Origin of the sequence: Paracoccus ferrooxidans (genome assembly GCF_029909815.1) — a bacterium.
Lineage (GTDB): Bacteria > Pseudomonadota > Alphaproteobacteria > Rhodobacterales > Rhodobacteraceae > Paracoccus > Paracoccus versutus.
The window spans coordinates 1-50,343 of sequence record NZ_CP038200.1 but is presented as its reverse complement, the minus strand read 5'-3'; the positions used below and the strand labels follow the sequence as shown (position 1 = coordinate 50,343).

57 protein-coding genes and 1 pseudogene are annotated in these 50,343 nt (G+C 60.5%); 32 read left to right on the top strand and 26 right to left on the bottom strand.

Annotation, left to right across the window (positions count from 1 at the left end; all coding sequences use genetic code 11):
• Nucleotides 1–658: 658 nt before the first annotated feature.
• Nucleotides 659–1,288 carry an acyl-homoserine-lactone synthase gene (locus tag E3U26_RS13015; protein ID WP_499105848.1) on the bottom strand — a complete coding sequence of 210 codons (630 nt, stop codon included), beginning with the start codon at nt 1,286–1,288 and terminating at the stop codon, nt 659–661.
• 387 nt (nt 1,289–1,675) lie between these two features.
• Between E3U26_RS13015 and E3U26_RS13010 the strand changes: the two genes are divergently transcribed.
• From E3U26_RS13010 to nrdH, 12 genes are all read left to right on the top strand, one after another.
• Nucleotides 1,676–2,329 (top strand): helix-turn-helix transcriptional regulator, encoded by a 654-nt coding sequence (locus E3U26_RS13010; protein WP_499105847.1) that lies wholly within the window; start codon nt 1,676–1,678, stop codon nt 2,327–2,329.
• Nucleotides 2,330–2,426: 97 nt separating this feature from the next.
• The gene (locus E3U26_RS13005; protein WP_167553520.1) at nt 2,427–2,594 is read left to right on the top strand and encodes a hypothetical protein; all 168 of its coding nucleotides are present in this window, start codon (nt 2,427–2,429) and stop codon (nt 2,592–2,594) included.
• Between the two features lie 119 nt (nt 2,595–2,713).
• Nucleotides 2,714–3,280: a recombinase family protein gene (locus E3U26_RS13000; protein WP_499105846.1), complete on the top strand. Its 567-nt coding sequence runs from the start codon at nt 2,714–2,716 to the stop codon at nt 3,278–3,280.
• A complete protein-coding gene (locus tag E3U26_RS12995; protein WP_499105845.1) occupies nt 3,277–3,597 on the top strand; it encodes a hypothetical protein in 321 nt (106 codons plus the stop codon). The genes E3U26_RS13000 and E3U26_RS12995 overlap by 4 nt, the downstream gene beginning before the upstream one ends.
• 39 nt (nt 3,598–3,636) lie before the next feature.
• Nucleotides 3,637–4,272, top strand: coding sequence for a hypothetical protein (locus E3U26_RS12990; RefSeq protein WP_499105844.1), 636 nt, complete (start codon nt 3,637–3,639; stop codon nt 4,270–4,272).
• A 318-nt stretch (nt 4,273–4,590) separates the two neighbouring features.
• Nucleotides 4,591–5,829: a replication initiation protein RepC gene (gene repC / locus E3U26_RS12985; protein ID WP_499105843.1), complete on the top strand. Its 1,239-nt coding sequence runs from the start codon at nt 4,591–4,593 to the stop codon at nt 5,827–5,829.
• Entirely contained in the window at nt 5,826–6,305 is a 480-nt protein-coding gene (locus tag E3U26_RS12980; RefSeq protein ID WP_499105842.1) for a thermonuclease family protein, read from the top strand. The genes repC and E3U26_RS12980 overlap by 4 nt, the downstream gene beginning before the upstream one ends.
• A 69-nt stretch (nt 6,306–6,374) precedes the next feature.
• A complete protein-coding gene (locus E3U26_RS12975) occupies nt 6,375–6,782 on the top strand; it encodes a hypothetical protein (RefSeq protein WP_499105841.1) in 408 nt (135 codons plus the stop codon).
• 99 nt (nt 6,783–6,881) lie between these two features.
• Nucleotides 6,882–7,067, top strand: a complete 186-nt coding sequence (locus tag E3U26_RS12970) for a hypothetical protein (RefSeq protein WP_499105840.1) — start codon at nt 6,882–6,884, stop codon at nt 7,065–7,067.
• 3 nt (nt 7,068–7,070) lie between these two features.
• Nucleotides 7,071–10,256 (top strand): DNA methyltransferase family protein, encoded by a 3,186-nt coding sequence (locus tag E3U26_RS12965; protein WP_499105838.1) that lies wholly within the window; start codon nt 7,071–7,073, stop codon nt 10,254–10,256.
• Between the two features lie 882 nt (nt 10,257–11,138).
• Nucleotides 11,139–11,471: a single stranded DNA-binding domain-containing protein gene (locus tag E3U26_RS12960; protein ID WP_499105837.1), complete on the top strand. Its 333-nt coding sequence runs from the start codon at nt 11,139–11,141 to the stop codon at nt 11,469–11,471.
• Between the two features lie 50 nt (nt 11,472–11,521).
• Nucleotides 11,522–11,755 (top strand): thioredoxin domain-containing protein, encoded by a 234-nt coding sequence (gene nrdH / locus E3U26_RS12955; RefSeq protein ID WP_499105836.1) that lies wholly within the window; start codon nt 11,522–11,524, stop codon nt 11,753–11,755.
• 12 nt (nt 11,756–11,767) lie between these two features.
• Here nrdH and E3U26_RS12950 read toward each other — a convergent pair whose 3' ends face one another.
• Nucleotides 11,768–12,079, bottom strand: a complete 312-nt coding sequence (locus E3U26_RS12950; protein ID WP_499105835.1) for a hypothetical protein — start codon at nt 12,077–12,079, stop codon at nt 11,768–11,770.
• 711 nt (nt 12,080–12,790) lie between these two features.
• On the opposite strand from E3U26_RS12950, the gene E3U26_RS12945 reads away from it, so the two are divergent.
• The 11 genes from E3U26_RS12945 to E3U26_RS12895 all read left to right on the top strand — a co-directional run bounded on the left by E3U26_RS12945 (nt 12,791) and on the right by E3U26_RS12895 (nt 22,160).
• Nucleotides 12,791–13,189 carry a DUF3768 domain-containing protein gene (locus E3U26_RS12945; protein WP_499105834.1) on the top strand — a complete coding sequence of 133 codons (399 nt, stop codon included), beginning with the start codon at nt 12,791–12,793 and terminating at the stop codon, nt 13,187–13,189.
• Nucleotides 13,190–13,445: 256 nt separating this feature from the next.
• The gene (locus E3U26_RS12940; protein ID WP_499105833.1) at nt 13,446–15,266 is read left to right on the top strand and encodes a ParB/RepB/Spo0J family partition protein; all 1,821 of its coding nucleotides are present in this window, start codon (nt 13,446–13,448) and stop codon (nt 15,264–15,266) included.
• A 47-nt stretch (nt 15,267–15,313) separates the two neighbouring features.
• Complete coding sequence (locus tag E3U26_RS12935) at nt 15,314–15,748, top strand: hypothetical protein (protein WP_243786330.1); 435 nt, start codon at nt 15,314–15,316, stop codon at nt 15,746–15,748.
• A gap of 3 nt (nt 15,749–15,751) precedes the next feature.
• Entirely contained in the window at nt 15,752–15,985 is a 234-nt protein-coding gene (locus E3U26_RS12930) for a zinc finger domain-containing protein (protein WP_499105832.1), read from the top strand.
• A gap of 322 nt (nt 15,986–16,307) precedes the next feature.
• On the top strand, nt 16,308–16,604 hold the full coding sequence (locus E3U26_RS12925; RefSeq protein WP_243786328.1) for a hypothetical protein: 297 nt from the start codon (nt 16,308–16,310) through the stop codon (nt 16,602–16,604).
• A 21-nt stretch (nt 16,605–16,625) separates the two neighbouring features.
• The gene (locus tag E3U26_RS12920) at nt 16,626–16,871 is read left to right on the top strand and encodes a type II toxin-antitoxin system Phd/YefM family antitoxin (RefSeq protein ID WP_104491151.1); all 246 of its coding nucleotides are present in this window, start codon (nt 16,626–16,628) and stop codon (nt 16,869–16,871) included.
• Nucleotides 16,861–17,163 carry a type II toxin-antitoxin system RelE family toxin gene (locus tag E3U26_RS12915; protein WP_499105831.1) on the top strand — a complete coding sequence of 101 codons (303 nt, stop codon included), beginning with the start codon at nt 16,861–16,863 and terminating at the stop codon, nt 17,161–17,163. The genes E3U26_RS12920 and E3U26_RS12915 overlap by 11 nt, the downstream gene beginning before the upstream one ends.
• Before the next feature lie 491 nt (nt 17,164–17,654).
• Nucleotides 17,655–17,849, top strand: a complete 195-nt coding sequence (locus E3U26_RS12910; RefSeq protein ID WP_499105830.1) for a hypothetical protein — start codon at nt 17,655–17,657, stop codon at nt 17,847–17,849.
• Between the two features lie 31 nt (nt 17,850–17,880).
• Nucleotides 17,881–20,733, top strand: coding sequence for an Eco57I restriction-modification methylase domain-containing protein (locus E3U26_RS12905; protein ID WP_499105829.1), 2,853 nt, complete (start codon nt 17,881–17,883; stop codon nt 20,731–20,733).
• The gene (locus tag E3U26_RS12900) at nt 20,734–21,450 is read left to right on the top strand and encodes a hypothetical protein (RefSeq protein ID WP_499105828.1); all 717 of its coding nucleotides are present in this window, start codon (nt 20,734–20,736) and stop codon (nt 21,448–21,450) included. It begins immediately after the preceding gene.
• Between the two features lie 515 nt (nt 21,451–21,965).
• Nucleotides 21,966–22,160: a hypothetical protein gene (locus E3U26_RS12895; protein WP_010400642.1), complete on the top strand. Its 195-nt coding sequence runs from the start codon at nt 21,966–21,968 to the stop codon at nt 22,158–22,160.
• Between the two features lies 1 nt (nt 22,161).
• Here E3U26_RS12895 and E3U26_RS12890 read toward each other — a convergent pair whose 3' ends face one another.
• Genes E3U26_RS12890 through E3U26_RS12880 form a run of 3 tightly spaced genes read right to left on the bottom strand, consistent with a single transcriptional unit; the run spans nt 22,162 to nt 23,016 of the window.
• Nucleotides 22,162–22,335 carry a hypothetical protein gene (locus E3U26_RS12890; protein WP_499105827.1) on the bottom strand — a complete coding sequence of 58 codons (174 nt, stop codon included), beginning with the start codon at nt 22,333–22,335 and terminating at the stop codon, nt 22,162–22,164.
• Between the two features lie 10 nt (nt 22,336–22,345).
• Nucleotides 22,346–22,771: a type II toxin-antitoxin system VapC family toxin gene (locus tag E3U26_RS12885; RefSeq protein ID WP_499105826.1), complete on the bottom strand. Its 426-nt coding sequence runs from the start codon at nt 22,769–22,771 to the stop codon at nt 22,346–22,348.
• The gene (locus E3U26_RS12880) at nt 22,771–23,016 is read right to left on the bottom strand and encodes a type II toxin-antitoxin system VapB family antitoxin (protein ID WP_499105824.1); all 246 of its coding nucleotides are present in this window, start codon (nt 23,014–23,016) and stop codon (nt 22,771–22,773) included. Before E3U26_RS12880 ends, E3U26_RS12885 begins: the two co-directional genes overlap by 1 nt.
• Before the next feature lie 65 nt (nt 23,017–23,081).
• On the opposite strand from E3U26_RS12880, the gene E3U26_RS12875 reads away from it, so the two are divergent.
• From E3U26_RS12875 to E3U26_RS12855, 5 genes are all read left to right on the top strand, one after another.
• The gene (locus E3U26_RS12875; protein WP_499105823.1) at nt 23,082–23,231 is read left to right on the top strand and encodes a hypothetical protein; all 150 of its coding nucleotides are present in this window, start codon (nt 23,082–23,084) and stop codon (nt 23,229–23,231) included.
• Nucleotides 23,232–24,003: 772 nt separating this feature from the next.
• Nucleotides 24,004–24,258 carry a hypothetical protein gene (locus E3U26_RS12870; protein WP_243786023.1) on the top strand — a complete coding sequence of 85 codons (255 nt, stop codon included), beginning with the start codon at nt 24,004–24,006 and terminating at the stop codon, nt 24,256–24,258.
• 13 nt (nt 24,259–24,271) lie between these two features.
• Nucleotides 24,272–24,913, top strand: a complete 642-nt coding sequence (locus E3U26_RS12865) for a hypothetical protein (protein WP_243786024.1) — start codon at nt 24,272–24,274, stop codon at nt 24,911–24,913.
• A gap of 50 nt (nt 24,914–24,963) precedes the next feature.
• Nucleotides 24,964–26,397 carry a DUF4942 domain-containing protein gene (locus E3U26_RS12860; protein WP_499105872.1) on the top strand — a complete coding sequence of 478 codons (1,434 nt, stop codon included), beginning with the start codon at nt 24,964–24,966 and terminating at the stop codon, nt 26,395–26,397.
• A 580-nt stretch (nt 26,398–26,977) separates the two neighbouring features.
• Complete coding sequence (locus E3U26_RS12855; RefSeq protein ID WP_499105871.1) at nt 26,978–27,868, top strand: ArdC family protein; 891 nt, start codon at nt 26,978–26,980, stop codon at nt 27,866–27,868.
• Nucleotides 27,869–28,498: 630 nt separating this feature from the next.
• On the opposite strand, the gene E3U26_RS12850 is transcribed toward E3U26_RS12855, so the two are convergent.
• The 3 genes from E3U26_RS12850 to E3U26_RS12840 are packed head-to-tail and all read right to left on the bottom strand — an operon-like array spanning nt 28,499 to nt 30,364.
• A complete protein-coding gene (locus E3U26_RS12850; RefSeq protein ID WP_499105870.1) occupies nt 28,499–28,906 on the bottom strand; it encodes a hypothetical protein in 408 nt (135 codons plus the stop codon).
• Entirely contained in the window at nt 28,903–29,613 is a 711-nt protein-coding gene (locus E3U26_RS12845) for a dihydrolipoyllysine-residue succinyltransferase component of 2-oxoglutarate dehydrogenase complex (RefSeq protein WP_499105868.1), read from the bottom strand. The genes E3U26_RS12850 and E3U26_RS12845 overlap by 4 nt, the downstream gene beginning before the upstream one ends.
• Nucleotides 29,603–30,364 (bottom strand): ParA family protein, encoded by a 762-nt coding sequence (locus E3U26_RS12840; protein ID WP_499105867.1) that lies wholly within the window; start codon nt 30,362–30,364, stop codon nt 29,603–29,605. The genes E3U26_RS12845 and E3U26_RS12840 overlap by 11 nt, the downstream gene beginning before the upstream one ends.
• A 438-nt stretch (nt 30,365–30,802) precedes the next feature.
• Here E3U26_RS12840 and E3U26_RS12835 point away from each other — a divergent pair, with 438 nt between their 5' ends.
• Genes E3U26_RS12835 through E3U26_RS12825 form a run of 3 tightly spaced genes read left to right on the top strand, consistent with a single transcriptional unit; the run spans nt 30,803 to nt 36,045 of the window.
• Nucleotides 30,803–31,420: a helix-turn-helix domain-containing protein gene (locus E3U26_RS12835; protein ID WP_499105866.1), complete on the top strand. Its 618-nt coding sequence runs from the start codon at nt 30,803–30,805 to the stop codon at nt 31,418–31,420.
• On the top strand, nt 31,407–34,037 hold the full coding sequence (locus tag E3U26_RS12830; RefSeq protein ID WP_499105865.1) for a relaxase family protein: 2,631 nt from the start codon (nt 31,407–31,409) through the stop codon (nt 34,035–34,037). Before E3U26_RS12835 ends, E3U26_RS12830 begins: the two co-directional genes overlap by 14 nt.
• Nucleotides 33,967–36,045, top strand: coding sequence for a type IV secretory system conjugative DNA transfer family protein (locus E3U26_RS12825; RefSeq protein ID WP_499105863.1), 2,079 nt, complete (start codon nt 33,967–33,969; stop codon nt 36,043–36,045). Before E3U26_RS12830 ends, E3U26_RS12825 begins: the two co-directional genes overlap by 71 nt.
• Nucleotides 36,046–36,071: 26 nt before the next feature.
• Here E3U26_RS12825 and E3U26_RS12820 read toward each other — a convergent pair whose 3' ends face one another.
• The 4 genes from E3U26_RS12820 to E3U26_RS12805 are packed head-to-tail and all read right to left on the bottom strand — an operon-like array spanning nt 36,072 to nt 37,576.
• The gene (locus tag E3U26_RS12820; protein ID WP_499105862.1) at nt 36,072–36,275 is read right to left on the bottom strand and encodes a hypothetical protein; all 204 of its coding nucleotides are present in this window, start codon (nt 36,273–36,275) and stop codon (nt 36,072–36,074) included.
• Between the two features lie 13 nt (nt 36,276–36,288).
• Nucleotides 36,289–36,531 (bottom strand): hypothetical protein, encoded by a 243-nt coding sequence (locus E3U26_RS12815; RefSeq protein ID WP_499105861.1) that lies wholly within the window; start codon nt 36,529–36,531, stop codon nt 36,289–36,291.
• A gap of 2 nt (nt 36,532–36,533) precedes the next feature.
• On the bottom strand, nt 36,534–37,208 hold the full coding sequence (locus E3U26_RS12810; protein ID WP_499105860.1) for an SOS response-associated peptidase: 675 nt from the start codon (nt 37,206–37,208) through the stop codon (nt 36,534–36,536).
• A 53-nt stretch (nt 37,209–37,261) separates the two neighbouring features.
• Entirely contained in the window at nt 37,262–37,576 is a 315-nt protein-coding gene (locus tag E3U26_RS12805; RefSeq protein WP_499105859.1) for a hypothetical protein, read from the bottom strand.
• Between the two features lie 72 nt (nt 37,577–37,648).
• Between E3U26_RS12805 and E3U26_RS12800 the strand changes: the two genes are divergently transcribed.
• A complete protein-coding gene (locus E3U26_RS12800; protein WP_499105858.1) occupies nt 37,649–38,851 on the top strand; it encodes a DNA polymerase Y family protein in 1,203 nt (400 codons plus the stop codon).
• A gap of 5 nt (nt 38,852–38,856) precedes the next feature.
• On the opposite strand, the gene E3U26_RS12795 is transcribed toward E3U26_RS12800, so the two are convergent.
• The 14 genes and pseudogenes from E3U26_RS12795 to E3U26_RS12730 form a co-directional block, all read right to left on the bottom strand.
• Entirely contained in the window at nt 38,857–39,168 is a 312-nt protein-coding gene (locus tag E3U26_RS12795) for an H-NS histone family protein (RefSeq protein WP_499105857.1), read from the bottom strand.
• Nucleotides 39,169–39,214: 46 nt separating this feature from the next.
• The gene (locus tag E3U26_RS12790; RefSeq protein WP_243785688.1) at nt 39,215–40,276 is read right to left on the bottom strand and encodes a TrbL/VirB6 family protein; all 1,062 of its coding nucleotides are present in this window, start codon (nt 40,274–40,276) and stop codon (nt 39,215–39,217) included.
• Nucleotides 40,273–40,767, bottom strand: a complete 495-nt coding sequence (locus tag E3U26_RS12785) for a hypothetical protein (protein WP_243785687.1) — start codon at nt 40,765–40,767, stop codon at nt 40,273–40,275. The genes E3U26_RS12790 and E3U26_RS12785 overlap by 4 nt, the downstream gene beginning before the upstream one ends.
• Complete coding sequence (locus tag E3U26_RS12780; protein WP_499105856.1) at nt 40,760–41,761, bottom strand: P-loop NTPase family protein; 1,002 nt, start codon at nt 41,759–41,761, stop codon at nt 40,760–40,762. The genes E3U26_RS12785 and E3U26_RS12780 overlap by 8 nt, the downstream gene beginning before the upstream one ends.
• An 11-nt stretch (nt 41,762–41,772) precedes the next feature.
• Nucleotides 41,773–43,173: a TraB/TrbI/VirB10 family type IV secretion system protein gene (locus tag E3U26_RS12775; RefSeq protein WP_499105855.1), complete on the bottom strand. Its 1,401-nt coding sequence runs from the start codon at nt 43,171–43,173 to the stop codon at nt 41,773–41,775.
• Nucleotides 43,170–43,883 carry a TrbG/VirB9 family P-type conjugative transfer protein gene (locus tag E3U26_RS12770; RefSeq protein ID WP_499105854.1) on the bottom strand — a complete coding sequence of 238 codons (714 nt, stop codon included), beginning with the start codon at nt 43,881–43,883 and terminating at the stop codon, nt 43,170–43,172. The genes E3U26_RS12775 and E3U26_RS12770 overlap by 4 nt, the downstream gene beginning before the upstream one ends.
• Nucleotides 43,880–44,584, bottom strand: coding sequence for a VirB8 family type IV secretion system protein (locus tag E3U26_RS12765; protein WP_499105853.1), 705 nt, complete (start codon nt 44,582–44,584; stop codon nt 43,880–43,882). Before E3U26_RS12765 ends, E3U26_RS12770 begins: the two co-directional genes overlap by 4 nt.
• Nucleotides 44,585–44,591: 7 nt before the next feature.
• A complete protein-coding gene (locus E3U26_RS12760) occupies nt 44,592–45,374 on the bottom strand; it encodes a TrbJ/VirB5 family protein (RefSeq protein WP_499105852.1) in 783 nt (260 codons plus the stop codon).
• Between the two features lies 1 nt (nt 45,375).
• Complete coding sequence (locus tag E3U26_RS12755; RefSeq protein WP_499105851.1) at nt 45,376–46,548, bottom strand: lytic transglycosylase domain-containing protein; 1,173 nt, start codon at nt 46,546–46,548, stop codon at nt 45,376–45,378.
• Nucleotides 46,517–46,747, bottom strand: coding sequence for a hypothetical protein (locus E3U26_RS12750; protein WP_243785680.1), 231 nt, complete (start codon nt 46,745–46,747; stop codon nt 46,517–46,519). Before E3U26_RS12750 ends, E3U26_RS12755 begins: the two co-directional genes overlap by 32 nt.
• The gene (locus E3U26_RS12745; protein ID WP_499105850.1) at nt 46,737–49,115 is read right to left on the bottom strand and encodes a VirB4 family type IV secretion/conjugal transfer ATPase; all 2,379 of its coding nucleotides are present in this window, start codon (nt 49,113–49,115) and stop codon (nt 46,737–46,739) included. The genes E3U26_RS12750 and E3U26_RS12745 overlap by 11 nt, the downstream gene beginning before the upstream one ends.
• Nucleotides 49,105–49,383, bottom strand: coding sequence for a VirB3 family type IV secretion system protein (locus E3U26_RS12740; protein WP_036743822.1), 279 nt, complete (start codon nt 49,381–49,383; stop codon nt 49,105–49,107). The genes E3U26_RS12745 and E3U26_RS12740 overlap by 11 nt, the downstream gene beginning before the upstream one ends.
• A gap of 5 nt (nt 49,384–49,388) precedes the next feature.
• Complete coding sequence (locus tag E3U26_RS12735; protein WP_499105849.1) at nt 49,389–49,706, bottom strand: TrbC/VirB2 family protein; 318 nt, start codon at nt 49,704–49,706, stop codon at nt 49,389–49,391.
• Nucleotides 49,703–50,323 (bottom strand): annotated as a pseudogene (locus E3U26_RS12730) (lytic transglycosylase domain-containing protein). The gene E3U26_RS12735 and the pseudogene E3U26_RS12730 overlap by 4 nt, the downstream one beginning before the upstream one ends.
• Between the last annotated feature and the right edge of the window lie 20 nt (nt 50,324–50,343).

Genomic DNA, 50,343 nt, shown 5'->3' with positions numbered 1-50,343 from the left:
GCGGCGTCAGCGCCGGAACGGTGGCCAGCAAATACCCCAAAAGGGCTGCTGACCAAACTGCTTTCTTAGTTCGTCCGCGGGCGGAGGACGACGCTCTTTCCGGCGTCAGTCGGTAGGCCGACGCCGGAGAGACCAAGTTCCTTGAGGAGCTTGATGACGCCTGAGGCTGTCCGAACTTCCCTAAACTCGATTTCATGGGTGAGTGCGGGCTCGGAGCTTTCCGACAGCTTAGCTCGGGCCTTTTTCTGGTCTCTGGTAGTGACCAGTGGGACCCAATCCAGGCTATTAGGGTCAACTCCGATAAAATACCAGCTTCCATGCCATTGCGGACCGCGCAACTCGGCATCGGAGCGGCAGACGATATGCAATTCCCATCCCTTTTCGAGACGTTCTCGCAGTTCTGCGACCGTGACCACATCGTTTGGCTTTCTCGTAGTGTTGTTCACAGCCGGCCCTTCTCCATGTGGTTGAGCCCGACACTGCATCTAGTGTCGGGATACAAGATTATATCGGAGTTAGCAAGATATAATCTTGCTCAACTCACTCTGTGGTTCACGGAAGCAGTGTTAGCGACTCGAAGGATGTAATCCAAGCAGAACGCACTGGAACACGCCCTCGGCCGGGCAGCCGGGGGCGTTCTAAGGGGGTAAGACGAGGGCTATCGCGCCGCGGCCTGGCGCGCGACGCTGCCGGGAACCAGCTCGCTAGGATCAGTGACGCTGCAACGGAACACAACGAACCTGCCATCTTCGTTCGAGCAGACAGGACCCATCTGGTCAACATCCCATGAAAACTTACTTGCCATACGAAGAAATGCGGGTGTCCCTAGGCAGAGGCAGCCTGTTGCCCCTCTGCTGTTGAGGTAGGCATTGATCTCATAGAGCAACGCTACTGCTACGCCTGGTTGCCCGTTGGTGGCAAAGCGGGTCAATTCCCATAATTGTGTGTCAACTGGTGCGTCATCATAAAGAAGGTTGTCAGGAAGCCCTGGCAACAAGCCCAGCACGGCATCGCGGATCATGTATGAGTAAACACCGTTCCTCTGATCGGTGCGGCGCAACCTTCCCCCGCCAACGACGTTTCCATCAACATGGGCGATGGCATATCTCGTGTCGAAGCTGTCGTATTGCTCAAACTCCATCTGTTCATACTCGCCAAGCTTCCAGCCCAATCGGTCGACAAACATTCTCCGCCTGAACTCATAAAATTTTCGAACGAGATCCCAACGGTTCAAATCCTGCGGAAGCTCGATAACCTCGGCGGTAATTGAAGGTTGATCCAATTTCATTTCATTCGCGCCATTTAAACCATCACTAGTGGCAGTTGCCCTTTTGAAACGGTGGGTGCATCGAACCAATAAACATTGGAGCGCCGACTGTCGGGTCGATTAACCACACGCCAAAATCCCTGATCTCCAGTCTTAGCACTGCGTCATCGGGAAGGCCCTCGAACGCTTTCAGCAGATTCTCTGCCATGCCCTTCGAGACCTCAGCAGCTGCTAGAAGATCCAAGCCGGTGTGGACACCAGGCGCGTTTCCGCTCTTCCCCACTGTCTATCCTTTGCTGTTTACGCAACGAGGACAGTAGGGCGGACCCCTTGTATTGCCAACGCCAGCGCGCCAAAATATAACGAATCTGCTATACACATTTTCATACATTGCTTTGGGAGGCGACGTTGCTTGAGCGGTTCATCCCGGATTATCATAGCGAAATTCAACGGCTTACGCTGATCTGCAACAAGGGCTTCATCATGGGCTTCGGCATCTCGACCAGAGAGCGCCCGGATTACTTGGTGAACACGATGCCCGTGGAGTGGAGCACCCTCTACGAGAACGCCAACTACATGTTCTATGATCCGGTCGTGCACTGGCTGTTGGACCATGATGGCTCGATACGGTGGTCCGAGATACGAGGTCCGGACATTCGCAGTGTCAGAGCCCATGCCGCATCTTTCGGCATCAGGTTTGGTTGCGTCATCAGCTATAAGGTCAAGAACCGCCGCTGCTTCTTATCAATGTCGCGCGAAGATCGGGAGTTCACTGATGAAGAGATAGCGGCATGGAAGGCAAAATTTCACCTTTGGAGTCAGATGGTTGTCGACGAAAGACCTGTCTTGAATGAACGGGAGCTTTCTGTCTTGCGCGCGTTGGGTGATGGCATGACCCACAAGGAAGCTGCTGATCATCTCAACATCAGCATGGCCACAGTCCGTCAGCGACAAACCTCTGCCATGCACAAGCTAGGGGCCAAGAACCCGACCAGCGCCGTGCGCATGGCTACGGCCTATCAACTGCTGGACATCCGGCCTTCACCGACCGCTAATCGTTAATACTGTATAGCACTTCTGCTACATTTTCGCGCTGCCCTCTTTTCTCGCGCAGCCGCAGGTGGAATGTGGCAATAAAGAGCGAAGCTAAGGGGCGACAATGGCAAGCGTGGACGAACGGCGGATCGCAAAGGCAATCCATCTATCGGAGAAAGACGGTCGTTGGGTCTACGAATGGAACACCGGAGACGTGGGCAAGCTGACAATCCCCGAGGGCTTCACCTTCGACCCGAAACAGTCTGAGCCTATCTTCGGGGCGGCAGAGTAGAGCCCGCCCGAAAACGACCGTTGATGGCACATCCGCTGTTCTGTATCAAAACTCGCCATTTTGATGAGTTTTGATACAATGTCGAAACCACGAGGGTTTTGAGACAGCGAGGCACAATTTTGGCACTCATCGGCTATGCGCGCGTATCCACAGCATCGCAGGACCATCAACTTCAGGTTGACGCACTGCAACGGGCAGAATGCGCCTACATCGTGACGGAAGTCGGGTCGGGCGCGAGAGAGTCCGCCAGGCCACAGCTGGGGCACCTTCTGCAATCGATGACAGAACGGGACACGTTAGTGGTCTGGCGCCTGGACCGATTGGCTCGTAGCGTGAAGGAGCTGACGCAGATCTCCGCGGACCTTTCCGCGCGCGGGATTGGTCTCATGTCTCTGACGGAGCAGATCGACACGACGACCCCTCAGGGCCGCCTGATCTTCAATTTTTTCGCTATGCTGGCGCAGTTCGAGCGCGACTTGATAGCAGAGCGCACTAAAGCCGGCTTGGCAGCCGCTCGGGCTCGCGGCCGGGTTGGCGGCCGAAAGAGACTCCTGTCTGATGCTGACGTCCGGCAGGCCAAGATCTGGCTCGATGCCAAGACCATGACCCAGCAACAAGCCGCCAGGGCGTTGGGTGTAGGGAGAGCTACCCTCGCACGCGCGCTTCGTCCGCGGGAATCGACATGAAACGCTGGGGGATTCCACTGATCTTTCTCGCCCAGGTTCTAGCGTCCGGCCCTCTCACCAGCGGGCCGCAGCCGCTACATCTTTGTGCCTTGCCGGAAGACCCCATCGAGGACGAAGCCGCACTTGCCCGCTTCAAGATGACGGCCCAGGAAGAATATAGTCGATATTTCAATGAATTGAATAGCTACCTTCTCTGCCTTCAGAAATCACAGGCAGACGTTATCGCCAGGTCGAGATTCTGGCATGACCGCTACATCGAGCTGTTCGAGACACCTGAAGCTGATGGCGCATTGCGTCTTGATGATGCGTTCCCTTAAGCGTATCAAGATTATATCAACACTGTAGAAGGTATAAGCATGAGAAACCTCTTGCATACTTCTGTTGCGGCGGTGGGGCTTGCCATGTCAGCGCCCGCGCCGGCCACGGCATATCCTATTGATTGCGCAATCCTTCTTTGTCTCGCTGGAGGCTTCCCCTCCTCGGCTGAATGTTCAGCCGCGAAGGCGGAGTTCATCAGGCGCATTACTCCGTGGCCGATTGAGCCACCCTTGCAGCTTTGGAACTGCCCAATGCGCAGCAGCGGGGGCATCAGCGTTCCTGGCATCGGAGCAGACGGACTAACGGCCGATGTGCGTAAGTATCGAGATGGTATCGAGATTTATCATGTTCAGCATTACCGCCACAAACGCGGTGGGGACAATGAATACATCACCGACATAACGTCCGTCGGGGAGTATCAGGTCAGTGGCGATTTTCGTTGGGTGCGTGCGAGCTACCAGTATGGCCCACCGTGGCTGGCAGAAGCTGCCGGTGGCATCACCCACAGCAGAACAATCGGCGGCTGCCGTGCTGATGACCGGCAGATCTATGGGCAGACTTGCCGACCATCCCAGACGGTCACGACTAACGACCATAACGGGCACCTTCGGGGTGTGTTCATCCGGTTCCAGGACCACACAGGAGCCTATCACATCGAGGGAGTTCACTACTGATCCTTGCGACCAACCGCGCATGGACACACAAAGAATTGCCGTGACCCCCCATCTGTCGTAGGGTTCGCGGTTAAAAGCACCAAAAACGGAGCAGAGCAGAATCAGGAAAATCGACCGCCCAAAGTAAAACCCCCCGCGCGGGGTCCGCACGAGGGGGGGCTTGGTTTGGTAACACAGGGTTGGCGCCCTGCATTGCTCACAAAGGTTACGAGCATAGTTACTGCCCTGCCCCCGAAAATCAAGAGCAAAAACGCATTTGTGCGAACGGATGTGACGTGCCTGCGGCCCTGCGCCTCATAGATCGAGGAGCAGAAGAAAATGAGCAGATCAACGGCTGCGGCCGTGAACCATCAGACACATCCATGTCTGCCAACAGGCATGACCCTTAGCCACGTCATCGAGCTGATCGAGCGCGTCGGGCGCCACATCGGCTTGGGAGCCAGGCGCCGGGAGGCGCTGTTGCGGATGATCCGTCAGACGGCCCCGACCGACTGGACCGCATCCGACCGCGATCCTGTCTGTTTCCGCCCACAGCAAGACTTGGCGCAAGACCTCGGCATTACAGACCGGGCCATGCGAGCGCATGAACACGCCCTGGCGCAGCTCGGGCTTGCGATTATCGACACGACAGCTAACGGGCGACGTTCGGGAAGAATGCTTCCCGGCGGCCGCCGTCTTGGCGTGAATTTCAGGCCACTGATCGACCGGATCGGCTGGCTGATGGACCTGGACGAAGCCCATCAGGCAGCGATGCGGCGCATTGTCGCCCTTCGCCTCGAATGCTCTGCGGCGAAACGCGACGCCCGGCAAATGGTTGAGCAGTTGCTTGAGATCGACCCTCGGCACCGCAAACTGCCGGCCTATCTTCAGCGCATGGCATCATGGCCTCGTCGCTACAGCCCGTTCAGATGCGCCGAGGAACTGGACGCGCACCTGGACGAGATCAACGAGCTGGTCGATGACGTAAGAGCGGAGCTGCAATGTCGTGATGATTCTTCCGGTAGGGCAGAATCCCAGATTCCGGCAATACTAAATACAACTCCAAAGATTCTTGAATTTTGTAGCGGTTCCCCCGCCATAAAGGGGACGGCCCGCAAGCGGGCCGACGACAATTTCCTTAAGTCTGCGCCTAACGGCGCAGAATGCAGAGAAAATAGTATCGGCGGCTTAAACCCTGCTGGCAACCCCGACGATCTGTCCTGGCTGACCCCCGAGAAGATCAGATCCATTGCCGGTCAGAGTTTCCGGTTCTGTCTCGATGCCATTTGCCCTGTTGGGGAACAAATGACAGACAGGCACCTGCGAAGCGTTGCGATCATGCTCCTGCCGGACCTGGGCATCAATGCTTCAGCTTGGGAAGAAGCCTTGCAGGTATTCGGCTCGATGCGCGCGGCATTGGCAGTCTTGATCATCGACGCGAACCGGAATCATCCGACGCATCCTATCCACAGCCCAGGGGGGGCACTTCGCGCTTTCACGCGGTTGCAGCTCGCCGGTCAGTTCAACCTTGCCGGGTCGCTCATAGGGCTTGTCGAGCGATCAAGGGCGGAGCCATGAGAAGCGGCTTGGTGCTGATGGCTGTCGCTGCTCTACTGCTCTCTACCCCGGTAATTGCCGGTCAGGTCGCCGGACGGGCCAGCGTGATCGACGGCGACACAATCGAGATCCGTTCCCAGAGAATAAGGATTTCTGGCGTCGATGCCCCTGAATCCGGGCAGGTGTGCTACGACCCTTCCGGCCGACAATGGCGCTGCGGCCAGAGAGCTGCCCTCATGCTTGCGGATCATCTTGGAGCTGCACCAGTATCATGCAGGACCGGAGGCCAAGATCGGTATGGGCGCTGGCTGGCAAAATGCACAGCACATGGTCGAGACCTGGGCGAATGGCTCGTCCGCAACGGGTGGGCGGTTCCGTATTTCGACCACAACCACGCATATGCCGAGGCACAGCGCGCCGCCAGGGCGAGCAGATCGGGACTCTGGGCAGGACAGTTCATATTGCCCAAAGACTGGCGGAAATTGCAGCGATTCTAAGACTCAAATGCGCTTGTTTGCGCTGAAAAATGTATATACATTGACTGTCGCAACAGGAGGCTAGTTTCAATGGCAACGCCGATTTTACCCATAAGAATGCCGCTTCCGTTGAGGCGGGGCTTGGAGCGTGAAGCGGAACGTAGCGGAAGATCGCTTACTGAAATAATAATTGAGGCCGTTCAGCAGTCCGGCATCAAGCCGGTCGTTCATGACGACGAGATCGCACCTGAAGCTGTCCGGGTTCCGCCTGCATTTTATGACTTTCAAGCCCAACATGGCGGCGTGCCGGCGCCGCAGGCGAGGACCAGCAAGTTTGTTAGCCTGCGTCTGGACGATCCGGCGCTGCCATCCTTTGTCGAGGCGGCACGCCGGTGCGTTACTGATGAGAGCCACAGCCTCGGATTACGAAAGTCAGCGCGAGCTACAATCAATGTGATCGAACTGGCTAATCTGGAAAGATTACCGGACAATGCGTAGATGGAAATAATTTAAGCTGATGATGCGTCGAGCAAAAAAAGGGTATCCGACTTTCTGGACTTCTCTTCCACCATAAGGCTCTCAAGTAGTGCGAGGTGGGTGACGCAGGAAGTCGAGGTGGAGTATGGCGCGCATGTGCCCACACTTTTGAAAGCCCTGCCCAACTTCCATGACTATCGGTCTGACATGGATGACGACTATGATCTGAACGTCACATGGCCCGCGAGCGAGATTGCGAACCGCGAGCAGCGCGCGAGGGACGACATGGCGGCTTCAGGGGAATGAATCATGAGCCTGTTTAACCAGAAAACCTTGAAGCGGCATGTCCGGCCCGCCCCCATACCACCCGATCACCTGGAAATACTGCACTCCTGGGCGGAAATGATCCGCTCCGGCCGTATCTATAGCCTGAAGGAAACCGCCCTGCACGGCCAATTCGCGGCCAGGATCATCGAAGGCGTTCTTGGCTATCACGGGCCTGTGGGCGGGGCCGATTACACTGTCGCCAACGAACAGGCGATCTTGCGGGGCAGTGTCGATCTTGCCCTTGGCTGGTTCGGGGGCAAGACCCCGGAAATCCTCGCCCCGTTCGAGTTGAAGGGGGCCGATACCCGCGACCTCGATGCCATCATGCCGGGGCGGAACAAGACCCCCGTTCAACAGGCGTGGGAATACGCCATGAACGCGCGGGGCGTGAAATGGGTGCTTGTCTCGAACATGATCGAGCTGCGCCTTTATGGCTTTGGCGAAGGCACCACCGCCTATGAAGCCTTCCAGCTCGACCGGCTGACCGATCCCGACGAATACGCCCGGTTCATGCTGCTGTTGTCAGCCGATAGCCTGCTGTCAGGCCGCACCCTCGATCTGCTGAAGCAAAGCCGCGCCGAAGACCGCGACATTACCGACAGCCTCTATCAGGACTACAAGGCGCTGCGCCTGAAGCTGATCGGGGCCGTCCAAGCGGCAGACCCCGCCATAGCCCCTCTGGATGCAATCGCCGTCGCACAGAAGATCCTCGACCGGGTTCTGTTCATCGCCTTTGCAGAAGATACCGGCCTGCTGCCCGACAACACCCTGTCACAAGCCTTTGTCACCCGTGATCCCTACAACCCCCGCCCGGTCTGGGACAATTTCCGGGGTTTGTTTAACGCCATCGACAAGGGCAGTGATGCCCTGAAAATCCCCCGCTACAACGGGGGCCTGTTCCGCCAGGACGACACGATCAACGCCTTGGTCTTGCCCGATGACGTCTGCGAGGGGTTCAAGGCCCTGGGGGACTATGACTTCGCGTCCGAAGTGTCTGTCACCGTTCTGGGCCATATCTTCGAACAGTCCATCGCTGACGTTGAACGCCTTCAGGCGCAGGCGCGGGGCGAGGAAACCGAAGAAGAACGGGCCACCGGCACCACAGGGCGGCGCAAGCGTGACGGGGTGGTCTACACACCCGACTACATCGCCCGCTTCATCGTGGCGGAAACCTTGGGCGCGCACCTCGAAGAAGCCTTCACAGAAATCTTGCGCACCCATGCCAAGGCCGGGGCCGATCTTTCCAACTATGCCGCCATCCAGTGGCGCAGAAAATCGGCCGAGCTGGAAGCCTGGCAAGCCTACCGCGACCGGCTGAAGACCCTGCGGATTGTCGATCCCGCCTGCGGTTCGGGCGTGTTCCTGATCATGGCCTTCGACTTCCTGAAGGCGGAGCTGAACCGGGTGAACGACAAGATTGCCGATCTGCAAGGCAAGGATCAGCACATCCAGGACCTGATCGACCCCGACAGCGAAATCCTGACGAACAACCTGTTCGGGGTGGATGTGAACTCGGAAAGCATCGAAATCGCCAAGCTGTCCCTCTGGATCAAGACCGCCCGTCGCGGCAAGGTTCTGGACAGCCTGTCGGGCAACCTGCGGGTGGGTGACAGCCTGATCGAAGACAGCAACTTCGCCTATCTCGATCACGCCTTCACCTGGGAAACCGCCTTCCCCAGCGTCTTTGCCGAAGGTGGGTTCGATGTGGTTCTGGGCAACCCGCCCTATGTCCGCATGGAATTTCTGAAGACCCTGAAGCCCTATCTGGAAAAGCGGTATGAGGTGGTTTCCGACAGGGCTGATCTTTACTGCTATTTCTACGAACGTGGTCTACGCCTGCTGAAACCGGGCGGTCGCTTGGGCTACATTTCTCCCAATAAGCTCTTCAGGAACGGGTCATGCGCACCTCTTCGCGACTACCTGCGGCGCGAAGCGACCCTCGAAGGTGTTGTCGATTTTGGCGATCTGCAAATTTTCGAAGGCGTGACCACCTATACGGCCATCCTGACCATGAAGCGCAGCGCGGCACCCAAGGGTCATGAGCTGCACTTCTGGAAGGTGGACACCCTGCCAGAAGCCAACTTTCAGGCGACTTGGAAAAAGGCCGCGGGGCCGTATCCGCAAGCTGCCCTTGGGGCCGGATCATGGGAATTGGAAAACTCCGCCCTGCGCGCCCTGCGTGACAAGATCAGGACGGGCAGAAAGACCCTGAAGGAAATTTACGGATCACCCCTCTACGGTATCAAGACCGGGCTGAACGCGGCTTTTGTGATCGACAACGCCACCAAAGAACGCCTCTGCGCCCAAGACCCCAGGTCTGCCGAGCTGCTGAAGCCCTTCTTGGAGGGCAAAGACCTGAAACGCTGGCGGGTGGAACCGCGCGGCCTTTGGCTGATCTACATTCCCAAGAACAGGATCGAGATTAACGACTATCCGGCCATCCGGGAATGGCTGATACCCTTCAAAACCGCTCTTGAAGCCCGCGCCACGAAACAGGAATGGTTCGAACTGCAACAGGCGCAGGAAGCCTATGCACCCCACTTCGCTGCGCCGAAAATTAGCTACCCCCATTTCAACGACACGCGGAACTTTTCGTTCGAACCGCTGGGGGCATTCTCGAACGACAAATCCTATCTGATCCCTACCGACGACAAGGCTCTGCTGGGGCTTCTGAACAGTCGGGTGCTCTGGTTCATGCTGTCTTCAATGAGTCCACCCGTTCGAGGCGGCTTCCATGAGCTGCGGGTGCAGTATGTCGAAAAGCTACCAATCCCCGCATGGAACGATGGCGCACGGGCAGAGCTGGCCTCAGCAAGCGAACAGGCCAGCAAGGCAGCACGGGAACGCCTGATCCTGCAAACAGCCCTGACGCGCCGGATTCCCGATCTCTGCCCGCCTGGACGTGCCCCCAAGCTGACAACCCGCCTTCAGGAATGGTGGACCCTGCCTGACTTCGCCGCCTTCCGGGCCGAGGTGAAGAAGGTGTTCAAGTCCGATATTCCCCTGGCCGAGCGTTCCGCCTGGGAAGACTGGATCACCCGTGACCGCGCCGAAATCGCCCGCCTGTCAGCCGAGATAGCCAAGGCCGAAGCCCAGATCGACAACATCGTCTACGGCCTGTTCGACCTGACCCCCGACGAAATCGCACTGCTGGAAAGCGTGGTATAGCGAGTGGCGGGGTCGCGCGCGGGCTGCTGTCTCTTCGGGCGCCAATGTCACGCGGGAACACACGCATGACACAACAGCGCCCTTGACCCTGACCACCTGGGGCCCATAGCTGGACCCACTTGTCTTCTAGCGACGACAAGCAAACTGCCGCGCCTTCGGGCGCGGCTCTTTTCGTTCAGCTTGTCCATCCTGGTCCTTCGACCGGGGCTTGCAGGGCATGAGCGAGACGTCAAGGATCGAGCGAATGCCCTGTGGGCAAGCTGTTGACCTTTTGCTTGTAGGCGTGTTTCGCGCAGGGTTTCGCAACTTGACCGCGAGTCCGTTAAGGGGAAATATTCCCCGTATGTTCTCACGGAACCCTTTCTTGTGGCCCATATGCTGACCCCATTATTGTGCCGGGCGATTACTCGCCCTTGTCGTTTTCCAAGCTGGCTGGATCGTCGTTCAGCCGATGCAAACACACCTAGCAGCCTCGTAGCTGGTCTGACCTGCCTTCCTCGGCCGACAGTTCGCAGGCTAATTTTCCTTGATGTAGGCGAAGCCGGGCGAGCGAGCAGGCGTCGTCGCCACCAGGACATGCCTTCCTTCCGGGTTCTCCGCTATCCAGCTTCAGGCGGATGCGGATTTTCAGGGTCCGGTTCTGCCGATCGCAAGCCGTCCGGCCTAGGATGCAGCGGGCGGGTTGACCTGAAGCACCCTGCCCTTCTCTCAGGTGTTTCGACAGACCCACTTACCACGCCTTCCCTCTTTGCGACCGGCCTGCGGCCTTCAAGAACAAAGACGGTTTCCACGCGAGCGCGGACCCTCCGTCTTTCTTCTTGATCGCCCGGAAAGGCGCAGCGGGCCCTTCCCATCGAAACACCAGCAAGAAGGATCACTCAAATGCTTTACACCCACGCCAAATTCAGCATCCAAGGCTATGTCGGCGGCATCCGCGAGGTCGGCAAGACCCTGAAAATCCGCATCAGCACCAAGGAAAGCTGGAAGGATCGGGAGACCGGCGAGCGGAAGGATCGCGAATCCTGGAACACCGTCACCATGTTCGAGCGCACGCCCGGCTTCGCCTACATCAAGGAAAACCTGCGCAAAGGCGACCTTGTGACGGCCGAGGGCAAGATCTCCGAAACCAGCTACGAGAAGGACGGCCACACCGTCTACGAAACCACCCTCGCGGCCGAGCTGGTCGCCATCATCCCCATCGGCAAAGACGAGTAATCGCCCGGCCGAGCAGGGGGCTTCAGCCCCCTGCCAGAAAGGAGCCCGCAATGACCATCACCGTCTATTCCATGCCCGCTTGCGTCCAATGCACCGCAACAACACGCGCCCTCGATGCCAAGGGCATCGGCTACGAGCTGGTCGACCTGACCACGGATGACGAAGCCATGGAGAGGGTCGTGGCCCTCGGATATCGCCAAGCGCCTGTCGTCGTCGCCGGCGACGCACATTGGACCGGCTTCCGCCCTGATCTTATCGCGGGTATCGAGAACCTGCTTCGCTAGGAAGAGCCGCCATCACTGGCTCGCTGCAGAAAGTCTGGCCACCCGGTCGCAGACACCTATTGTCGTCACGCTTATATAGCTATTGCCCGCCTTCAATGCGACTTCGGCATTATGGGTCTCGCGTTCTGCAATCACGTCACACGCACCCTTCAGCCAGTTATTCCGGCCAACATCGAGTGTGCCCAGATCCGTGTCTTTATAGGCTGAAACCTCATCCACCAAACCGCGATATTGGTCCTCGGGCATATCTAGGGCAACAGTCTGCGCCAGCGTGTCGCCTGCAATAAAAATAAGGGCGGAAGATACAAAGAATTTGCCCAGCATGACTTTCGCTTCCAGGTTGTTGATCGAATGGTTCCAGCATCCTGAAGGATTGAGCGTCTGCCCGCAAGCGGGCACCGCGTTCTAGTCCGTCCTGGCGGCCGGACCCGAGCCGGACAGGGCGATGCGACCGACTGCGGCCGGTGCCTGTCTGTCTCGTCCCGAGCCAGCCATTCCCCTGCCGGTCCTGGCCGCCCTGCCCTGCCCGTCTCGGCCCTGTCGGGTGACGCCCGCATGACGCGAGCAGGCGGCGAGCGAGACCCCAGGTATCGAGCGACCCGCCTGCGGTAAGCTGGGCTGAAGGTTCGTCGGAGATCCCGGCTGGCGCCGGCATCCTGTTGGTCCAGGAGCCGGCCGGGGGGATCGACGCGGGCCAGGCCCGCGCTCACCCCCCGACCGACGCCATTTCCTTTTCCTTGTGTCCGCCAACAGACCGGCTCTGCAAAGTCAATAGACGCCATCGCCGTGCCGGGCTCGGACCCTCCGTAATTTTCTCCTGCGTAGAAAATGACGGTTTCCAAGCCCGTCACGGCGACAAGCCCCCCTCGGGGGGTGGCTATGACTTTGCCGATCCGGCCCGTGGGCCGGGCTTCGCCCTCACCCACTCTGTTCCGCCGGAAACATGCGTTTCCGGCAGATCAGATCGGCCGAGGCGCAGCCCATCGCGGACAGGGGCACCAAGACCCCGCCGCCATCGCAAAAGGAGGCCAGATTATGGCTCTACTCACTTCTGTTGCCGTCGATGGACGGGACGATGCCGTGGCGATCCTCGCCGCGCAGAACGATTGCTTCCGCCGCACCCTCGGCCATGGTGCGCAATGGAACGGCCAGCCGCTGCTGGGCAAGGTGGTCACGACACCGGGCTTCCGTGCCCTGCCCGAGACCATCCAGATCGCTCTCACCTGCGAAACGGTAACCTTCAAGGCTTTCGATGCCGAGAATGACCCCTATGGCGATCACAGCTTCGGCGTCGTGGAGATGAACGGCCATCGCGCCTTCTGGAAGGTGGACGTTTACGACACCGATTACACCTTCGGCGTTTCCCTGCCGGATGCCACAGATCCCCAACAGGTTCGCCGTGTTCTGACGCTCTATCTGCCGTCCGAACACTGACCCGAGATCGGCCCGCTTCGCTCCGGGCGGGCCGATGCTTCCCGAAACGTCAACCGGAAAGGGGGTGAGTTAATGAGCAAAGCAATCTTTGAAATGCGCCTCGCGGAAGCATGGGCGCTTATCAGGAAGGGCGATCAGAATGGCATCGGCCGCCGCTTCCTGAACCAGCACGGGGTCATCTAAAGCCCCTCGCCTCGCCCCACAGGGGGCGGGGCATCAATAACAAAAATCTCACCACACGACAAGGATCGACCCCATGAAACATGAACCGATCACCAGCACGGTCGAGCAGGTGCCCTTTGCCGACCTCTATGTTTCCGAGCTGAACCCCCGAACCATTTTCGACCCGGCAGGCATCGAGGCGCTGGCCGCGAACATCCGCGCGCTTGGCCTGATCCAGAACCTCGGCGGGCTGCGCGACGAATCCGGCAAGGTCGGCATCGTCTTCGGCGGCCGCCGCTACCGCGCCCTCGCGCTCCTGCAGGACGATCCGCGCTTCGCAACCGTGCCCGTCAGGATCGCGCCGGATCAGGCCACCGCCGAGACCTGGGCGTCCAGCGAAAACCACCAGCGCGAGCAGCCCCATCCCGCCGATGAAATCCGCGAATATGCCGTCATGGCCGCGCGGGGCGTTGCGGTGCCCGCCGTCGCCCTCGCCTTCGGAGTCACCGAGGCCCATGTCTATCGCCGCCTCAAGCTGGCCGGGCTGCCCGCCCCGGTGCTGGACGCGCTCAAGGCCGGTGAAATCACCCTCGCCAATGCCGCCGCCTTCACTGTCAGCGAAGACGAGGCCCAAAGCCTCGCCGTGCTGGAACGGGTGCGCGGTCAGGGCTACAGCGATCACCAGATCAAGCAGATGCTCAAGTCCGATGCCGTGCGCAACACCGACCGCCGCGCCGTGTTCGTCGGTCAGGAAGCCTATGAGGCCGAGGGCGGGCGCGTCACCACCGACCTCTTTGCCGACCAGTCCTATTACGAGGACGAGGCCCTGCTGCACGAACTGTTCACGGCGAAGCTGGACGCCCATGCCGGCACCGTCATGGCCGAAGGCTGGAAATGGGCCGAGCCGATCCGGGACAGCTATGTCGGCTATTACGAGATCGAGGCGCGCAAGCTGGATCGCATCTATGCGCAGGAAGGCGAACTATCCGAAGCCGAGGCCGAGCGTTATGATGAACTGGCCGAACTGGCGCATGGCGACGTGCTCGATGCCGAGGGCGAAGCCGAACTGGCGGCGCTGCAAGCCATTCTGGACGGCGGTTTCACCGACGAGCAAAAGGCCGTGTCGGGCGTCCTGTTCTATGTGGACCAGAGCGGCACACTGAAAACCCTCGAAGGGCTGGTGACGCGCGAGGACCGCGCCGTCGCCATCGAGGCCGGTTTCCTGCGCCCATCGTTTCATAGCGATATTGGCAGCGAAATCCCGAAATCGCCCATCAGCAATGCGCTGGCCGACGACCTCGGCCGGGTTGCCATGGGCGCGCGGCAACACGCCATCCTGCGTGATCCCGACCTGCTGCTGGACCTGCTGGCCTACCAGCTGAGCCATGGCCTGCAATGGCGCAAGCCTTTCGGCCTCGCGACCGAGGCCGTGCCGAACTGGCCCACCACCGAGGCGGAAGGCTATGACCTCGACGAGCGGCTGACGGGCAAGGAGCCGCGCGATATGTATGGCAAAGACCTCGCCAAATCCTTCCGGGCTTTCCGGCAGAAGGCGCAGGATCACAAGCGCGGCGAACTGATCCGCTGCCTTGCCGCCCTGTTTCGCGGGGGCGACGAGCAGTTGTCCGCGCTGATCGACAAGGAGACGGCCCCGCAAATCCGCGAAGTCTGGACCCCGACCGCCGCCAATTTCTTCGGCCGCGTCGGCGGGCCTTACCTGAACGAGCTCTGGCGCGACCTGCTGGACCTGGCCGAGGATCACCCGACCGCAACCAGCTTCGCCAAGCTGAAAAAAGGCGAGAAGGCCGCGAAGCTGGAAGCCTTGTTCGGTGACGATGCCACCCGCAAGGCCCACGGCGTTACCGAAGCGCAGGCCGCGCGGATCGACGCATGGCTGCCCGAAGGCATGAAGTGACAAAGATGCGGGGCGCGCGAGCGCCCCGCCTATCGAGGGAGACAGACATGCGCTTTATCAGGTATCCCCGCCATTCCTTCACCGATACCAGCCGCAAGCGGGCGGCGCTGCGCCGCAAGCAGCGCCTGGAACGCGAGGCTATGCCCCTTTTCGCAGAACAGATCGCCGAGGAGCAGCCCGGCGAAGATGAGGTCATGCAGGCCCGCGCCACGAAATGGGCGGAATCGCAGGCCAGAACCCGGGCCTCGCGCGCGGCCCGCTGGCGCGCGGCCCGGCGCAGGCTTGCCGCCCTGACTGATAATGAGCGCGCGGTCCTGCTGGCCGCATGGAACCGCGCGCCCTACCCCGCCGACCCGACCTATCTGCTGGATTTCCTGCACAGCTACAGCGTCGGGCGCTTTGCCCTGGACAGCATCCCGTTCGACCAGGTGCCGCGCAACAAGCACGGGCACCGGCTGCAAGATCATCAGGAAAGGACGTGAGACATGCCCGATTTCACCATCCATCGACACCCGGTCCTTGCCGTCGCCTGTCCGGCCTGCGGCGCGGCCGCCGGCTCCTGGTGCCGCCGGCCGAGCGGTCATCGCGCCGCCGGTCTGCACCTCGACCGCGGCATCGAGGCCGACCGGGTTTTCATCGACCAGCACGGCCCCGAGGCCTCGATCATCCGCTTGGCGACCGGCTGGCAGGTCGATCCCAGAGGGCGAGCTAGAGACTGATCCTGCCTGCGCAACCATGGAGGCGCCTTGACTGGACCCTGCCCGGGTGGATCGCCCATGCGCGGAGGCTCGATCGCATCGAGCGCCGCAACACGCTCTGAAATATCCTTGTGGTGAGGATGACTGGCCGCCCCCTCGGGGCGGCTCTTTTCTTTGCCCTGTTCCTGGTGTTCGCCGGCGCCGTCGCCCTGGCAAGCCAGAACGCCGGCGACGGCGCGGCGCTAAGGACGCGCCGGCTTGCTGCATGGCCAGAAGCAGGGCATTGCCGTGTTGCATTTGGTTCTAAATATGGTATCAATTTTAGCATGAAAAGAGGCTTGATATGACGGATTCTAAGAAAGGTGCGCTAGCAAAGCTCGCGCTGTTTGCTCTGGGAGCATTCGCCATCCTTCGCCTGACGTATACTGACGGCTGGAGGTTTGACACGGTCCTGGGGTCCGCGGCGAATGCGGCGTTGATCGTGGGCGTCCTCGCCCAGATCGCACTGGAAATGCTGGTGCGCTTCGCTCCGGATAGCTGGCTTCCGGACGATTTGCTCGCCGAATTGCCGAGATGGCAAACAGGGGTGGTCTTGCTGTCCTTGATCGCTGCCTCGGTCAGCCTGCTCATCGCTCAATGAATGACCTTGTGGAGATCGAACATGCAACGTGTTGAAGCCCAGATTGCGGTCAGTGTCTCTGATCTGAAGAAAAGCCCGACCGCCATCATGGATCAGGCGCAAGGCGAGGCCGTCGCTGTGCTGAACCACAATCGCGTCATGGCTTATATGGTCCCGGCCGATGTTTACGAGGCGATGATGGAGCGGCTGGACGACCTGGCGCTTGTCGATGTCATTAAGGCCCGGGCGGATGAAACGCCGATCAGCGTGGGCCTCGATGACCTTTGAGCTTAAGTTCCTGCCATCCGCACTGAAGGAGTGGAAAAAGCTCGGTGCCACCAACCGGGAGCAGTTTCGGAAGAAGCTGGCCGAACGTCTGGAGCAGCCCCGTGTTCCTGCTGATGCACTGCATGGTCTGGAAGATCATTACAAGATCAAGCTCCGCAGCGCCGGCTACCGACTCGTCTATCGCGTGGAGGATGCAGAAATTACCGTCACAGTGGTCGCAGTTGGTCGTCGCGAACGAAGCGAGGTGTATAAAGCTGCAAGCGCACGGCGCGATTATCGACCCAAAAGCTGACGTCCATTCTGGACCTTGAAAAGCGGCAGATAGTTTCGGGAGGATTCACGCAGGATCATCAGACCAGGCGCAGCGTGGCCGCCCCTGCTGGTTCTCACTCGGTTCGGCACTCGGTTGCGTACAGCTTCGGCACCCGGTTGCATGACATTCGGCGCCAGTAGCTCCAGAAGTGCCGTTCTCAGAGCCAGCGAAGGCGAGAAGCGCGGAGACCTCAACTATCGCAGCGGTTCTCGCCTTCGCTGTTACTGCCAGTGACGGAGACAAAAAGGGCGGGAAGCGGTCGTTCGCTGCGGTCGCGAACCTTTAAATCCCGCACCTTCAGCTCGGCGTACGGAACGCCCGCTGGCAGCACCCACAACCTAGAAAAAGCGCGGCCCTTGAACCACCCCAAGCCAGATTTCTGTTATTCAGTTTATGCAGATTGCCAGAAGGACGGAAATCAGGTAACTTGGCCCCTAGCGGCCGGAGTGGGCTATCGGAGCGAGCGAGCTATGACACGTAAGGACGGGGCCTCTCAGCAAGATCGCCAGCAGCCCGCCACGAGCGAAAAGCTGGAGACCTTAAACTTCAAGGTGCCGACTAGCTTCAAGAAGACCTACAAGGGGTACGCTGTTGCTCAAGGCATGACGATGGTCGATCTGCTCCGCGAAGGTTTCGAGCTAAGCAGAGCCCGTCGGGGCCGATGATGGTGAATTTCTGCTTGGCCGGGAGGCGGCCATGACGGCCGCAGTGACGCGGGCGGCATGGTTGATCCAACTCGGGAACGACGGAGCTGCGCCGGACGGTCTTGTTCGGGTCGATGGCTACTCGGCTGTCGGCCGGCCGGCTGATGAAGTTTTGATGATGGAGCGCGCCGCCGCGTACGGCGCCCATGCCGTGTTCTTCGAAGCAGGTTCTTCGGGTAAGGCCGGTGTCGCCCAGGCCTTCATCTTCCTATCCGATGGCCCGGTCGACGATCCTGACTTCGGTCTGCTTCACCGCAGGCTCTGGAGCTGGGGCGGAGTTCCGCTATTATATCGGCGCACGGCAGGACTGGTGCAGCTGTTCCGGTGCGCGCATCGCCCGGATTTCGTTTCTCCTGGTGGAGACATCATCTGCAAGCCGGTTCGCACCCTTGAACTGGCGTCCGCAATAGCCAGCCACGACGCGTGGTGGGACGCCGAGCGACTTCGTAACGGCACGCTCTGGGACGACCCGAATGCTTGCAAGCTTCTGCTTTCCGCAGCGAAGTCCGCCCATCGCCATCTCGTAGATGCAGTCGCCGAGCTTCACAGGAAGCTTAGAGCCAGCGGATTACTGAACCACAGCCTTCAGCGGCGTCTCCTTGTTCTGTCCTTGCTCATCGCCTATCTGGAAGAGCGGGGAGCCTTGCCGCTAGGCTATTTCGGGCAGTTCCGGCCGAATGCCACCCGCTTCTTCCAAGTCTTGGCGAATGGCAGAGCGCTCGTAGATCTCCTCACGGCGTTGGAAGCGCGTTTCAACGGAAACGTCTTCACGCTGAGCGATGACGATAAGCAGGCGCTGATCTCCAGCACCGAGCTCGATGGCTTCAGTCGATTGATCGAGGCCCGGGAGGAAGTCGGAGGCCAGCTCAGCCTTTGGGCACTCTACTCCTTCCGGGACCTGCCAGTCGAGGTGATCAGTCACATCTACCAGCTATTCGTCACGGACACCGACAGCTCGGTTTACACGCCGCCAGCCTTGGTCCGCCTCCTGCTCGACGAAGCCATGAGCTGGCCGAGAATGGATCGCCTCATCGAACGCGGCGAGCTTGTGGTCGACCCGAGCTGCGGATCGGGGGTCTTCCTTGTCGAGGCGTACAAGCGTCTGGTGCTGCATTGGCGCAGCCGCAACGGTTGGGCGAAGCCTGGCGTCCCGGTGCTGAGGCAGCTTTTGGACCACGTCCGCGGTGTGGATGTCGAGCGGGGCGCTATCGAACTTGCGGCGTTCAGCCTTTGCCTGGCCCTTTGTGATGCACTTGAGCCTGAGGAGATTCGGGCAAGCGTTCGGTTGTTCCCAAAACTGGCCGACCGAACGCTGACGGAGTCCTGCTTCTTCGAGGCCAAGGAGCGGGGCCAGATTGCTGGACCAATCGGCGTGCTCGTCGGCAATCCTCCTTTCGAGTCCGCCTTGAAGACTGAGGGTGCTCAGCGCAGCTATGCGCGCTACGTCGAAGCGCACGGGACGCTTCCAGACAAGCAGGTCGCTTACCTGTTCCTACACGAAGGCATGGAGATCGTTGCCTCCGGCGGCGTGCTCTGCATGCTGCAGCAGTACAACTTGATCTACAATCCCGGGGCCGGGGCGGTCCGAAGCACCTTCTTCCGCCGCTGGGACGTGCGGGAGATCCTCGACTTCGTTTCCATCCGTGGGCTGTTCAAGAAGGGAGGGGCAGATACCAAGATCGTTGCGGTTTTGGCCGAGGCCGCCTCACCGCCAGCTGATCGCCGCGTCCTGCACGCCGTCTTCCGCCGAGGCGGACGAGCCGACGCCGAGCAGGGCTTCGATATCGACTATTACGACCTACACTGGCTGCCCCGGCACCTGCTGCTGGAAAGGTCAGGGCCGGAGATTTGGCGCGCGAATCTCCTTGGCGGGGCGCGCAGCTATCATTTCCTGCAGCGACTTCGCAAGCTCCCGACGCTCAAGCAGCATGCCGAAGCGAAGGGATGGCATGTGCGCGAGGGCTTTGTCGAAGGGGCTGCTGGCATCTCGCGGGCGGCAGACCATATTGTCGGTAAGCCGCTGCTACCTTCAGCGGCGCTGACCCTCAATGGGGTCGATCGCTCTCGCATCGGCCTGGCACCGAACAAGCCCATCGAAGGACCTCGAACAGCCGAACTCTTCACGCCGCCGATCCTGCTCGTTCGCGAGCACGAAGACCTGCCTCACGCCGTCTGGACTGATGGTTATCTGACGTTCAAAAACAAGATCGTAGGATTCTCCCAAGCCGAACGTCGGGATTTGAAAGTCGTAGCCGACTGGCTCACCGGACAATCGATTCCGCTCCGTGCTTACGTGGCGGGCATCAGCGGACGCCTCTTCACGCAAAAAGCTACAACGCTTGCAGCTTCTGACGTCCTTGCACTTCCATACTCCGCAGAGGGCAGTCTGGATCTGAGCGTGAATGAACAGATCGTCGCAGAGGACATCGTCAACTACTACCGGGATTTCGTCCGGCGAGGAAACGAGTCCGACCTTGCACGCTGTGATGCAGGAAAGAGTCTCCCTGCATTCGCTAGCCTATTCGCATCTCAGATCAACGGCATCTATGGGGAGAGACCGGTCAGGCCGCTGACGCCCCAGCGTTGGCCAGGCCTGATTTGTCAGCCCTTTGTATTCGGCGAAGGCGAGATCGATTGGAGCGGTGCGGAGGAGCTTAAGGGCAAGCTCGACGCTTTGCTTCACGAACAACGCAGCACGTCGCTCTCGATTACCCGCATCGCTCGCATTTACGACGGCCGCTTCGTCTTTCTGATCAAGCCGGATCGACTTCGATACTGGTTACGCTCAATGGCGTTGAGAGATAGCGACGACGTCCTTGCCGATCTTCGCACACAGGGCTTCTAGATGCTGGCGGATGAGAATGTCATTGGATCGTCTGTCGGTACACTGGAGGCCGGCCTGCATCGGCCGAGGACCTGGATCACAGCGCTCATCGACTTCATCGCTACCCAACTTCCTCTTTGGCGAGACCGCGCAGACCGCCGGGCGGTTACCTCCGAGACCGAGCTAACCTCTCAACTCTGCGGCCACCTGAACGGCGTTGCTCGAAAGAGCCCCGGCTGGGACGCGTTGCAGTTCCGAGTGGAAGAGCCCGATGAGCGTCAGAGCGGGCGGCGCATCGACCTCGCAGCGGCGCCAGCGGGGGAGATCATCTGGATTGAGGGCCAGCGCTACAGCGACTTCGACCCGCTTCTGCCCATCGAGTGCAAGCGCCTGCCTACCCCTTCGGGTCGTGATCGGGACAAACGGGAATATCTGCGGGTCGCGCGGGGTAGCACAGGCGGGATTCAGCGCTTCAAGGCGGGATTGCACGGCGCTGCGCATGAGCAGGGCGCGATGATCGCATACATACAAGCCGGCGACATAGGGACGTGGAGCGTTCGAGTAGACCGCTGGATTCGCGCCCTAGTCAGAGGCCGCGTGGCGGATTGGCGGACAAATGATCGCCTCCAGCTCAGCCGTCACGACCCGGATCTCAAGCTTGCCCTCCTGGTGTCAACGCATGATCGCGCGGCGGGTTTACAGCCGATAGTGCTGACCCATCTATGGGTTGAGGTTTGAGTCGCATCAGATGGATAGCTCCGAAAGCTCTGGTTGAAGCCTATCTGAAGGGCTTACGGTTCGCCGCGGCGTCGTCACTTGGCCGATTTGCGACCCATGCCGTCGAGCGACCTCGTGCACCGACGCCTGCGGAACATGCCTCGGGGCGGCTTTTTCTTCGCCCTGTTCCTGGTGTTCGCCGGCGCCGTCGCCCTGGCAAGCCAGAACGCCGGCGACGGCGCGGCGCTAAGGCCGCGCCGGGCCCGCTGCGCGGTAGAACCGTTGCGCCATCGGTCGCGTCCGGCTGTTAACCCGGCCTGCGTCAGGCGCCGGCCGGGGCCGGACCTATCCACCACCACACGGATCTTGTCATTCTACCACACTGGTCAAGGACGGCGGCCGCGCTCGCGCGGCCTTGCAAGCGGCCCGTGCCGGGCCGTCCCTGACTCAGCGTGTCCGCATGCCTGCGACCGTGCGGGGCGGCTAGAGCCTCGCAATCTTCGGTCTCATCGCTTACATTTCACAAGGAGCATCCAATGAGCGACGCCGACATGACCACCGCCGAACAGTCCCTTGCCGATGACAAGATGCGGGCCGAGATCGCCAAGCTGATCGCGGAAACCTCAAAAATCAATGCCGAGGCCCGCTGGTATCCGCTGGCCGTCGCGACCGGCCTCGTCGGCGCCATCGCCGGCTTGACAGCCTTCATCATCAAGCTTTTCGGTCTCTGACCTATGCGGCCCCTTCGGCGGCCGCTTTAACTTCAGCCGGGCGCAGCCTGGTCGCTCTCTTCCCCGCCAGCAATGCTGAATCGGCCGCGGCCGTGGCGGTGCGGAACGGCCGCGGATCATCGTGCAGATCGGCCCAGGCATGGCCCGTCCAGAACGTCGCAATGTAGAGCTTCATGGCTATGTCCTTACGCAAGATCGGTTTCGGAAAAATCGCCGCCCTTGTAGAGCAGCGGGACGTGGAAGGCTTTCGCGCAGGCATAGGACAGCGCATCGCCCAGGTTCAGCTTGGACGGGTGCCCGACCACCTTGCCGTAAACGGACAACGCCCGGATCGCTTCCTTCCCCATCCCCGTGGTGATGTGCATTTCAGTGGCTTCCACCGCCTCAAAAAACCCATCGACCAGCTCGCCGGCCTGGGCAAAGTCCTCGGCTGTCGCCGGGCCTTTGCCCCGCGCCTGCACGCGAGCCTTGACCAGACCAAGGGTGGCTTCCATCCTGACGACCGGCGAGAAGCGCAGCTTGCCGCGCGCGGCCTCCATCGCCTTCAGCAAGCCAGGGGCATCCGGTTCGTCCAGCAGCACCGCGACCACCGCGCTCGCGTCCATAAACATCAGCCCTCGCCCCACTGTTCGTCAAAGAACGGTTTAAGATCCTCGCCGGTGCTGACAAAGCCCGCCTCGGCCGCGCTGCGCTGGATTTTCGCCACACGATCCACCAGCCGTTCCCGGCCGGAAAGCGCCTCGATCTGAGCCGCAAGCGCCTTGCGCACCGCCTCGGACTTGTTTTTTTCGCCCGTCATGGCACAGTATTTGGCGACCAGAGCGTCAATCTCATCGCCCTTGATTAGCATTGCCATCGGTCTATCCTCCGTGGTATACCCAGTATATAGATGAAGGTATATACCGTTGCAAGGAGGATGATATGCGTTTGATCTTTCGCCTCGGGATCACCGGCGTGGCAGCTTACGCCTTCATGCCCATCCTGCGCGACATCGCAGCCGTCGATTTCATGGGCAGCATCATGGCGGGCCTCGGCGCAACCGTCGCGGCCATCGCCTATGTGCGAGCGTGAGGCAGAAATTGATGAAGGGGAAAAATATGGTGGAAGTTATTACGACCGAACTGGCTAATATCGGAGCAGTTATTGCTCGCGTATCGGTGCGCATGTGCTGAAAATCGAACACGCCAAGTAGCAGGGCGTCTGCCCGCAAGCGGGCACCGCGTTCTAGTCCGTCCTGGCGGCCGGACCCGAGCCGGACAGGGCGATGCGACCGGCTGCGGCCGGTGCCTGTCTGTCTCGTCCCGAGCCAGCCATTCCCCTGCCGGTCCTGGCCGCCCTGCCCTGCCCGTCTCGGCCCTGTCGGGTGACGCCCGCATGACGCGAGCAGGCGGCGAGCGAGACCCCAGGTATCGAGCGAACCGCCTGCGGTAAGCTGGGCTGAAGGTTTGTCGGAGATCCCGGCTGGCGCCGGCATCCTGTTGGTCGAGGAGCCGGCCGGGGGGATCGACGCGGGCCAGGCCCGCGCTCACCCCCCGGCCGACGCCATTTCCTTTTCCTTGTGTCCGCCCAGCACCCGCCTGTCGGCCGGTCAATGGGCAAGCGCCGCGCGTGCCGCGCGTCGTCGTCCAGCCGGGCCGTGTCCTCGCGCTGCGCGCTGCGGGCCGCACCACCCCGGCCTCCCGACCCTTGACAGTCCGCCAGTCGGCCGCGGGCAGGGCTGCGCCCTCCCCGCTTCGCTCCGGAAAAAGCACGGGGCTTTTTCCAGATCAAACCGGAGAGGCCACGCCCATCGCGGACAGGGGCTCCAAGACCCCGCCGCCATCGCAAGAGAAAGGACGCCGCTATGGCTGTTTACGAGATTTCCATGACGACCGAGGACGGGCCTGTCACCTACCGGCCGGACGATCTGGACGAATGGCTCGATGAGATGGGCCTTGAAATCCAAGGCTACAACGAAAACCCCCGCCAGCGCGAGGAACTGCAAGGCCAGCCCAAGATCGTCGGTCTCTATGGCCCGTTCTGGGGCGCCTACACCCACGAAGGCGAGCCGGTCATTCGCTACGAAGATCCGCAACGCTACCGCGATTTGAGCCAGTGAGGGAGGACAGAGCATGACCTTCCGCAATTATCCCGATCTGACCCGCGGCGAAGGCCGCTGGCTCAACCTCTGGGCCGCGTTCGACGTGACCGCCGAATATCTCGGCACCTTCACCCTCGACCAGCTTCACGACAAGGCGAGAAGAGAAGGCAAATGGATCAGCGCCGTCCAGTATCGCCGCGCCGGCCAGCGCATCGACGAAACCGCCCTTGCAACCCGCTTCAACGGGCTTTGCAAGGGAGACAGCCCTTTCGACTTCACCGGCTTCCGCATCTCGCCGGTCCGCAACGAGTCCGATGATCCCGAATGCACCTGTTTCGAGGTTTGCGAGCCGGGCGAACAGGCGTTCTGGTCCGTCTACGGCTTTCATGCTGAGGCGCGGGAATGGCTTCTGGTCCACGATTGCGAAGCGGGAGAGGAAGGCGAAATTCTGGCCCGTCTGGTCGAGCTGACCGGCCATCTGGTCGAATATCGGGACGCCGGCAAAGCCTATGCCAACACTCGGCTGGCCGATCTGCCCGAGATCATCGGCCAGCGCATCCTGGACGAAGTGCCCGATCAGGACGACCCGGCCGCCCGGGCGGACGATGCAGACACCCACCCCCTGACCGATCTGCGTGAGCGCCTTCTGGAAGCCATCCAGCGCCGTGCCTGATCGACATGGCCGCGCCCGTGAGGCGCGGCCCCCTGCCCCGAGGATTTCCCATGTTCCACGACACCCCGACGAAGCCGGGCGCTTTGGTCGCGCCCTTGAACCTTGCGGCCATCTGCACCGCCCGCGACGCAGCCCTTGCCCGGATCGAGGAAGGCGCGGCCGCGCTGCGCGCCGCCTTCGATCTGACGCAGGACGCCTCCCAAACCGCCAAGGGTGCGCATGGCGGCTGGCACTCGCCCCGCACCGGCCGGGACGAAGAGTCGGCTCGGAACCGGCTTTTCCCCGGCCGGTTCGATCCTGCCGAAAGCATCGAGGCGTTCCGCCGCGACCTCGATGCCGCGATCTGGACCCGCCTTCTAGAAGAAACCGGCCTACGCAAGATCATGGATGCCAAGGAGCGCGACGATCTGGACAGGGCCATGCAGGGCGAAGTGCCGCCGGCGACGATGGACAACATCACCGCCACCATCGAGCGGCTGATGGGCGATGCCGGCATGATCTGGCGACGCGGTGTCGCCCGGACTTTCACCCGATTGGACCGGCGTTTCCGCAGCCATGACGGCTTCAAGATCGGAGCGCGCATCATCCTGACGCGGGTGTTCGATCAATGGGGCAGCTTTTCCTACGGCGAAATCCGCCAGGTCCTCTATGACATCGAGCGCGCCTTCGCGATCCTGGACGGCCACCCCGACCGCGCCGGCGAGCTGGAGCGTGCGATCAGCATCGCCCGCCGCAACGCCTTCAACCCGCGCCAAGACGAGATCGAGACCACCTATTTCAAGGTGCGCTGCTTCAAGAACGGCAATGCCCATCTCTGGATGGTCAATGACGAGTTGGTGCGGAAGGTCAACAAGACGCTGGCCGAATACTATGGCGAGGTTCTGGCCGATGCCGCCCCGAAACAGGACCGGCCCGAGGACTACCGGCCTACGTCAACCGCCGTCGCCCGCGACCTGGCCTTCTATCCGACCCCGGCCGAGGCCGTCGCCGTCTTGCTGGACGGACTCTCTCTGCGGGAAGGCCAGCGGGTGCTTGAGCCCGAGGCCGGGATCGGCAACATCGTGCGCGAGCTGCTGAAGCGCCCCGTCAACGTCGATGCCGTTGAAATCCATCCCGGCCGCGCCGATGTGCTGCGCGGCATCGCCTCGGACCGGCTCAAGGTCAGCTGCGCCAATTTCCTTCAGATGAAGCCGCAGCCCGTCTATGACGCCGTAGTGATGAACCCGCCTTTCGCCGGCACACACTGGATGAACCACGTCCGCCATGCCATCGACTTCCTGAGGCCGGGCGGCGAGCTGCGCGCCATCCTGCCCGCTTCGGCCGAGGTCAACGAAACGCCGGCGCACCTGAAATTCCGGGCATGGGCCGAAACCTTCAGCCCAGGATGGCGCGGCATGTGGCGGGATCTTCCGGCCGAGGCTTTTGCCGAGGTGGGCGTGCGGATCAACACGGTTGTCTTGACGCTACGCAAGCCCAACCGATAGCGTGAGCTACCTAAACGCTTCTTCCTCTTTTGCGATGAGGAACACTTGCCCCCGCTTCGGCGGGGGCCTTTCTTTTCCCTGCCCTGCAACCGCGGCGACCTGGCCGGATGCAGAGCGGCGCGAGCAGGCGGCGAGCGAGACCTCAGGTATCGAGCGACCCGCCTGCGGTAAGCTGGGCTGAAGGTTCGTCGGAGATCCCGGCTGGCGCCGGCATCCTGTTGGTCGAGGAGCCGGCCGGGGGGATCGACGCGGGCCAGGCCCGCGCTCACCCCCCGGCCGACGCCATTTCCTTTTCCTTGTGTCCGCCCAGCACCCGCCTGCCGGCCGGTCAATGGGCAAGCGCCGCGCGTGACGCGCGTCGTCGTCCAGCCGGGCCGTGTCCTCGCGCTGCGCGCTGCGGGCCGCACCACCCCGGCCTCCCGACCCTTGACAGTCCGCCAGTCGGCCGCGGGCAGGGCTGCGCCCTCCCCGCTTCGCTCCGGAAAAAGCACGGGGCTTTTTCCAGATCAAACCGGAGAGGCCACGCCCATCGCGGACAGGGGCACCAAGACCCCGCCGCCATCGCAAAAAGGAATGGACCATGGCCGAGAAATTCGACCTCTATCAGCATGTCACCGACCAGATCATTGCCAGCATCGAGGCGGGCACCCCGGCATGGCGGAAGCCCTGGACCGGCGACGCCGCCGCCATGCAGATGCCGCGCCGCGCAAATGGCGAAACCTATCGCGGCATCAATGTCCTGATGCTGTGGCTCGCTGCGATGGAAAAAGGCTATCGGGCAGCGCACTGGTTCACCTATCGCCAAGCGCAGGAGCATGGCGGGCAGGTTCGCAAAGGCGAAAAAGGCTCAACGGTCGTCAAATACGGCACTTTCGACCGCGAAGATGCCGAGACGGGCGAGGAAAGGAAAATTCCCTACCTGAAAGGCTATACGGTTTTCAACGCCGAGCAGATCGACGGCCTGCCCGAGAGCTTCCAAGCCGCCCCGCCCGAGCCCGCCCGTGACCTTGGCACCGAGGCCGATCCCCGGCTGGATGCCTTCTTTGCCGCCACTGGCGCAGAAATTCGCACCAGCGAAGAGCCGCACGCCTATTATCACCCGGCGCATGACTTCATCCATATGCCGCCGATTGCCACCTTCCACGACGCAGGCCGCTACTATGCCACCCTCGCCCACGAGGCTTGCCACTGGACCGGCCACAAGTCCCGGCTGGATCGGTTTTCCCGGTTCACCGACCGCAAAGCCTATGCGTTCGAGGAGCTGATTGCCGAGATCGGGAACTGCATGACCTGCGCCAGCCTCGGCCTGACCCCTGATTTCGGGCAGTCGGGCGCCTATGTCGAAGGCTGGTTGCGGGCGCTGGCAGATGACAAGCGGCTGATCTTCAAGGCCGCGTCCGAAGCGCAGAAAGCGGCCGAGCTGCTGTTGAAGGCCGCAGGCGCCACCAGCGAGGAAAGGGCGGCCGCATGAGCGGCCCCCAACAAGACAGAAGGTCCGATAGCATAATTGACCCTGTTGATGAGCTGCGTTCCATCTGGACCGAAAAGGGCGTTCCCGCAGATCGACAAGCCGAGATCCTGGTCGAGATCGAAAGGCTGGCGCAACCCGGGGCGAAGATTGGCCCCTTCACCATGCCAAATAAATAGCTCGTATGTTGTTGAAGGCCCCTGCCCTTTCGGCCCCTCAAATGGTCTGGCCCGGCGGATCGACCGCCGGGCCAGACCATTGCGATATGAATAATTGTTTCATTGAAACAAAGCATTATTTTGGAAGGCCGCAGATGGTCGGCAATCTGAGGACTGCCGAAGACTTTTCCGGGCCTGCGGCCGGCCGGCCACCGCCGGTTGAATTGAGGCGCGGCAAGCCGCGCCGCGTGATGATTTGCGTTCGCCACGCAGGCCCTGGACGGGACCAAGGCAGGATCGTCGAAGCCGGGCACGAGCACTGAATTGTCCACAGCACTTCCTCACGTTCCTTCGCTCCATGATGGCACGTCCCGTTCGGTCGGCTGCAAGCCCAAGCCGCTTTCGCGCCTCGGGTGGACAATTCTGCCTTGCCCTTCTGCATGGTCTGCCACCCGCCCGGACGGCAGATCGCAGATCATTCAGTGGAAGAACCGCATTCCACCGGGAAGGGTTGATCGGTGTTCAGGGCATAGTTCATGCCGTTGATCGACAGGCCAATCTCCGAACCGCTGCGCAGCACCGCGATCACTTCGTTCCATGGATCGCCATCGGTGCTGACCAGCGTTCCGTTCTGGATCTGCCCTTCAAAGCTGCGTTCCGACGACTTTAGCTGATAGTCGCCGCTGTAGTTTTCCCCCTGCACCGTCATCATCAGGTGATTTTCCGGGGGAATCATCGCCCCATCAGGATCGCAGACCACAGACAGCGCAACACCCTCGCCGGATGCTTCATAGACGTGAAGGCCCCGAAAATCCTTGGTTTCCGTCCATGCGAGAGCAGGACCGGACGCAAGGCAAAGGGCGGCGATCAGACAATGTTTCATTTCAAAAGCCTTTCAATCGTTTCGTCTAGGGACGCGAACCAGTCAGGTTCGACCTGACCGAGAAGCAACGCGGAGCGCGGTGCCTTGTCTCCATCACGGACCTGCGCCGCGATCTGCGATAGCACGTCTGGCGACACGCCCGGCGAGAACCGCCAAGCCCATTCATTGCCCGCGCTGACTTCCTGCACCTGTGGCACATACCGAGGCTCGAAGCGGACCTTGGGCATGTTCTTGAAGGCGCTGCGAAGAACCGCCTCGCGGGGAAAACCCCTCGCTTCGAGTTCTTGAAGCGGCGGCACATGCCTTGCAAGAGCGCGAAGCCTTAGGGTGATCTGGACCGGATTTCTTCCGGCCTGTGAGCGCGGCGGCAGCATCAGCTCGGCTAGCCCGGAGTCCACCGACTTTTCACGCTTTTTGCGCTCCGTTTCCGGCGGCGCGCTCAAGGTCGAGCTTGCCGTGGGCGGGGCCTTTTCCCGTTTTGCATCGACATTTTGTTGCGGAACCGGCGCGGCTTGTGGGTCTGGCGGCAGGTTTGCAACAGGCTGCTCTGTGGTCTGCTGGCTAGGCTCGGACGCTTTTGCAGCAGGTTGCTTGAAGCCTTTAATCGCCTCTGGGTTAATGGCGCCAAGTTTGGGACGGCCCGTCTGGACCGATTTTCCGAACCCGGTCTGGTCTGGCCGAGTGATCTTCATGCGTTCACGCGCCATCCACCGCCTCCATCTTTTCCCCCGTCAGGATGCAGTTCATCAGGTCCGTTGCGTGCGCCAGGGCGCTTTCATAGTGCAACGCCTGCCCTTTGTCCTTCCACTCGCCGTTGCGCGCCTGGTCCAAAAGCGTGCCCAGCAGCCCCCGTTCGTCCATGTCCCGATACTGGCTGCGTTCCGGCACGATGCTTTTCAGAGGCTGAAACTCCTGCACCATGGCTTTGTAGCGCGCCATGTCGTTGCCCGTCATACCTTTCGGTGTCCCCCGTCCGTCATAGGACAAGAGACTCGTGGGCATCCTCGTTAGCACCACATGCAATGGGGGAACACTGGCAGGGTCATCCACGCGGGTTTTCAGGTCGGAATACCATTGCAACGTTTCGCGGGTCCGTTCGGCATCCGACCGCGAGTTAAGGCATGGAACAATCAGCCGATCCGATACGCTTGCAAGGTGATCTGCCCAATCCGCCCCCTCCCCTTTCGTGTCGATCAGGATGAACTCGACCTTATCATCATGCTCATCAACCAACTCGAACAGGTCTTCCGAGTTTAGGGTGGCTCGAACCGTCAGCCGGTCATCATGGTTGCCCTGCTCTGTGGCCGAGGTCCACCAGGTCAAAATGTCCTCATTCGGATCGAGGTCGATGACGAGGCACTTGTGCCCCGAGAAGACTACGGCCGACGCCAGCAGCTTCGTGAGGGTCGATTTTCCCGCCCCGCCCTTTTTCGTCATCATCCCGAGAACGATTGCCATTTCCTGCCCCTAATTCAGTCGTAAGCGCAGGCACCCTAGCACTAGGCAGGGCGTTAGTAAAGTCGTGCTCGCGCACATGCAGTAAACCAAAGATACTCACATACAGCCACGCATACATAAGAAAATTATGTGCAACGTGATGGAATACATTGATAAGTAAGTGAATGCAGCAATGCATGAGATAATTCAGCATCGAGTGCAGCATTAAGGTAATTATGCAGTGCATATCGCGCCCTGGACGGCTCGTGTGGGCTGACCGGGCAGAAAAATGAATCGCCATGCGGGACGATACGTCCTGGACCGCCACAGCGCCCGCAGGTCGCTTCTGCGGGGGGTATGCGCAAGGTGGGCATACCGGGCATGAAACGGAATCGCAGCACCATTCCAGCCAGCCTTCCTTGACAGTCAGCCAGTCTGGCCTGATACTGCGATGTAACGATGGCAAGAAATGCAATCGTAATTTTTTACACTTTGGTCATGCCCGGTAGATCAAACAAATTGACCCCCGCGGACGAGAAAAAGATCGTCGCAGCCGTCCGTTCAGGCGTCCCCGTGGCCGTCCTGGCGAAGCGTTTTGGCGTGACACGGCCAACAATCTATCGGGCCATCAGGCGCTTTCACGACAAGGCATCGGCCGTTCAGGTCGGCACAGCGCCAGTGTCTTTCACGGTTGATCGGGCTGAACTACGCGCGTTCGACGCTTTCGTTGGTCGCCTCGGCATCAAGAGCCGCGCTGATGCTCTGCGCCGGGTGTGCCGTGTCCCTTCGGCTTTTTTGGAGCCTGATCCCTATCTGGCTGATGCAATCAACGATCTGCGCAACGAGCTTTCGGCGCTGGGGCGCAACGTGAACCAGCTTGTCGCAGCGAAGAACTACGAGTTGCGGCGCGGTCAGAAGCTGAAAATCAGCAAGGAGCAACAACAGCTACTTGCCGATCTGCTTGAGCATATCGACGGCGTGGGGGTGACGGTGCGGGAGCTTGAAGGCCGGCGGGCCTCGGAGACGGTCAGGCGGCTTATTGCGGGGCTGACGGGGGCTGACGATGCAGCGTCGTGATGCAGTTGCGGCCGTAACAGGCCGGTTGTTCGAGGATGATTGGGGCAGGGTAGGGCGCACTCGCAACCTTGGCGCGGCTCGTCACATGGCCCGTGCCGCGCAAGGGGCGTCGCCGGCGTTTTTCAAACTGATCCGAACGGGGGGCTGTTCGTCTCGCGAGCAACTGGCTTCGCAGTTCAGCTATCTGTTCAGCAAGAGCGTCGATATTCACGATTCCAAGGGCTTGCTGGATCACACCAAGACCTTGACACCCGAGCAGATCGACCGCGCGGTTGCGCGGTGGGCGGATGACTGGAAAGGCAAGTTGAATGCCGCGCGCACGACCCACATGGTCATGTCGTTTCCGCGTGGGGCGAACCCCCGCCATGTCAGCCTGATTGCTGGCGAGATTTGCCGTGAAAAGCTGGGCGGGCGCTTCGATTACATGATTGCCGTTCACACGGACAGCCCGAACAAGAACCCTCATGCCCATATCATCGTCAACCGGCGCGGCGGGCAGGGTGATTATTTTGCCCTGCGGCGCGGGACCGAATACAGCTATGAAACCTTCAAGGAGGCCATGGTTGACCATGCCAAGCGGTATGGCATCCAGCTCGAAGCCACCACCCGGCTTCAACGTGGCCATGTGAACTATCCGCCAACTGACGGCCAGTGGCGGCGGGCGAAGGAGAAGGCGGCAGATACCGGCCAAGCCTTCGAGGCCCCAGCCGGTAAGCCGCGTGTCGGTGCAGCCCTGGCCCGTGCCAAGGACGAGATTCGCGATTGGTCCCTGCGCTATCGCGACCTGTCGAGCTTCGCCTCGGCCAGCAATATGCAGGATCTTGCGACCGCATTTGAAAAAGCAGCCCAGGTCCTCGCCAAAGGCGGGGTCATTTTGGCGAAAGGAGAAGCATACATGACTGTTGAGGAAGATTTTGACCGCGCCGCCGCCGACCTGAAAAACGCCGTGGATCGCGCCGAACGCAGCATTTCCGAGGCTGCACCGAACCAACGCCCTGTCATGGAGCGCCAACTTGCAGAGGCGCTTGCATCTGTCGAGCATTTGCAACCCCTTGGGGCACGCTCGCGTGACCTAAGCGACGTTGCCAGCAATGATGGTATCTATTCGGCCCAGAACGTCGAGGCGATCAATTCCCGCCTGGCTGTGGAAGGGCGCGACAAGCTGTCGGCTGCCTTGGACGGCACGGGCATTGATCCTGTCGAGGTTGAGGCGCGGATGCGCGTGGGGGCCAACTCGGCCGCACTGGAAACCCGATGGACGCAGCAGGACGTGCAGAATGTGGCCGAGATGCGCGGCCTCGATCTGCGCGACGAGGCGCAGATGCAGCAGGCGCTTGAGGTTGTCGAGGCGGCGCATAACCGTATCGCAAAAGACTATGGCATCGACGATGCGATCGAACGCCGTGCCGCCTCGGCCGAGGCAGGGACCGATGCCATTGCAGATTACGAGGCGCGGTTCCCTGATGGTGATACCAGATTGGCAGACGAGATTTCCGCCGATGCGCGCCGAGCCCAGGAGCAGGAGGACGCGGAACTCGATGCTGCCACCGATGCGATGATCCAGATGCAGCGCGAGGAACAAGAGTTGCTGGCGAACAGCGGTGAGGTTCAGATTCCTGTCATCACTGGCGACGGTGAACGGCTTGAAATGACCGAAGCACAGATCAGGACCGCAGCTGAACACGATGCAGAGCTGCGGCTGGAAAGCCCCGTAGATGAAAATGATCTGGTGCCAAGCGAGGAGAACATTGCCGCATTGCGTGAGTATCACGAGCAGCAGCGTCGTGAGAACGCCATCGACTATGATGCTCATGGCGACCCGGATTATCTCGGCGAACAGGCAGAAGCTCAATTCAACCGGCAGGACACGGCCGACCAGATAGCAAGATCGAGGGAAGCGGACACAAGGCAGGTGCTCGATCAGGTCTTTGGTGACGAAACAGCCAATCGAAATCGATCTGACGATACCTCTAAGGCGGTTGCTGTGCTTGAGGCCCTGCGGTCGTCATATGCTGCCGGGCAAGGTGCCCGATTTGCCACCGCAGCAGATGCTAATGCAGCTATGGCCGAGGTTGACGGAGCTTATGGGCGCGGTGCGTGGGACAGATTGCGGAAGGGCGATACGACAGACCTTATTGAGGACTTCAACAAATCCCAGGGGCAGCGTTTCCAAGTGGTGTCTGCCGTGCAGATCGCCTCTGCAAACGCCTCACGAGAACTAGGTCACAACATGGACACTCGTGAGCAAATCGCGCGGTCACGCGAGGCTGATGCTCGTGAACATGCCCCGACTATCTCTATCGGTTCGACCGAGGCCGCACGTCACGAGCTGCGCCAATACGCCAATCCTGTCGGCGCCGACGACGAACGCCGGCTCCGCGAGGCTGTCGAACGTGCCCTCACGCGGGACGAGATCGAGCGCCTGAAGCGGGGCGACGTGGATGGTCTGAAAGGGATTGGCAGCCGCGAGGAACAGCTTGCGATGGCCCGCGATTACCTGCGGTCCACGAATGATCCGACCGCACAGCAGGGTCTTGATCGCGTGAATGAACAGCTTGCAGCCGAGCGCGAACAACAGCGCCGCGAACGCGGTCATGAAGGAGGCGGCCATGAATAAGCTAAGGCTGCTTGGCGGCGTCCTGCTTTTCATGCTGATCGGCGTGGGCTTCGCCTACATCGTCGGCACAGGCTTCTTGTCCTTCTGGAGGGGCCACAACGGTCAGACGCTGGATTGGCTGGCGATCCTGCGTGAATACCCCAAGTTGAAGAACAATGATCCGCGGGCCTTCCAGATCCTCAATCTAATCCTGGGCGCGTGCATCATCTTGTCGCTTCTGTTCGCAGCCAAGGTGTTGACGGAAAGCCTGACGACCTTCGGCCGCACTCATTGGCAGAAGCCACGCGAGCTGAAGGCCAACAAGTTTTTCGACGTGCCGGGCAGGGGCTTCGTCGTTGCGAAGGCCGGCCCATCCAAAAGCCGTGCGCAGTTTCTCAGCTCGTCCACCTGGCCGCATTGCCTGATGGTTGCCCCGACAGGTGCGGGTAAGGGCATCAGCTTCGTCATTCCGAACCTGCTGCTGTTCAAGGGTTCGGCCGTGGTCCTGGACGTGAAGGGCGAAAACTTCGAGCTGACCAGCCGGCATCGCCAGTCGCAGGGCGATAAAATCTGGCGCTTTGCTCCGCTCGATTGGGAAAACCCCGGCCACCGCTACAACCCTCTGGATCGGATCTATTCGCTGAAGAACCCCGATCAGCGTCAGATGGAGATACGGTTGCTGGCCGAGCTGTTCCTACAGACCGAGGATGACGGGGCGAAGGGCCTGCTTGACGGCGGCATTGATCTGTTCGTCGCCTGCGGCATCTTCGCGATGGAGCGCGGAACGCCGACTTTGGGTGAAATCTATCGGCTGGCCTCGGCCGGGGGTGACAAGCAGAAGCAATACATGAGCTATGCGGACAAGGTGCAAAGTCCCGCCGCGCGGCTCTTATTCGAGCGCCTGGCATCGACCAACGACCGCACCCTCACGTCCTACCTCTCGCTGCTGATGACCTCGGGTCTGACTCTGTGGTCCAACCCCGCTATCGACCGGGCTACCGAAACAAGCGACTTCAACTTCCGGGACTTCCGCCGGCGGCCGCAGACCGCATATTTCATCGCCCCGCCCCATGACAAAATCCGCGCCATCGCGCCGCTTGTGCGGCTGTTCTTTTCCGATCTGCTGTCCAGCCTGCATGACCACCTGCCCGGACCAGACGAACCGTGGCGCGTCATGATCATGCTTGACGAGTTCGACATGCTGGGGCGGATGCCGAGCGTTACCGACAGCATCAAGACCCTGCGGGCCTATGGCGGCCACCTGGCCGTGGTGACGCAGACGATCCCGGCGCTGGACAAGATCTATGGCGAAGATACCCGGCTTTCGCTCCAAGGGGGCGCGGGTATCAAGGTTTATCTCGCACCAAGCGAACAGCGGACCAGGTCCGAGCTTTCGGCGGCAGTCGGCAAAACCACGCACCGCGTGGTCTCGAAATCCAAGACAGTCGGCAAGGGGCCCTTTAACGGGATCAACATTTCCGAACGAAACGAGGAACGCGACTTGCTGACGGAGGACGAGGCCGGGCGGCTCAAGCCTGACGAGGTGGTCATTCTCGCGAACGGCCAGCATCCCATCAAGGCATGGCGCATCAAGTATTTCGAGGACCGTGTTCTGAAGCCGATCTTCGAGAGCCAGACCGGCCCGCTGCCCGCCCCCGATCCGAAAGACCACCAGTTGCGCGATGTTCGTGGCGATCTGGACCGCGCCAATCACCGCATCGAGCAGCTCGCGGCCAAGATCGAGGCCAACGCGCAGAAAAGGAGCCGGGTGCGCGCGGTATTGCCTGCGTCCACGCTGCTGGCGATGGTGAAGAACAGCCCGGATCAACCTGCGCCAACGCAGGCGGCACCAGCTCCGGCACCGTCAGCCCCCATGCGGAGGCGGCGGGTGACGATGGCCGTTCAGGCTGACAAGCTTCTGCGGACGAGCGACGATGCTGTTGAGGCACTGCGGTCTGCTGCTCGGAGGGTGAACGGCATCGTGCCGCCTCCGGACGACGATGCGGAGCCGATGGCAGCGACAGCATGAAGAAGCGGCCTACGGGCCGCTTTTTTCTACACATCATCAGGTGGGAAGGTTACCGACTGACCAGCGGCCTCCACGATCTGGTAGCTCGCTGCGAGCAGCTCATCCAAGGCCATGGCAATTTCGGATCCGTGATGTTCCCGGACAGGATCTGTTATGTCCTGGGGAGCATCACCGAGGCCGGTCAGTGCTGCCAGAAGCTGATTTATCAGGTCGTTGGGAATATCTGCCATATCACGGCCTCGCTTACTTTTCGGGATCGGTATAGATTACGGTCCCGGCTGGTCCACCGCTCGCGAGATCTGACGCCATCGACAAAGCCGCGTTGCGGCTGTCGACGATGAAGGAAGGCACCAGCTCGTCGTCACCGGGCACGTCCCCCAGCAGCGGCCCTTGGACGAACCAACGCCCACCATCGCCTGGCCCGTGGACCTGGACGTTCCACACATCGCCGGCGATTTCGTCGGGCATGTCCTCTATGATTGCCATCTTCACTCTCCATTATCCGTAAGAACGCCGAAGCCCTGTCTTGCGATCCGCATACGCTCGGCCGGGTAGGGCCGCAGCAGCGCGGCCGCCTCGGCCGGCGAGCCGTGCAACCAGGTTTCGTAATCCTCGGGATCGAGGATGACGGGCATCCGTGTCGGATGAACCGGCTCGACCAGCTCGTTGGGCGAAGTCGTCACCATCGTGTGCGTGGTCCAACCGCCTTCATCGCCCTCGATGCCGGGCTGACCGCTTCGCCACAGGCCCGCGAAGGCGAAGATGGGGCGAGGATCGGTCCCGACTAGAGCAAACCAGAAATCTTTTGCCGGATTGCGGCCCTTTGCTTCCCGGAAGCTGGTTCCGGGGATCAGGCATCGCCGGTTCAGAAAGCTGTCTTTCCAAAGGCCGGATTTAGTCAGCTTGTCGTCGCGGGCATTGTTCCAGGCGTCCGGCTTCAGCGACTTGCCGGTCTTGGCCGACACCTTGGGCGTCAGGAACCCCCAGTGAGCCGAGATCAGCTCGCGGGTTCCGTCTTCGCCCAACCGAAGGATCGGAGCTTCATATTTGGGCCAGATGGCGGGAAGGGGTTCTGCGTTGCCCAAATAGTCGCGGGTCGGATCGACGGCGAAATGTCGGCGCGTGCTGTCCTGGCTCGCTAACATCGCATAAAGATTGCACATCGGCCTCTCCTTTGCTTTTCAGCCTGCGAGCGGAAATCCGGTCTCGTCAATGCCTATCCCAATCTGCCGCCATAGGCTTCAGCCAGCAGGTCGGCAACACGGGCAAGCTCTGCCACGCGCAGCGTCGGCGCTTTGATAGCTGCGGCGCGCGCCCATGCTGCGCGCAGCATGGCACCCTTGGGATGGTCACGACTGGCGAGATCGAGCGCCGGGCCAACATCCATGTCCCGAACCGGATCATGCTGCCCGGCACGTCGCGCGGCGCGCTTCAGCGTTTCGAGGGCATGGAGCAATTCTTCCCGGCCCGCGATCTGTTCTGACCACGAACCGCCGAAGGCGACATTGCGAAGCTGACCAGACCTGTCCATTTTGCCCCCTTGATGCAGTAGAACAAAGATAGAACATTAGTTGCGACCTGCCTATCCGCGAAATCTAGTGCCATGCCCCTTTTCCGCGTCCTTTATCTCGATATGAACTCGTTTTTCGCTTCGGTCGAACAGCATCTCGATCCGGCGCTACGCGGCCGGCCGGTGGCGATCACCGCCGTCGATTCGGACGCCGGGGCCTGCGTTGCGGCCAGCTACGAGGCGAAAGCCTATGGTGTCAAAACCGGCACCCGGGTTGCTGACGCCCGCCGCTTGTGCCCCGGCATCGTGTTCCGCCCGAGCCGGCACCGGCTCTATGTGCGCTTCAACCTGGCCGTCGCGGACGTTCTGGACCGCCATGCCGAACTGACCCACATTCGGTCGGTCGATGAATTTCAGCTTGCGCTTTCCGGCGAAGCGCAGACGCTGGACGGTGCGGCCGAGCTTGTGGCGCGCCTGAAGGCGGCCGTCGCTACAGAGGTTGGCCCCTGTCTACGCTTTTCCGCCGGCGTTGGACCGAACCATTTGCTCGCCAAGTTGGCGGGAAAATTGGAGAAGCCAAACGGCTTTCAATGGCTGTCGGCCGAGAACATGCCGGGCAGGATCGCGCACCTGGCGCTGGATGATCTGCCGGGCATCTCGCGGGCGATGAAGGACAGGCTGATGCGTGCCGGCGTCTATGACGTGGTGCAGCTCTGCCAGCTCGATCCGCGTCACGCGCGAATGATCTGGCGGTCAGTCGAAGGCGAGCGGTTTGTTCGGATGCTCCAGGGGATGGATATTCCGCTGACCGCGACGCAACGGGGCGGTTTCGGGAACAGCAAAATCCTGTCGCCGGAATTTCGCGACCCGCTGCGGGCCTACATGGTCGGACGCTGGTTGGTCGAGAAGGCAACCGCACGGCTGCGCCGGGACGGCCGCGTAGCCGGGCGTTTCAGCTTGTCAGTCTCGATGCTGGCCGGCCCGGTTTGGTCGCGCGGGGTGTCGTGCTTCCCAAACCAGGACACAGCGTTTTTTCTGCGCCTGCACCGCGCTCTATGGCGGTCGCTTTGGCGTAACGTGCGACCAGGCCGGGTGATAGCGGTCGGCGTCCAGCTCGGGGACGTGTCTCTGCTGGGCGAGCGTCAAGGCGACCTGCTGAAGCCACTGGCCCCGGCGGAACGGACACGCGGCGAACAGGTGTCCGCCGCGGTCGATCAGATCAATGCCCGGTTCGGTGACGGTGCAATCACCTATGGGATTAATACCCCCCACCCAGGCTTCTTCGAGAGAGGGTAGGGCAGTCAGATCGCAAGGTCATCCAAGCTACGGCCCTCATCGAGCCTGGCCTGGACCCACCGGGGCTTTCGGCCTCGGCCGCTCCAGGTCAGCGTCTTGTCCTCGGGATCGGCGTATTTCGGTGCAACAGATCCTTTCGCCTTCGGGATCTCACCCACAAGATCCTTCAGCGAAAAGCCGAACTGGCTGGCGGCTTCCTTCGCCGCGTCAACGGCTTTCTGTTTTTGCCGTGTCTCATAGGTCTCGATCTGCCGGCCGACCTGTTTGTGCAGGTTGCGCAGCTCGGACAAGCTCATGGCCTCAAGGTCAATGCTCATCCCCAACTCCTATCGAAAAAGCGGCCTGGGAAGCCTTCTCGTTATCCTATTTTCGCAACAGCCTGGCTCTTTCCTGCATCCGATTGAGCGTTACTGCAACCCCCGTCGAGGCTCGCTGCACAGAGGGATGCGCGGCCAATGCTTGCCCGGCACGGCCAAGGGCGTTCTGACCGCGAATTGTCTCACCGGGTAGTTGAGCAAGGCGTTTTGCAGCTCCGAAGGACTGCATACCGGCACTTGCCATTGAACCGAGAGCGCCCGTCCCAAGCCGCGCAGCTGCCACAACTCCGATCTGCTGAAGGTTTCCAGAGACCGAGGACACAAGCATTGGCAGAAGGAATACACACAAGCCAATTAATGCCTCAAGCATTAGAAATGGGATGAAAGCCCCGATGCTACCGAAGGTATCGGTTCCAATATCGGAAATCATCTTATTCCCCATTCCTATCATGATGGAAAAAATAGAGGCTATGAATATTGGATAGAGCGCCCAGCTAACGCACGATGATGCCCAACGCTCAAAATAGTTTTTAGTATTGTCGAAAAGCGTCATGGCGATTGCTATAGGTGCGAGACCGAGAAGAACGGTTATGACGACTTTTGGGAAGATGATTCCGACAGTAGCCAAAGCCCCGATTATTACCAATCCAACTGTGCACGCAAAGCCAATAAGTCCCCCCATAAGCCATCCGCCGAACTCTGAAGCAATGTTTGTCGAAGCTTCAGACATTTTTACAATAACGTGGTCGATGGCGGACCCAAAGCCGTCAGCGATAGTGGAGCCACCCCAAGAGGAACCGGCAGAATCCAAAATTTGTGCAGCAAGGGCTTCAATCGCTTTAATGATTGCATTCGCTACATTCCAAAACTGGTTCCAGTTCCATGCAAAAATCCCGATCAATGCCAGTTTGATCATCAACCCTATCGCCGAGGGCCATGAAATAGGTCGAAGCTGCATCATCATGTTGATGCCGACTAAGGACACGGCAAGGACTGCCATGTATCCAACCAACGTGCCTGAAGCCGTCACCAGTGACAAAAACGTGCTTCGGGCCACATCGGTAAGAAAAGATTCTGCGGTAGTAGTTATATATTCAACAATCTTCATTTTCTCCGCCCCCAATATTGCTCACAAACATCAAGGGCCGGCTTATTCAATTTAGACGCCTCTGACGACTTGGCGTATACTGTTTCGATAAAGCTATCGCCATCGGAGTTGGCGATTAAATCATTGAATTCTGCTTCTGCATTATCCCACGACGGGAACTGCACTTCACAAGCGCAGGAATTACTTTCAAGAATGGCATTCTTTCTTCCTATCTCATATAGGTCGATCAGTAGAGTAACCTTATACGTGTCTTTGGGAGCTGCATCGACTGCCCATGCCGGGCGCGCTGGTCTGACACATCCGTCCCTTGTGACGCGAGAGCCTGCCTTTCGATTACCGATGCTTGGAATCGTCATGTCCATCTGCCCCGCTTGTTCACTAGGCACCGTTTCAGCTTTCGGGGATGCCGCCCCGAAAAAGCTTATCGCAGCCACTGCACCCGCTGCGAGAACGGCCACGCCCCCGATAACGGTCATCTTCGTGCTAAACATCTGCGGGGCCTCCGTGGTCGATGCTGTCAGGCAAATAAAACTCCAAGACGCCGCGATCACCCCCAGCCCGGCCAGTCTGGATCACCACGTCAATCGAGCTTTGGATGTAGCGCAGCGTATCGGCATATGTGAGCGGCAGGTCTGCCTTCAGAGCCATGATCGCCAGCTTAGCCAAGGCCAGCTTTGGCGTCTCGGCGTGAATCGTCGTCATGGACCCGCCATGCCCCGTGTTGATCGCCTCGATGAAGGTCATCGCCTCGCGGCCGCGAACCTCGCCCACGATCAGCCGATCCGGGCGCATCCGCAGGCATGAGGTTAGCAGAATGTCGGGCGTTCGGGCCTTGCTGTCACGGTCAGCGATCAGCGTCACCACATTCGGTTGCCCTGGCACCAGTTCGGCTGCGTCCTCGATGGTAATCATGCGCTCGTGGTCCGGCACGAACGAGAGCATTTTCCGGGCAAAGACTGTCTTTCCGCTGTCCGTGGCCCCCGAAATCAGGGCGTTCATTTTTCTGTCCACGATGAAGCGCATTGCACCGTCGATGTCGCCGTCCCCAGCCAGCTTCCTCAGATGCTGCTTCATTTCCACACGGGCGTCATCCACGGAAAATTCGCGGCCGTGCAGGAATTTCACTTCGATCTGATCCAGCGGTAGCGTCGAAAAGAATCGCAAGGAAATGGCAGCGCCCATCAGGACCGCGGGTTCGCTGACCACCTGCGCCCGCACAGGGCGGCCTCGATACTCAACCGAAGTCGAGATGATCGGGGACTCCCGACCGATGGTCAGCTTTCCGGCGCTGGCAATGTGGCGGCCGAGATCGTCGAGCTCGATGCGGGTCATTGGTGCGCGGTCCATTGGCTGCATAGAAGCATCGCCATGCTCAAGGCACCAAATTCGCCCATCAGGATTGATGGCGATTTCAACCAGTTTGGGGCTGTCGATAACAGCCCCAATCCGCGAAAGCGCCTCGTCAAGATAGCTGCCGTGTCTCATGTCGTTCATGCTTAGAAAATCTCAAGGTCGCGATCCACCATGACAGTGATCCGGGTGCCCTGGGGCACCGTGATCGTCGGCGGCATGTTGATGTATTTACCAATGGCCGCGTCCGTCGCGCCGCCCAGGGCGTCAGTCACCCCGGAAACAGCCTGGGTGCTGCCGCCGCCCGTCGAGATCGTGACGCCGCTGCTGTCGTTGCCGTTATCCTCGATAATCGCAGGTATGGCCGAGATTGTCGAAATCAGCGCCGCAGCTCCAAACCGCTTGAGGAAATGGTTGTTGACCTTGCCGGTGGTTCCAGACCGGCCCAAAGCATCGCCACCGAAGGAGCTGATCTGCACCGATTGGTTGTCGGGCATGATGATCCGTTCCCATGCGACCAGAAGACGGCTTTGCCCCGTATCCAGATCAGAGGAATAGCTGCCGATCAGCTTGGAGCCGCGCGGGATCAGGACGCGCGATCCATCATAGGCGACAACATCGGTCGTCACCTGTCCCCGGATCGGACCTTCGAGCGTGGAATCTATGGCCGTTTCGAGGACAGCCTGAATCATCGTCCCCTGCGTCACGGTGTTGCTCGGGTTGACGATGATTTCCGCGCGCTGCACCTGCACAGGCCGACCGGCATTGCGAACGAACTGCGCGTCATCGCTAAGTTTCGCAGCCTGCTGTTCTGCCGCAGGGTCGCCACCCATCATACCGCCGATCGCACCCGCTGCCTCGCTGCCGACGCCGCCACCGCCTATGGCGATCATCGAGGATGTGAGGCGCTGCTGTTCAAGCTGGGCAGCCTCGTCAGCCGCCTGGCGCCGTTGCGCAAGAAGATCCTCGTTGCCGCCTGGTGCAAGACTTTGCCCGCCATGAAGGCGCAGCATGTCCATTTCGTTGTTCAGACCAGCGATTTCCAGATCACGACCTTGGATCGCATCCTGCAACTCGCGCTCGCGCGCCTCGGCCTGTTGCCGGAGCTGGTCGAGTTCTTCGCGCATCGCGGCCAGGGCGTCGTCATCGACTTGCGGGGCCTCGGCCGGCTGTTTCTTCAGCCCGTCGATTTGCTCCTGTAGGCTGCGGATCAGATCGACCACTTCGCTGTTGTCGCCAGTCTGCACCGGCTCTGCCTCGGGTTCGGGTGCAGCTTCCGGCGCTGGTTCGGCCCGTTGGGGGCGGTTCAGGTCGCCAAAGCCGCTACCTTCCGTCTGAAATTCGCTGGCCTGTCGAATCGGCAGGTCGCCCTCGCCCTCGGGCTGCGAATAGACATAGACGGCGCCGGCCAGGACGGCGGCACCGCCCAGCATGAGAGCCATTTTTCCCGCACTCGGCTTCGGCTTGGATTGCACCGGCCCGGCCGCTCTCTCGCCCTGAAGTTCAGCGAGGCGCTTACGCAGGGCATCATTTTCCTGATCGCTCATTTCACCAACCTCACAGCTTTCATCATGCCGACAGTCGTTTCCACCTGCCCCAAGCGAAGCACCCAAAACGGGCTGGTGCCTGTGACACGAACGGTTCCGTCCGCCATGGTCGTGGAATTGACAGTGATTTCCTGCCCGGTCGTGACCTTGAAGATGGCAGGCATTTCACCGTTGCGGCGGAATTTGAAGTAGGTGAATGCGCCGTCATCCCACACCTGCGTTGGGCTGGCGGCATTGATGATGTTCGCGCCATAATCATGGTTGGCCGGCCCGCGAACGATCTGGCGATTTGCAGGGGTGGAGCTGCCCGATCCGCGGGGATAGGTGAACCGGACGACAGAGAATTGCGCCCTCGGGGATTCCGAAACCTCGAAGTAATACTGCCGCTTGTTGGTATAGACGTTGATGTTCGTCGCCGCGCCGCTGACTGTCGGCTTCATCACGAAGGCGCTTCCGCCCGGCACAGCATCGAAGTTGAAGCTGACCGTATCGCCCGCGATCACGGACGTGATCTGTTCATCGGGGCCAAATTCCACCGAAGTCACCCGGCCCATTTGGGTCTGAACCCGATACACCTGACCGTCCACCCATTGCGCATAGCGAACCCGGGCGTCGAGATTACCAGCCCTGGGCGTGACTTCCGCCAGTGCCGAAGATGCGCCAAACCCTGCGGCAAACATGCCGATGGCAAAACCCAATGCGAGCTTCATTGGTGATCCTCCAACCTGTCAGAAGCAATGCCGTATTCGTAAACAGTGAAGCCGAAGGGATTGGTCCAGACTTCATCGAGAGAGCGGGCCTCGGTCGTTTCGTAGCGGAAAGCGAGCGTCACCGTGAAAAGCCCCTGGGTCACGCCATCGTCGTCGGCCAGGCGCTTCCTGATGCGCACCGTCGCCCGATCTTCCGTGATCAGGGTGACGGAGAGGACTTCCACGTCCATGCGGGCGCGGGGACCATATTTCCGCTCGGGATAGTCCGGGTTTTCTGACGACCAGAGGCTGCGCATCGACTCAAGCGCCGCGCCCGAGGATCTTTCCAGGACCGAGCGCACCCGCACATCGTTGTCGAGCTGGTTGAAAGTTTCGCGGTCCCGGACATAGGAATAGACGAGCGAGTGCACCACGGCGTCGCGCTGCTGAATCGAAATCGCTTCCAGGTTCACCATCGGCAGCGCCCTCCCGGTTGAAGGGTCGAACGGCACCAGGGCGGGTGCCGGCGTTTCACGGCTGACCGCCACAATAGCGGCCATGATGCATCCGAAGGCGCCGAACACCCAGCCTGCGGTGCCGTATTTCTTCCAGAACGCTTCCCGGCGGGCCGAGCCGTAGATCAGCTCTTCCTCGATCACACTAGCTTGTTCCCTGGCGACGACTGGCGTGGCTTGCGCCTTTTTGTTCTTGAAATTGAACATTATGGCCTCACTTCATGTCCGGGATGGTGAAGTCCATCATCTCTTGTTCTTGTGCCCAGGCGCTCGCCTGCGACACGTCCGACATGCCCATCCCGTAGCTCTGCATGGCGAGAAGCTGATTGTTCAAGATCAGCTCCTTGACCGCTTCGCCCATCATCCTCGTGTTGAGGTCGATGGCCTCTTTGATGCCGGTCTGCTCGGGAATCTCGCCAACCAGCGTGTCGAGACGCTGCAAGCTGACGGCGCTTTCGCGCTGCACCGTATCCGCGGCGGCCGCGACGACCGCGCCTGTCGTTGCCTGCGTGGCCGCCCGCTGCTGCCCCACATCGGCCGATTTCCCCATCTGTTCGACGCGCGCGGGATCGAGACCGGCCTTGGTCATCGTGGCTTGCGCAGAGGACTTGATGGCCGTCCGATACCCCGAGGACAGCCCCGACCAGTCACCTGACGAGGCCGACGAGGCGGTCTGAAGGATGCTGGTCATCTTTGGGTCCAGCACCTTGTCGAGCGCGCCGCCCATGAGAAGGCCCTGAATATCGGCCTTCCCCGTTAGGACCGCATAGATGCCCTGAAGCTCGCTTGTCTGCTTTTCCAGTTCGGCAAGCTGGTCAACCAGCTTGTTGAGCATATCGGTCTGGATGCCGTAGTCTTCCAGCATCCGCTTGATCTGGTTGATCTGCTGCGCGATGGACTGGGTATCGACGGTAGGAACGCCTTGGGCGTGGAGCGCAACCGGCGAGGCGAGGGCAATACCGGCGCAGAAAAGAAAGTGTTTGATAGCTTTCGGCATCTTACAGATCCTCTTGTTCAAAATTCATCATCTGCCGCTCTTGCGCGTAGGCCGAGGCCGCAGCGATCTGTTCGGCAGTAAGGGGTTTGGAACGGGTGGCATTGAGACGGGTGCGCATGACCAGAAGCCGGGCGAACTCCGCCCGAACATAGCTGTTCAGCGCCATCGCCTCTGCAGCATTCGCCGTCTTGTCGATCCTGGACATGACTGCATCGAGGCGCGTCATCGCCACCTGCATGTCCTGCATGACTTCATCGGCGTAGACCGCCGTGGCGCCGCCGGTCATCGCCATTTCAGCGTTCGCCATATACGACGCCTCGATGGAGCCGATCTGGTCGGCAGCACCAAGTTTTGACATATATTCCCGGTATTTGTTCGGGATCACAGTCACATAGTTCTGCGTTTCCTTGAACGGCGGGACGCCGCCGTGCTTCTGCACATTGCCCGGCCCGGCATTATATGCGGCAAGGGCAAGGATCATGTCGCCGCCGAAGCGATTGAGTTGCTGGGCCAGATAGCGCGCACCACCAACCGCCTGCACATAGGGATCATGTTCATAAGTGCCGCGAATGCCGAGGTCGGACGCGGTGCCGGGCATGATTTGGGTAAGACCATAGGCCCCGACTGGCGAACGGGCATAGGGATTGAAACGGCTTTCCTGCCAGATCAGGGCTTGCAGCCAGCATCGCCACTGGATCAGAGACAGGCCAGCGTTCTGAAGGTGGTGCGTGTCCTGTGCGGCGCGGATGATGATCTGTTCGACGCTTTCGCGTCCATCACCGAACAGACGTTCAGCGGCCGCGCTGTTCTCGGCTCGGTAAGCCGTCCCGGCGGCATCCGCAGCGCCGGCTTCGCCTTCCAGTCCCGAAACCATGGCAGAGGTATCAGCGCCGCCATTCGGCAGCGTCATGCCCTCTTTCACAGCCTCAAGCTCTTCACGCTGCCGCTGTTCGGCTTCGAGCTGTTTCCTCGCTTCCTCATCCTTCTGACGCTGAAGCTCAAGGTCCGCTTCCATCTGGGCCGTAATCTCGGCTTCCTTCGCGATCTTCGCCGGGTCCACCACCGGGACGCCCTGGGCTACGGCGGCGGTAGAGAGAAGCATTGCGACCAGGCCGCCGATGGCCGGTCGCGCAAAGGCCAGATTATTGCACAACATTGTAAGGCCCGTCTTCAACCGCCCCTTCATAAACGCCGACCTTGCGAACGGCGTCCTGGCGAGCCTCGGCCCACAGCTCGGGCAGCGGGCGGAGGTTGCAGGTCAGGTCGCCCCTTGCCGTGAAGCATTTGCTTTTGATCGGCTGCGATTGGGTTCCAGCGCAGGCAGAGACGGCAAGGGAGGCCATAAGGGTCAACAAAACATGTTTACGCATCATCAAATCCTTTCCAGAAATCGGGGCGGGTGCGATAATCGGCGCCAACCAGAGCCTCACCGGCTTTCATGCCGCCGAGGATCGTCAGGAGCTTGCCGAGTGCCGACAGGTCGGTGTCGATCACGTGGGAGCCGTCATCCGCGCGAAGCAATGCGACCCGCGACCCCGGATTGACCCCCATAAGAATTTCAAGCTCTTTTTCGTTCAGGCCGAGGCCGTCATAATCCGATACCGATGCCTCTTTGTTCGGCAGCATCATCTTGGTCGGGAGAGCCTGCAAAAGCGTTCGGCCATGTGCAGAGGCATTAAGCTGGTGTGCAAACTGCGTCATCATCACGACGACTGTGTTTTGCTTCCGGGCCGTGACGAGCCAGTTCTCAATGCGAGCGGCAAAATAGTCGTTGTCGAGCGCCTTCCAGGCTTCGTCGATGATGATCACGGTAGGTTTCTTGTCCTCGATCTTCCGCTCGATCCGGCGGAAGATGTAAGACAGCACCGCCATCCGCGCCTTGTTGTTCTCGCTGTCCAGAATATCGGTCAGGTCAAATCCGACGAACTGCCCGTCCAGCGAGAAAGTGTCCTCACGTTCACGCCCGAAGATCCATCCGAACCTGTGCCCGTCCGTCCATTCGTTCATCCGGTCGGCAAGCGCCCCGCCGTCAGGCGTGGCGGCAACGAGCTGCGCGAATTCCGTCCAGGTCCGAAGGTTGAGGTTTCGGGCTTCGGCATTTTGTCGCACGGCGGCGCGCACAGCGCGCGACTGCTCGGGCTGCAACTGGCCGTGGCCGCTTTCCATCAGGTGGATGAGCCAGTCGCTCAACCACTCTTGGCCGGCCGTGTCCGTTTCCACCCAAAGGGGGTTCAATCCAGTGCGTTCGCCGGCGCGCAGCTCGGAATACTTTCCGCCCAAAGCCCTGACAGCCATTTCCATGCCGCGCCGGTAGTCGAAGACGAACACCCTGGCACCGACGCGCTGTGCCTGCGCGGCCAAGAACGCTGCCTGGACGGACTTGCCAGAACCCATGCGGCCGAGAATGAGCGTGTGCCCGTTGGTCGGTTCCTTCCCAGGATCGCCTTCCTCGTGGAAGTTGAAGCGGTAGGCGCTGCGGGTGATTGTCGGGAACCATGTGATCGGCGTCCCCCACGGCACATTGCCCCCGGACTTTCCCATAGCCGCACGATGAAGCGCAGCCATGTCGGCAAACTGTTCGTTCGTGATGGCCCCTTCGCGGATACGATAGGCCCGGTTGCACGGATGCTGCGAAAAATAGACTGTGCGCGCAGTATAGCCCTGCGTCACCATCTTGACCCCGGCGGTCACGGCAATGTTGCGGATTTGCGAGCTGATTTTTGCGAGTTCGTCCTCGCTGTCAGCATAAATTGCGACTGCCATCTGGTGATGGCCGAATGTCACTTCACCGGACGCCAGCCGGTTTTGCGCTTCTACAAGCGCATTAACCAAGTTCTGCGCCTTGTCGTTAATGGCTTCCCGGCGGCGAAGTTCGCGCGAAAGCCGTTCTTCCATGATGCTGTTGTTGATCGGCGTGAAGTAATTCGACACCACCATATCAACCGGAAGGTCCAGTTCATCGAACATGGTCACGAAGGATTCGCGCGGATATTCCTTGATGCTGTAAATCATGCCGACGCGGTCCGGCAGGCTTCCACCCGTCAGAAAGATCTTGTCGCCCTTGAAGGTGACGCGAGTATTCGACACGGCCTCGGCAACCGTTCGGTCAAGGGTGTTATGGAAGGTCGGAACCTCGATCCCGGTATTGATGCTTTCGAGGAACCCCAGCAATTCGCCGCTCGATGCCGTGAGAACGCGAGGCTCCATGTTCGACAGTGCGGTTCGCAGAAACTCAACGACCTCGTGAAGCTGGACCACCTGTGCATTGACCTGGCTGGCAAGCAGTTCGCGCGACTTGTTCAGGCTGAACGGGATCTTGGATAGCACATCGGGGCGCTTGATGACGGTGATCGTGATCGTGTGTTCGCGCAGGTTTTCCCGCTGCATGTAGCCCTGCCAGCGCCGGTCGATCTGTGCCGCGAAGCTATCTCCTGCGACTGGCGGCAAGGACGTGTCGATCCGGCGCGAAACCTTGTGGACCGTGTAGGAAAACTTGTCGCCGGTCTGCGCGATCACGCTGGCGAAAATATCCTTAATTCTGTCCAGCATTTCATCGGCAACAGTCAGACTGTTCAGGCCGGAAACGCGGATGCACTGGAAGAACTCATTCCCTTTGGTGCGAATGGTATGGTCATCGACCAGCGAGACATAAGGCAACTTCGAGGCAACGGATTCCTCTTTGCGGACCCATTGCGGCAGTATTTCCAGTGCGGCCGGGCCGATTGGCAAATTACGGTTCATAGGAATCAGCCCCCCAATGATCTCTGTTTTTGGTGCGGCGGGTTTTCTTGCTCACGATGGTCACAACATCGAAGAAATGGGGGTCCCATTCGGCTGCGAGCCAGAAAGCCGGGTAAATGAGGGCCGAGACCGGAATCATCCAGAAGCTCTCGGCCCACACGAATCCGATGACGGACCCTGCCATCCAGATCACGGCATAGAACATCGGCAGGCCCATGAGGCGAGGCGGACGGATGAGACCGAGAAAGAGCAGGGACCGTCTAACCATGGCGGTTATTTACCCCACATGGCGTTGACGATGGTTGCTGCACCCGCGACGATGGCGATGCCTGCAACGACATAGACTACGGTGCGGAAATCCACATAGCCCATCAGCCATGCCACACCGATGCCGATAACGGCGAGCGTCGCCATCGCTTTCCCGAGCGGGCCGGTCAGCGTCGTGGCAATGCCCACGAGGATATTCGTGATTGGGCTCAAATTGATCGTACCTGCGGCCAATGCAGGTGAAGTGCTGACGGCGACCAAGCCGGCGACGAGCACCATGAAAATTGCATACTGCCAGGCTGAAGCCGGCACCATCTTTGTCATAGCATGTCTCCTGACAAACGGTTGAAAATGGCCATCACCTTGCGGACGTGGCCGATGGTTTCCCGATACGGCGGTATGCCGCCGTGCCGTGAAACAGCTTCCGGGCCGGCGTTGTAGCCGGCCAGGGCCAGCTCTTTCGTGCCGAAGCGATCCAGCAGAGAGAGCAGGTAGCGGGCAGAACCGTCGAGGTTCTGGTGCATGTCGTGGGGGTTGACCCCGAGAACGGCGGCGGTGCCGGGCATGAGCTGCCCCAAGCCGATGGCGCCAACGTGGCTGCGGGCTTTCGGGTTGTAGGCGCTTTCGACCTCGATGTTGGCGCGGAAGAAGAAGCGCCATTCGTTGACGGTCAGTCCAGACTTTCGCAATGCCGGATGGCCGCCATAGCGCATGGCCGTGCTTTCAATGGCGTCGATCACTTCCGGGCGTCCAACGACACGGCGGGGCACCGACACATCACCGCCCGGCCGCTCAAGAAGCGTCAGCGAATTTTGTGGGAGCGATGCCTCACGCTCATTCTGGGGAATGATTGGGGCGCCGTTTGCCCCGTAATGCCGTGCGAATGATGAGCTTTGTTGGCGGTATTCGAATGATCCACTCGCACCGGGGACGAGGACCATGCCTTCGGCGGAAGCCTGAA

Excerpts from the sequence above, each read along its gene's own strand:
- E3U26_RS12930 (WP_499105832.1), top strand. The coding sequence starts at position 15,752 with ATGCCCGATTTCACCATCCATCGACACCCGGTCCTTGCCGTCGCCTGT.
- E3U26_RS12765 (WP_499105853.1), bottom strand. The coding sequence starts at position 44,584 with ATGTTCAATTTCAAGAACAAAAAGGCGCAAGCCACGCCAGTCGTCGCC.
- E3U26_RS12800 (WP_499105858.1), top strand. The coding sequence starts at position 37,649 with ATGCCCCTTTTCCGCGTCCTTTATCTCGATATGAACTCGTTTTTCGCT.
- E3U26_RS12830 (WP_499105865.1), top strand. The coding sequence starts at position 31,407 with ATGCAGCGTCGTGATGCAGTTGCGGCCGTAACAGGCCGGTTGTTCGAG.
- E3U26_RS12875 (WP_499105823.1), top strand. The coding sequence starts at position 23,082 with ATGCGTTTGATCTTTCGCCTCGGGATCACCGGCGTGGCAGCTTACGCC.
- E3U26_RS12990 (WP_499105844.1), top strand. The coding sequence starts at position 3,637 with ATGAGAAACCTCTTGCATACTTCTGTTGCGGCGGTGGGGCTTGCCATG.
- E3U26_RS12890 (WP_499105827.1), bottom strand. The coding sequence starts at position 22,335 with ATGAAGCTCTACATTGCGACGTTCTGGACGGGCCATGCCTGGGCCGAT.
- E3U26_RS12805 (WP_499105859.1), bottom strand. The coding sequence starts at position 37,576 with ATGGACAGGTCTGGTCAGCTTCGCAATGTCGCCTTCGGCGGTTCGTGG.
- E3U26_RS12785 (WP_243785687.1), bottom strand. The coding sequence starts at position 40,767 with ATGTTTAGCACGAAGATGACCGTTATCGGGGGCGTGGCCGTTCTCGCA.
- E3U26_RS12910 (WP_499105830.1), top strand. The coding sequence starts at position 17,655 with ATGACACGTAAGGACGGGGCCTCTCAGCAAGATCGCCAGCAGCCCGCC.
- E3U26_RS12925 (WP_243786328.1), top strand. The coding sequence starts at position 16,308 with ATGACGGATTCTAAGAAAGGTGCGCTAGCAAAGCTCGCGCTGTTTGCT.
- E3U26_RS12855 (WP_499105871.1), top strand. The coding sequence starts at position 26,978 with ATGGCCGAGAAATTCGACCTCTATCAGCATGTCACCGACCAGATCATT.
- E3U26_RS12760 (WP_499105852.1), bottom strand. The coding sequence starts at position 45,374 with ATGCCGAAAGCTATCAAACACTTTCTTTTCTGCGCCGGTATTGCCCTC.
- E3U26_RS12975 (WP_499105841.1), top strand. The coding sequence starts at position 6,375 with ATGGCAACGCCGATTTTACCCATAAGAATGCCGCTTCCGTTGAGGCGG.
- E3U26_RS12870 (WP_243786023.1), top strand. The coding sequence starts at position 24,004 with ATGGCTGTTTACGAGATTTCCATGACGACCGAGGACGGGCCTGTCACC.
- E3U26_RS12915 (WP_499105831.1), top strand. The coding sequence starts at position 16,861 with ATGACCTTTGAGCTTAAGTTCCTGCCATCCGCACTGAAGGAGTGGAAA.
- E3U26_RS12845 (WP_499105868.1), bottom strand. The coding sequence starts at position 29,613 with ATGGCGCGTGAACGCATGAAGATCACTCGGCCAGACCAGACCGGGTTC.
- E3U26_RS12920 (WP_104491151.1), top strand. The coding sequence starts at position 16,626 with ATGCAACGTGTTGAAGCCCAGATTGCGGTCAGTGTCTCTGATCTGAAG.
- E3U26_RS12840 (WP_499105867.1), bottom strand. The coding sequence starts at position 30,364 with ATGGCAATCGTTCTCGGGATGATGACGAAAAAGGGCGGGGCGGGAAAA.
- E3U26_RS12950 (WP_499105835.1), bottom strand. The coding sequence starts at position 12,079 with ATGCTGGGCAAATTCTTTGTATCTTCCGCCCTTATTTTTATTGCAGGC.
- E3U26_RS12895 (WP_010400642.1), top strand. The coding sequence starts at position 21,966 with ATGAGCGACGCCGACATGACCACCGCCGAACAGTCCCTTGCCGATGAC.
- E3U26_RS12815 (WP_499105861.1), bottom strand. The coding sequence starts at position 36,531 with ATGGCAATCATAGAGGACATGCCCGACGAAATCGCCGGCGATGTGTGG.
- E3U26_RS12740 (WP_036743822.1), bottom strand. The coding sequence starts at position 49,383 with ATGGTTAGACGGTCCCTGCTCTTTCTCGGTCTCATCCGTCCGCCTCGC.
- E3U26_RS12780 (WP_499105856.1), bottom strand. The coding sequence starts at position 41,761 with ATGAGACACGGCAGCTATCTTGACGAGGCGCTTTCGCGGATTGGGGCT.
- E3U26_RS12790 (WP_243785688.1), bottom strand. The coding sequence starts at position 40,276 with ATGAAGATTGTTGAATATATAACTACTACCGCAGAATCTTTTCTTACC.
- E3U26_RS12885 (WP_499105826.1), bottom strand. The coding sequence starts at position 22,771 with ATGTTTATGGACGCGAGCGCGGTGGTCGCGGTGCTGCTGGACGAACCG.
- E3U26_RS12935 (WP_243786330.1), top strand. The coding sequence starts at position 15,314 with ATGCGCTTTATCAGGTATCCCCGCCATTCCTTCACCGATACCAGCCGC.
- E3U26_RS12810 (WP_499105860.1), bottom strand. The coding sequence starts at position 37,208 with ATGTGCAATCTTTATGCGATGTTAGCGAGCCAGGACAGCACGCGCCGA.
- E3U26_RS12770 (WP_499105854.1), bottom strand. The coding sequence starts at position 43,883 with ATGAAGCTCGCATTGGGTTTTGCCATCGGCATGTTTGCCGCAGGGTTT.
- E3U26_RS12820 (WP_499105862.1), bottom strand. The coding sequence starts at position 36,275 with ATGGCAGATATTCCCAACGACCTGATAAATCAGCTTCTGGCAGCACTG.
- nrdH (WP_499105836.1), top strand. The coding sequence starts at position 11,522 with ATGACCATCACCGTCTATTCCATGCCCGCTTGCGTCCAATGCACCGCA.
- E3U26_RS12825 (WP_499105863.1), top strand. The coding sequence starts at position 33,967 with ATGAACAGCTTGCAGCCGAGCGCGAACAACAGCGCCGCGAACGCGGTC.
- E3U26_RS12850 (WP_499105870.1), bottom strand. The coding sequence starts at position 28,906 with ATGAAACATTGTCTGATCGCCGCCCTTTGCCTTGCGTCCGGTCCTGCT.
- E3U26_RS12945 (WP_499105834.1), top strand. The coding sequence starts at position 12,791 with ATGGCTCTACTCACTTCTGTTGCCGTCGATGGACGGGACGATGCCGTG.
- E3U26_RS12750 (WP_243785680.1), bottom strand. The coding sequence starts at position 46,747 with ATGATGCGTAAACATGTTTTGTTGACCCTTATGGCCTCCCTTGCCGTC.
- E3U26_RS12795 (WP_499105857.1), bottom strand. The coding sequence starts at position 39,168 with ATGAGCATTGACCTTGAGGCCATGAGCTTGTCCGAGCTGCGCAACCTG.
- E3U26_RS12835 (WP_499105866.1), top strand. The coding sequence starts at position 30,803 with ATGGCAAGAAATGCAATCGTAATTTTTTACACTTTGGTCATGCCCGGT.
- E3U26_RS12900 (WP_499105828.1), top strand. The coding sequence starts at position 20,734 with ATGCTGGCGGATGAGAATGTCATTGGATCGTCTGTCGGTACACTGGAG.
- E3U26_RS12880 (WP_499105824.1), bottom strand. The coding sequence starts at position 23,016 with ATGGCAATGCTAATCAAGGGCGATGAGATTGACGCTCTGGTCGCCAAA.
- E3U26_RS12995 (WP_499105845.1), top strand. The coding sequence starts at position 3,277 with ATGAAACGCTGGGGGATTCCACTGATCTTTCTCGCCCAGGTTCTAGCG.
- E3U26_RS12775 (WP_499105855.1), bottom strand. The coding sequence starts at position 43,173 with ATGAGCGATCAGGAAAATGATGCCCTGCGTAAGCGCCTCGCTGAACTT.
- E3U26_RS12980 (WP_499105842.1), top strand. The coding sequence starts at position 5,826 with ATGAGAAGCGGCTTGGTGCTGATGGCTGTCGCTGCTCTACTGCTCTCT.
- E3U26_RS12745 (WP_499105850.1), bottom strand. The coding sequence starts at position 49,115 with ATGAACCGTAATTTGCCAATCGGCCCGGCCGCACTGGAAATACTGCCG.
- E3U26_RS13015 (WP_499105848.1), bottom strand. The coding sequence starts at position 1,288 with ATGAAATTGGATCAACCTTCAATTACCGCCGAGGTTATCGAGCTTCCG.
- E3U26_RS12940 (WP_499105833.1), top strand. The coding sequence starts at position 13,446 with ATGAAACATGAACCGATCACCAGCACGGTCGAGCAGGTGCCCTTTGCC.
- E3U26_RS12865 (WP_243786024.1), top strand. The coding sequence starts at position 24,272 with ATGACCTTCCGCAATTATCCCGATCTGACCCGCGGCGAAGGCCGCTGG.
- repC (WP_499105843.1), top strand. The coding sequence starts at position 4,591 with ATGAGCAGATCAACGGCTGCGGCCGTGAACCATCAGACACATCCATGT.
- E3U26_RS12960 (WP_499105837.1), top strand. The coding sequence starts at position 11,139 with ATGCTTTACACCCACGCCAAATTCAGCATCCAAGGCTATGTCGGCGGC.
- E3U26_RS12905 (WP_499105829.1), top strand. The coding sequence starts at position 17,881 with ATGACGGCCGCAGTGACGCGGGCGGCATGGTTGATCCAACTCGGGAAC.
- E3U26_RS12735 (WP_499105849.1), bottom strand. The coding sequence starts at position 49,706 with ATGACAAAGATGGTGCCGGCTTCAGCCTGGCAGTATGCAATTTTCATG.
- E3U26_RS12860 (WP_499105872.1), top strand. The coding sequence starts at position 24,964 with ATGTTCCACGACACCCCGACGAAGCCGGGCGCTTTGGTCGCGCCCTTG.
- E3U26_RS13005 (WP_167553520.1), top strand. The coding sequence starts at position 2,427 with ATGGCAAGCGTGGACGAACGGCGGATCGCAAAGGCAATCCATCTATCG.
- E3U26_RS12965 (WP_499105838.1), top strand. The coding sequence starts at position 7,071 with ATGAGCCTGTTTAACCAGAAAACCTTGAAGCGGCATGTCCGGCCCGCC.